This window comes from Variovorax sp. WS11 (assembly GCF_010499245.1).
Lineage (GTDB): Bacteria > Pseudomonadota > Gammaproteobacteria > Burkholderiales > Burkholderiaceae_C > Variovorax.
Genome location: NZ_JAAGOW010000005.1, coordinates 229,222 through 286,892, shown reverse-complemented (window position 1 = coordinate 286,892; position 57,671 = coordinate 229,222). Strand labels below are relative to the sequence as shown.

Genomic DNA, 57,671 nt, shown 5'->3' with positions numbered 1-57,671 from the left:
GCAGACGTTCCCGCAGCCCCTCTGCGTCGCCCAGCGTCTGCAGGCTCAGCACGCCGTCGAGATCGGCCCCCTCCAGTGCGATCCTGCGCGGGCGTGAACCGGTGGCGATCACGAGGTGGTCGTAGGGGATGCTTTCGCCGCTTTGCAGCAGCACCTGCCGCGACCGGCGCTCGATGCGCTCCGCGCGACCCCGCAGCAGCTCGACGCGATGGTCATCGAAGTAGCGCGAAGGGCGGAACAGCAGGTCGGACGCAGTGGCCTTGGCAAGCAGGTAAGCCTTGGAGAGCGGAGGGCGCTGATAGGGCAAGCCTTCCTCTTCGCCGAGGAGCACGATGCGGCCTTCGAAGCCTTCCTGGCGCAGGGATGCCGCGCACTGGAAGCCTGCGTGCCCGGCGCCGATGATGAGGATCTGCTGCATCCCCGGATGGTTGCCGCGAAGGCGTGGACTGTCAGTCCCTGCACGAGGGGACCGGGCGTCGCAAGGCAGCGTCAGCGGATCTATGCGGGCAGGGCGTGCAGGGCGGCGAGCCCGATGGCGATGGCCACGCCAAGGAAGCCGAACGCCGCGGGCGTTCGCGAGGCAGGATGAAAGGCCAGCGCGACGACGCATGCCACGAAGAGGAAGGGGAGCGGGATGAGGACGGGAAGCGCCAGCAGCAGGACGTCTTCGATGGCGTGCCAGCTGGCCATGCCCTCTGCGGTGGTCCAGCGCGTGCCGATCAGCGGCAATGCGGCCACCGCCATGCACAAAAAGAAGCTCGGAAAGAGCCAGTCTCCGGGCGCCGGCTGAGCGCTCTTCCTGGGCTGCCTCACGGGCCAGTCCGGCTCGTCGCGCTGGTCGCGGTGCTGATGGGCCTGGTGAGGGGGGGTGTGCGTTGCCATGTGGGGCAATGTACGAACGGCCGCCTCGAAGTCCATCGCCGGATCGGGGCAGTATCGGGTGGTGCTACCCGTCGTGGCCGTTCATGCATCCGGGGCCGCGGAATGTCACTGTTTCTCGGTGGCAGCGGGCCGGGAAGTCGCACGAAAAATAGACGGCGCCGGCACATGTCGTGATCGGCCCACGGATGTCGAAGTTCCTGGGAAAGCAGGGCGTTTTTTGCGCCTCTGCAGGCCGTGAGGGCGGCAGAATCGTCCGAATGACAGAGCCAGGCGACCTTCCCGACGACCAGCTGAAGGAGCGCGCGCGCCTGTGGCGCCTCATGGCGCTCCGCGGAGAGAGGCACGCCCACCTTCCGGCGCACGAGCACGAGACCGAGCTGCGTCGGCGTCAGCGTGCAGCGAACCCTGCGCCCGCGCAGGCACACGCCGAGCCACCGCCTGGGCGATGGCTCTGGCGGTTCTGGTAGCAACTCGTCGCCCGTGCGCCAGCAGGGCGCGGCAGCTCTGAAACAGAACTGAGACAAAAGACGCGATCGGTTGCACTGTCCGTCGGCGCAGCTGTCTCCGTTCGGCACGCTCGAACGTCTTCAAGAGCAACACCCCAGAGAAATTCCGGGCCCTTTGCCGTCATGTAATAGTAATGATTCTTATTTGCGTAGCAGAAGCCAAAGACATCGGCGTGTCGATCCCATGTCCTCCGAGAACGCCGTGCGCGGGTCCTCTCGTGGCCCGCACATCGACCCGCCATCGACCGCCGCCGGATGGATCCGTCTCGCAAACTGGAAGGCGCAGCACCATGTCATCGAGCCCATCCGAGCCCTCGCTCGAAGACATCTTCATCGTCAATCGCACCCAGCTCTGGCGCATCGCGCGCAAGATCGTCCGCACGGCGGACCTGGCCGACGACGTCACGCAGGACGCCTACCTGAAGATCGTCGACGGCCCGTGCGAGCGTCAGGCCGAGCGGCCTTTTTCCTATTGCTGCCAGGTCGTGCGCAATTTGGCGCTGGACTACTGCCGCCGCCACACCGTCGAGTGCGCGTACCGCAGCTTCGACGTGGATGTCGAAGGGGTGGAGGTCCCCTGCGTCGCGTCGCCCGACCGCACCCTGCGCGAGCATCGCGTGCTGGCGGCGATCGACAAGACGCTCGCCGGGCTGCCCACCCGCACGCGCCAGGCCTTCGAGCTGTACCGCCTCGAAGGCCTCACGCAACGCGACATCGCCAAGCGCCTGGGCTGCTCGCTCGGCCTGGTGAACGGCATGATCGCCGAGGCGGCGAAGGCCATCGGTCAATGCCGGCATCTGCTCGACAGCGATTGATGCCCGCCGGTTGAAAGGTGGTGTAAGGTGAAAGCCTTACGGAGCCTTGCAGGGCTTCGACTTTGTCCATCGCACACCGCCCAAGGCGCAGCGCCTTTCAGTCATGACACAAGAGCAGGAAGACCCCGTCTGGCAAGCCGCCTGGACGTGGGTGCAGCGCGAATACGACCGCGAGCACTTCGATGAGGCGGCACGCGCCGAGATGCTGACCTGGCTGCGCGCGCACCCTTCCCACCGCGAGGCCTACGACAAGGCCGCGCGACTGTGGCTTCTCGCCGGCCTGGTGCCACCGGCCGCCCGCTGAACATCGCGGCAGGGGCTGCCCGCTCGCCCCTTCGGATGCAGGCGCTGAACAGAATCGCGCCTCAACCGTCTTCTTGATCGGAAGCAATGACCACCGGAACTGACCGGTGGCCTTGTCTTGGCTTCCGTTCAACCACCGCAAGAGGACGCATCCGATGTCTACGAGCTGCTTCGATCGCGAAGACGAGAGCTTCATCGTTCTGGTCAATCACGAAGACCAATATTCCATCTGGCCGCACTGGAAGGCGGTCCCGGGCGGCTGGAAGGCCGTCGACGGCATCCAGGGCGACAAGAAGACCGTGCTCGACTATGTCGAGAAGACCTGGACCGACATGCGGCCCAAGTCCCTGCGCGACTGGATGGCGCGGCAGGAGAACGCACAACCCGCCGCGACCGCCGATTGATGCCGATGCGGGCTGCCGTCTCGCTGCTGTGCCTGCCCTGCGCGGGCGCGAGCGCCACGATGTACCTGCGCTGGCGCCGCCTGCTGCCGCGCTGGATCGAGGTCGTGCCGGTCGAGCTGCCCGGACGCGGCGCCCGCCTGGCCGAGCCTTTCGCCTCGGACTTCGATGCCCTGGTCGCACAGCTTTGCGCCGAGCAGTCCGAGGCCATGCGCGGCCCCTTCGCCTTCTTCGGCCACAGCATGGGTGCCTTGCTCGCCTGGGGCCTGGCCGATCGGCTGCGCACCCTGGGCCGCGGGCTGCCCTGCGCGCTGCTCGCCTCTGGCAGCGCCGCGCCCTCGCAGCGCGACCCCGATCGCTTTGCCGGCAAGAACGACGACGCAAGCCTCATCGCCGACCTGCGCAAGCAGGGCGGCACGCCCGAGGAGGTGTTCGCGAGCGAGGAGCTCATGCGCATCACCCTGGACGTGCTGGGCGCGGACTACCGCGTCTGCGGGAGCTTCGGCTATGCGGCCGCGGCGCCCTTGCCCGTTCCCCTGCATGTCTTCGCCGGCCGCGACGACGACATCGAGCCGCAGCGCATCGAGGCCTGGTCGGCCGAGGCGGCCGATACCTTCACCCTGGACTGGTTCGACGGCGGCCACTTCTTCATCCGCCAGCACGAGGCCGCGGTGCTCGCCGTGCTCGTGCAGCGCCTGGCGAAGACGCTGGCGCCAGATGCCCATGCAGCTGCTGCCCTCGCGTGATCCGCTGCCGCCGGGCGTCATGCTCTACAGCCTCGACCTCGACCTCGATCTGGCGACGGAGGCGGTGGAGACCTGGCAGGACCTGACGGCCGAGGAGCGCGCGCGGGCGGCATGCTTCGCGCAGCGCGCGGACCGCGTGCGCTTTGCCGCCACCCGCGCGACCCTACGCCGGCTGCTGGCGAAGCGCCTGGGCTGCGCCCCGGCCGAGGTGCCCCTGCACGCCGGCCGCCACGGCAAGCCGTGCGTCGACGAGCGTCTGCCCAACGCGCCGCTCTTCAGCGTCTCCCATTCCGGCTGCCGTGCACTCATCGCCCTGGCCGATCCGCGCGCGCTGCTGCACGTCGGCGTCGACATCGAACAGTGCCACGACGATCTGGATGCCGACGCGCTGCTCGACCTCGCCTTCACGCAGGCGGAGCGCCACGCCATCCGATCCGCCGGCGACTCCCTGCACGCGCTCCATGCGCGCTGGGTCGGCAAGGAAGCGGCGCTGAAGTCCATCGGCGTCGGCATCGCCGAACACCTGCCGTGCATCGGCATTCATCCGCGGGCCGATGGACGTCTCGACATCGCCTGCGACATCCCCGAATGGGCAGGCCTGCAGGCCATGACGCTGCGCGCGCCCCAAGGCTACGCGGCCGCGCTCGCATGGCACGCCCGGACGAACCTGGAAAGCAATGACCCCCATGCCTCAACCCTCGCGTGAGTACCCCCTCGACTTCGTCGCGCACCTGCGTGCGCTGGCCTCGACGCGGCCCGGCGACCGCGCATTGATCGTGGTCCGCAGCGAGGCGGGCTCGACCATCGACGTCCCCATCGACTACCGCAGCCTCGACCAGCGCGTCCGAGCACTCGCGGCGCGGCTCCAGCAGGACTTCGCGCCCGGCGACCGCGCGCTGATCATGCTCGACAACGACGAGCACTACGTCGTCAGCTTCCTGGCCTGCCTCTATGCGGGCCTGATCGCCGTCCCGGTGTTCCCGCCCGAATCGACGCGCAGGCAGCATCTCGATCGCCTGTCCGGCATCGCCGCCGATGCGCAGGCGCGCTGCATCCTCACCAACGCCGCGATCGAGGCGCTGGTGCAAAGCGCCGGCGATGCCTTCGCCGGCGCCGCCGTGCTGGCGGTCGACACCGTGGGCACCGAGGGCACCGAGCGCTGGACGCCGCACACGCCCGCCGCCGCCGACATCGCGTTCCTGCAATACACCTCCGGCTCGACCTCGGCGCCCAAGGGCGTCATGGTGCTGCACGGCAACCTGATGGCGAACATGCGCGCCATCGAGGAAGGCCTGTCCGTCGGTCCGCAGGATGTCTTCGCGAACTGGCTGCCGCTGAACCACGACATGGGCCTCATCGGCGGACTGCTGCAGCCCATCCACCGCGGCATTCCGGTGGTGCTGATGTCGCCGCGCTTTTTTCTCGAGCGGCCCATCCGCTGGCTGGAGGCCATTGCGCGGCACCGCGCCACGGTCAGCGGCGGCCCGGACTTCGCCTTCCGGCTGTGCCTGGAGCGCGTGAAGCCCGCTCAGGTCGAACAACTCGACCTCTCCTCGTGGACGCTCGCCTTCTCCGGCGCCGAGCCGGTTCGGGCGGACACCCTCGAGGCCTTCAAGGAACATTTCGCCGCGGCCCGCTTCTGCGCGCAGGCGATCTATCCCTGCTATGGCCTGGCCGAGGCGACGCTCTTCGTCACGGGCGGTCGGCGCGGCGCCGGCATGGTCGCCCACCGCTTCTCGGCCGCGCAGATCGCCCAGCGTGCCGCGACGCCCAGCGAGCAGGAAGAGGACGGCGTCATGCTGGTCGGATGCGGCGCCCCCGTGTCCGCGCACACCCTGCAGATCGTCGACCCCGAATCGCTCGCCGTGCTCGAGTCCGGACGCATCGGCGAAATCTGGGCCAGCGGCCCCAGCATCGGCGCCGGCTACTGGAAGAAGCCGCAGGAGAGCGCCAGGACCTTCGTCGAGCGCGATGGCCGCCGATGGCTGCGCACCGGCGACCTCGGCTTCGTCTTCCACGGCCAGCTCCACGTGGCCGGCCGCATCAAGGACATGATCATCGTGCGCGGCCACAACCTCTACCCGCAGGACCTCGAGCGCGCCGTCGAGGCCGAGGTCGATGCGGTGCGCAAGGGCCGCGTCGCCGCCTTCGCGGTCGCAGGGCCGGAGGGCGAGGGCATCGGCCTCGCGGCGGAAGTCTCGCGCAGCATGCAGAAGCTCGTCGATCCCGCCGTGCTGGTCGAAGCCCTCGGCGCGGCCGTGAGCGAGCTGTGCGGCGAGCCCTTGTCGGTGGTGGTGCTGCTGAACCCCGGCGGCCTGCCCAAGACCACCAGCGGCAAGCTGCAGCGCAGCGCCTGCAGGGCCGGCTGGCTGGACGGCAGCATCGATGCCTACGCCATCCATGCGCACGGCCGCTTCACGCGCGGCGGCAGCGCCGCGGCGCCCGCCGCACCGGCGCTGGACGACACCGAGTCGGCCCTCGCCGCGCTCTGGGGCGAGGTGCTGCGCCGCGCGCCCAACGGTCCCCTCGGCCCGCAGGCGCACTTCTTCGCGCTCGGCGGCAACTCGCTGGACGCCGTGCAGGCCGCCGCCCGCATCGCCGCGCGCTGGCACATCGCCTTCGAGCCGCGCCATCTCTTCGAGCAGCCGCGCCTGGGCGCGTGCGCGGCCGAGATCCGCAGGCTCCTCGCTGCCGGCGCCCGGTCTGCGCTCATCCACATTCCCGCGCTGGCGCCCGCGCAGCGCGCGCAACCCCTGCCGCTGTCGCATGCCCAGCAGCGCCAGTGGTTCCTCTGGTGCCTGAATCCGTCGAGCGCCGCGTACCACATCGGCGGCCAGCTGCGGCTCGCGGGCGCGCTCGACGAACCCGCGCTGCGCGCCGCCCTCGACGCGCTGGTGCAGCGCCACGAGATCCTGCGCACTGTCTTCCGCCCGGCCCCCGACGGCACGGCGCGGCAGCACATCCAGGCCGCGCTGCCGCCGCGCTGGTCCTCCGTCGATGTCTCCGCATCGCCCGACGATGCGCGCGAGGCCCTCGCGGCGCAGGCCATCGCGCAGGTGCAGGCCGAGCCTTTCGACCTCGGCCAGGGCCCGCTGGTGCGTGCGGTGCTGGTGCGCCTCGCGCCGCAGCTGCATCGGCTCGCGATCGTGTTCCACCACATCGTGGCCGACGGCGTATCGATGCAGGTCGTCGTGGAGGAGTTGGGCTCGCTCTATCGCGCGTTGGCCCAGGGCGAAACGCCCTCGCTGCCGGCACTGCCCCTGCAGTACGCCGACTACGCCGCCTGGCACGGCGAGTGGCTCGCAAGCGGCGAGCGCCACCGCCAGCTCGCCCACTGGACCCGCCAGCTCGGCACCGAGCACCCGGTGCTCGCGCTGCCCGCCGACCGTCCCCGGGCCTCTATCGCCGAGCATCGCGCGGCCCGCCACCAGGCTGCTCTGCCGCCCACGCTGGTGACCGCGCTCAGGCAGCTCGCCGAAGCGCAGGGCACCACGCTCTTCACCGTGCTGCTCGCCGGCCTGCAGGTGCTGCTGCACCGCTGCACCGGCCAGGAAGACGTGCGCGTGGGCGTGCCCATCGCCAACCGCCAGCGCGGCGACACGGCCGGCCTGGTCGGCTTCTTCGTCAACACGCAGGTGCTGCGCAACACCGTGCACGGCCGCGCGCCGCTGGCCCGGGTGCTCGCGCAGGCGCGCGCGGCGGCGCTCGATGCGCTGTCCCATCCGGACCTGCCCTTCGAGCACCTGGTGGAGGCCCTCGCGCCCGAACGCAGCCTGGCCCACAGCCCGCTGTTCCAGGTGCTGTTCAACCACCTGCGCGAGGACTACCGCGCCGCCTCGGTCTTCAGCGGCCTCGAGGTGGCGGTCGAGCCGCTGGACGGCCCGGCCGCCCAGTTCGAGCTCAGCGTCGAAGTCGGCGAATGCCCCGACGGCCGCGTGGCGCTGCGGCTGGTCTACGCCGCCGAGCTCTTCGATGCACTCACCATGGAGCGCTTCTCACAGCGCTACGAACGCGTGCTCGAAGCCATGGCCGCGCAGCCCGCGCTCGCCGCCGGCGACATCGACCTGCTGCTGCCCGGCGAGCGCGCCGACATCGAGGCCTGGTCGCGCGGCTCACGCGACGCCGCCTCGGCCGAGCCCGTGCATCGCCACTTCGAGGCGCAGGTCCGGCGCACGCCCGAGGCCATCGCGCTGCGCTTCGGCACCGTCGCGCTGAGCTACGACGCACTGAACCGCCGCGCCAATCGCCTCGCGCATCGCCTCATGGCGCAAGGGGTGGGAATCGAGACCCGCGTGGGCATCGCCGCCGAGCGTTCGGTGGAGATGGTGGTGGGCCTGCTCGGCATCCTGAAGGCCGGCGGCGCCTACGTGCCGCTCGACCCGGACCTGCCCGCCGAGCGCCTGGTCCACATGCTCGACGACAGCGGCATCGGCCTGCTGCTCACCCAGGCCCACCTGCGCGAGCGCCTGCCGGCGCGCGAAGCCGTGCGCGTGCTGGCGCTCGACGAGGCACTGCAGGATGAGGGCGCGGAGCACGACCCCGCCGTCGCACTCGACGGCGAGAACCTCGTCTACGTCATCTACACCTCCGGCTCCACCGGCCGCCCCAAGGGCGCGGCCAACCGCCACCGCGCGCTGACCAACCGCCTCGCCTGGGGCCAGCGCCACCAGCCGTTGTCGGCCGAAGACGTGGTGCTGCAGAAGACTCCCTTCAGCTTCGACATCTCGTTCTGGGAATTCTTCTGGCCCCTGAGCGTCGGCGCGACGCTGGCCCTGGCCGCGCCGCACGACCACCGCGATCCGGCGCGCCTGGTGGCCCTCATCGCGCAGTACCGCATCACCACCATCCACTTCGTGCCTTCCATGCTGCAGGCCTTCCTCGCGCACGAAGGCGCGCGCAGCTGCACCGGCCTGCGGCGCATCGTCTGCAGCGGCGAGGCCTTGTCCGCCGAGCTGCAGGCGCGCGTCTTCGAGACGCTGCCGCGGGTCACGCTGCACAACCTCTACGGGCCCACCGAGGCGGCCATCGAGGTCAGCGCCTGGGATTGCCGCGACGAAGGCGCGCTCACCGTGCCCATCGGCCGGCCGATCGCCAACCTCGACCTGCACGTGCTCGACGCCGACCTTCACCGCGTGCCGCGCGGCGTCGCCGGCGAGCTGCACCTGGGCGGCGAGGGCCTGGCGCGCGGCTACTGGGACCGCGCCGCGCTCACGGCCGAGCGCTTCGTCGCCAGCCCCTTCGGCGACGGCGGCCGGCTCTACCGCAGCGGCGACCTGGTGCGCTGGCGCGCCGACGGGCAGATCGAGTACCTCGGCCGCGTCGACCACCAGGTGAAGATCCGCGGTTTCCGCATCGAGCTCGGCGAGGTCGAGGCACGGCTGCTCGACCAGCCCGGCGTGCGCGAGGCCGTGGTGGTCGCGCAGGAGGATGCGCAGGGCGCGCGCCTCGTGGCCTATGTCGCGGGCGAGGCGCTCGCGGCCGATGCGCTGCGCCGGCAGCTCGGCGCGGTGCTGCCCGACTACATGGTGCCTTCGGTCGTCATGTTGCTCGATCGCCTGCCGCTCAACACCAACGGCAAGGTCGACCGCAAGGCCCTGCCCGCGCCCGCAGCTGCGCGGCAGCAGCCCTACGAGGCGCCTCGGGGCCAAGTGGCCGAGACCATCGCGGGCCTCTGGTCCGAGGTGCTGGGCGGCGCGCAGGTCGGCCTGCACGACAACTTCTTCGACATCGGCGGCCACTCGCTGCAGCTGATCCGCGCCCACCGCCTGCTGGAGGAGCGCCTGCAGGCCGGCCTCTCGGTCATCGACCTCTTCAAGCATCCGACCGTCGCCGCGCTGGCCGCGCGCATCGCGCAGGGCGAGGCCGCGCCGGCCCCCGCGCGACAAGATGACGAGGAGCGCGCGCGCCGCCAGCGCGCTGCCCTGATGCAGCGGCGCCCCGCGCCGGCGAAGGTGGGCTGATGAACATGCAAGCCAACCCGCCCGAGACCACAGGCGTCGAGATCGCCATCGTCGGCATGGCCGGCCGCTTCCCCGGTGCGCCCGACGTGGACGCGCTGTGGGCGCAGCTGTGCGCCGGCGCCGAGGCCGTCACGCCTTTCACCGACGAGCAGCTGCGCGCCCGCGGCGTCGCGGCGGAGCTGCTGGCCGATCCCGACTACGTGCGCGCCGGCGTCGTGCTGGAAGGCATCGACCAGTTCGATGCCGCCTTCTTCGGCTACACGCCACGCGAGGCCGAGCGCCTCGATCCGCAGCACCGCCTGTTCCTCGAATGCGCGTGGGAGGCGCTGGAGAACGCCGGCTACGACGCGCAGCGCTATCCCGGCGCGATCGCCGTGTACGGCGGCGCCGGTGCCAACCTGTACATGATGCGCAACCTGCTGCCGGCCGCCGGCCTGGACGCGGGCAGCCGCATCGCCGAGCTGCTCGGCCTGGTGAGCGGCAACGCGGCCGACGCGCTGTGCACACGCGTGGCCTACAAGCTGAACCTGCGCGGCCCGGCCATCACCGTGCAGACCGCGTGCTCCACTTCGCTCACGGCCATCCACCTGGCCTGCCGCTCGCTGCTGGCCTTCGATTGCGACATGGCGCTGGCGGGCGGCGTCTCGCTCAACCTGCTGCAGAACGGCGGCTACCGCTACGAGGCCGGCGCCATCTTCTCGCCCGACGGCCACTGCCGCGCCTTCGACACGCAGGCCGCCGGCACCGTGCTCGGCAGCGGTGCGGGCATCGTCGTGCTCAAGCGGCTGGAGGACGCGCTGCGCGACGGCGACACCATCCGCGCCCTCATCAAGGGCAGCGCGGCCAACAACGACGGCGCCGACAAGGTCGGCTTCACCGCGCCCGGCGTGCAGGGCCAGGCCTCGGTGATCCGCGCCGCGCAGCTCATGGCCGACGTGCCGGCCGACACCATCGGCTACGTCGAGGCGCACGGCACCGGCACCGCCCTGGGCGACCCCATCGAGATCGCCGCGCTCACGCAGGCCTTTCGTGCCGGCACCGCGCGGCGCGGCTTCTGCGCCATCGGCTCGATCAAGACCAACATCGGCCACCTCGACGCGGCAGCCGGCGTCTCGGGGCTCATCAAGGCCGCGAAGTCGCTGCAAGAGCGCACGCTGGTGCCCAGCCTGCACTTCGAGCGCCCGCATCCGCAGCTCGAACTGGAGACCAGCCCCTTCTTCGTCAACACCGAGGCCCGCTCCTGGCCGCAGGGCGCGACGCCGCGCCGGGCCGCCGTCAGCGGCTTCGGCATCGGCGGCACCAATGTGCATGTGGTGCTGGAGGAAGCGCCGGTGACGGCTGCTGCCACCGGCCAGGACGCGGATGACGAATGGCAGGTGCTGCCGCTCTCCGCGCTCGACGCCACCGCGCTGCGCCAGGCTGCGACGCGGCTGGCCGATCACCTCGAAGCGCATCCGGAACTGCCGCTCGCCGATGTCGCGCACACGCTGCAGCTCGGCCGCCGCGCCATGCCGCTGCGGCGCGCCATCGTCGCGCCGCAGGCCGGCCTGGCCATCGAGACGCTGCGCGGCCCCGCGCATGCGCTGTGCCCCGAACTGCGTGCGCCCGCGACGCCGCCCGAGGTGGTCTTCCTCTTCCCCGGCGGCGGCACCCAGCACGCCAACATGGGCCGTGCGCTGTACCGCGCCGCGCCCCTGTTCCGGCAGGAGCTCGACCGCTGCTGCGAGCTGCTGCAGCCGGCGCTGGGCCTGGACCTGCGCACGCTGCTCTTCCCCGCCGAGGGCGGCGAGGCGGCGGCCGATGCGCAGCTGTTCCAGATCGCGCTCGCGCAGCCCGCGCTCTTCGCCGTGCAGTACGCCCTGGCGCGCCTGTGGATGCGCCGCGGCGTGCGGCCGGCCCTGATGATGGGCCACAGCCTCGGCGAGTACGTCGCCGCCTGCCTGGCCGGCGTCTTCGGCCTCGAGGACGCGCTCTTCATCGCCGCCACCCGCGGCCGGCTGCTGCAGTCCATGGCGCCCGGCGCGATGACGGCCATCCCGCTGCCCGAGGCCGAGCTCGGTGCCTTCACCGCCCTCGGCTGCGACATCGGCGCGGTCAACGGCGAATCGCTGTGCGTGCTCTCCGGCCCGATCGAGGCCATCGAGGCGGCCGAGCGCGAGCTCGCCGCGCGCGGCCATCCGCCGCGCCGGCTGCGCGTGTCCATCGCCTCGCACTCGGCGATGACCGAGCCCGTGCTCGCCGAGCTGGAGAAGGTCGTGGCAGCCGTGCCGAGGCACGCGCCGCGCATCCCCTTCATCTCCAACGTCACCGGCCGCCTCGTCACGCCCGAGCAGGCTACCAGCCCCCGCTACTGGGCCGAGCATCTGCGCGGCGCCGTGCGCTTCTGGGACGGCCTGGGCACGCTCCTCGCCGTGCCCGGCCGCGCCGTGCTCGAAGTGGGGCCGGGCGAGACCCTCAGCGGCCTGGCGCGCGCGCATCCGGGCAGCGCCTCGGCGGCTGGCGTGTGGGCCAGCCAGGCCCATCCGCAGCAGCAGGCGCGCAACCCGCAGCAGATGGCCCAGGCCATCGCCGGGCTGTGGAGCGCGGGCGTCGACATCGACTGGGCAGCCTGCCATGCCGGCGCGCCGCGCCGCCGCGTGCCGCTGCCCAGCTACTCCTTCCAGCGGCGCCGCCACTGGGTCGACACCGATGCGGCCACGCCCGCGCGGCCCGCGACGCCGAGCGACTGGGCCTACATCCCCTCGTGGCAGCGCGTCGCGCCGCTGGCGCCGCTGAAGCCGGCCTTGAAGGGCGAGTCCGCCGAAGGCTGCACGCTGGTGCTGGGCGAGCAGGGCGGCTTGGCCGACCGCTTGGCGCAGCACCTGGCCGCACGCGGCGACACCGTGGTGCGCGCCGTGCGCGGCGAGCGCTTCGCCGCGCTGGGGCCGCGCCTGCATGCGCTTCGCCCCGGCGAGCGCGCCGACCTGGAACAGTGGCTCGCCACGCTGGAAACACCGCCCACACGCGTGTGCTGCCTGTGGCCGCTCGACGACGGCACGCAGGCGCCGGTGCCCGCCGAACAACTGGAGCGCGGCTTCCACAGCCTGCTCGCGCTGGTGCAGGCCCTCGGCACGCCGGAACATCCGCTCGCGCTCACCGTGCTTGCGAGCCGCACCGAGGACCTGACGGGCCACGACCCGCTCAGCCCCGAGGCGGCCATGCTCTTCGGCCTGTGCAAGTCCGCGGGCCAGGAGTACCCGCGCATCGCCTGCCGCCTGGTCGATGCCCTCGCACCCGCGCCGGGCAGCCTGGCCGAGGCGCGGCTGGTCGAAGCCATCGCGGCCGAGATGCAGCACGCGGGCGACGACGCCGCACCGGTCGCCTACCGCGGCGCACACCGCTGGATCAAGCGCTACGAGCCGCTGCCGCGCGTGCCGCGCGCGGCCGAGGTGCAGCGCCTGCGCCGAGGCGGCGTCTACCTCATCACCGGCGGCCTCGGGGGAGTGGGGCTCGCACTGGCCGAGCATCTGGCGCGGCACTGGGGCGCGCGGCTGGCCTTGCTGGGCCGCAGCGCCTGCCCGCCGCGCGCCGCCTGGGAAGCGCTCGCGGCATCGCCCGCCGAGCCCGCCGCGCTGCGCGACAAGCTGCAGCGCCTGCTCGCGCTCGAAGCCATGCGCGCCGAGCTGCTCGTGCTGCAGGCCGACGTCGCCGATCCCACGCAGATGCGCAGCGCCATCGCCGCGCTGCGCGAGCGCTTCGGGCCCGTGCACGGCGTGATCCATGCGGCCGGCGATGCAGGCGGCGGCATGATCGCGCACAAGACCCGCGCCGAGGTCGCCGGCGTGTTCGCGCCCAAGGTCGCGGGCACCCAGGCCCTGTTCGATGCACTGGATGGCACGACGGAGGGTGCCCCGCTCGATTTCGTGCTGCTGTGCTCCTCCATCGCCAGCCTCGCGGGCGGCCTGGGCAAGAGCGACTACGCCGCCGCCAACGCCTACCTCGACGCCATCGCCGCCCTGGCCCAGCGCGAGCGGGCCTACCCCGTCTTCTCGGTCAACTGGGACGCCTGGCGCGAGATGGGGATGGCCGCCGGCATGCAGCTGCCCGAGGGCGTGGGCATGAACGCGGAGGAGGGCGCTCGCGCCTTCGAGCGCATCGTCTCGGGTCCGGCGCTCGCGCAGGTCGTGGTCTGCACCACCGACCTGGCCCAGCGCCTCGGCCCGCTGGACAACGGCATGCTGGATCTGCTCGATGCGGTCGCCGACAGCGCGCCACCCGCGGCCTCGCATCCGCGCCCCAGCCTGCAGACCCCCTACGCCGCGCCCGGCAGCGAGCTCGAGCACGCTGTGGCCACCATCTGGCAGGAGCGCCTGGGCATCGCGCCCGTCGGCTTGAACGACAACCTGTTCGAGCTCGGCGGCGACTCGCTGATCGCGATCCAGCTGCTGTCGCGCATCAAGGCCGCCTGCGCGGTGGAACTGCATCCGAGCGAGTTCTTCAAGCAGCCGACCGTCGCCGGCATCGTGGCCCAGGTCGCGAAGGAGGGCGGGGCGGCGCAGGGCGGCGCCGCGCAGGCGCGCATCCCGTCGGTGCCGCGGGCGGCGGAGATGCCGCTTGCGCCCATGCAGCGGCGCCTGTGGCTGGTGGACCGCTTGAGCGACAGCGCCGACCGCCAGGGCCGCGCGGCCTACAACATCGGCGCTGCGCTGGCGCTGGAGGGCGAGGTCGATCTCGCGCTGCTGCGCGAGACGCTGCAGGCCATCGTCGCGCGCCACGAGGTGCTGCGCACCGCCTATGCGGAGAACGACAGCGGCGAGCCGGTCGCGCTGATCGCGCCGCAACTGCGGCTCGACATCCGCCTGATCGAGGCCGTGGAGCTGCCCGGCGAGGACGAGGCGGCGCGCATGGAGGCGGTGTTCGACCGCATCGGCCGCGCGCCCTTCGAGCTCGCCACCGGCCCGCTGATGCGCGCGGCCATCGTGCGGCACGGCGCGCGCCGGCATGCGATGGTCGTCGTCGTCCACCACATCGTGTTCGACGGCTGGTCGATCGCCGTCTTCGCGCGCGAGTTCGGCGCCATCTACCAGGCGCTGCAGGCCGGGCGCGCACCGGCGCTGGCGCCGCTGCCCATCCAGTACGTGGACTACGCCGCCTGGTGCGAGCAGGCCGCGGGTGCCGGCGACCCGGCGCGCGAGCAGGCCTTCTGGCGCGGCTACCTGCAGGATGCGCCCGCCGTCACCGCACTGCCGGCCGACCGGCCGCGCGCCGCCACCGCCTCGCATGCCGGCGACGCCGTTCATGTACGCGTCGATTCCGAGCGCGTTGCCGCGCTGCGTCAGCTCGCGCGCGACAGCGGCGTCTCGCTGTTCCATCTGCTGCTGGCCGGCTTCTTCCTGCTGGTGCACCGCGAGACCGCGGCGCGCGACATCGTGGTCGGAACCGACGTGGCGGGGCGCGCGCGCCCCGAGCTCGAAGGCCTGCTGGGCTTCTTCGTCAACGTGATCCCGCTGCGCTCGCGCGTCCAGGCACCGGGCATGACCTTGCGCGATTGGCTCGCCGCGCTGCGCCAGGGCGTGCTCTCGGCCATGGACCACCAGCACACGCCCTTCGACCAGATCGTGGACCTGCTGGGCACGCCGCGCACGCGCAACCGCAACCCGCTGGTGCAGATGCTGTTCGTGCTGCAGAACACGCCCGAGGTGCGCTTCGAGATCCCGGGCGTGACGGTGGACCTGCTGCCCCAGCCCACGCGCGAGTCGAAGTTCGACATCGCCGTCTTCGCCAAGGAGCGCGCCGACGCGCTCGAGGTGGAGTGGGTCTACGCCACCGCGCTCTACGAACGCGCCGGCGTCGAGCGGCTGGCCGAAGGCTGGCTGGCGCTGCTGCGCGAGATCACCGACACCCCCGATGCGCCCCTCGACCGCTTCATCCCTGCCGCGCCGCCACGGCCCGCGCAGGCACCACCCGTGAAAGAGATGGCCTCCATGAACCTCAAGCTCGACAAGCTGAACAAGCTCGCCGCACGCGAGCGCCCCGCGGCGCCGGCGCCGGTGCGCACGTCCTTCCTGTCGCCGCAGCGCAGCTTCCCCATCGTGCTGGAAGCGGCCGACGCCGGCCTCGACACCGTGGCCTGGGCCCGGTCACAGGCCGGCGCCATCGAGTCGCTGGTGCGCAAGCACGGCGGCATCCTGTTCCGCAACTTCGGCCTCGCCACACCACAGGACTTCGAGGCCTTCGCCGAGGCCATCGAGCCCGAGCTCTACGGCAGCTACGGCGACCTGCCGAAGAAGGAGGGCGGGCGCAACACCTACCGCTCCACGCCCTATCCCGAGAAGGAGATGATCCTCTTCCACAACGAGAGCGCGCACCTGCACCGCTGGCCGCGCAAGCAGTGGTTCTACTGCGAGCTTCCCTCCCGGGTGGGCGGGGCCACGCCCATCGTCGACTGCCGCGAGTTGCTGGCGCAACTGCCGGCGGAGGTGGTCGAGGTCTTCGAGCGCAAGGGCCTGCTCTACGTGCGCACCTTCACACCGGGGCTGGACGTGCGCTGGCAGGACTTCTACAAGACCGACAGCCGCGCCGAGGTGGAGGCCCGCCTCGCGGCGGCCGGCACCGCGTGGCGCTGGCTCGGCGATGACACGCTGCAGACCCGCACCCGCTGCCCGGCGGTGATCCGCCATCCGCTGACCGGCGAGCGCGTGTTCTTCAACCAGGTGCAACTGCACCATGTGAGCTGCCTCGATGCCCAGGTGCGCGAGGACCTGCTGGGCCTGGTCGGCCTGGAGCGCATGCCGCGCCATGTCTGCTACGGCGACGGCTCGCCCATCGCCGACGAGACCATGGCCCTCGTCGGCCGCGCCTACGAGGCCTGCGCCGTGCGCTTCGACTGGCGCCAGGGCGACGTGGTGATGCTCGACAACATGCTCGCCGCCCACGCGCGCGATCCCTATGTGGAGCCGCGCAGGATCGTGGTGGCGATGGGCGCGATGTTCGAGCGCGCAGACCTCGCGCCGCTGCCGGCCGACGATGCGGTGGAGGCCTGACGCGATGCGCCTGCAGAACTTCGAAGCCAGCCTGCCGCTCGCACCCGAGCAGCTTGCCTTGCACGGCACCCACGGCGAGGCGCCCGCGCCCGGGGTCATCGCCATCGACATCGCCGGTCCACTGGACGAGGAGCGCCTGCGTGACGCGGTCGGCCACGTCGCCGCCGCGCACGGCGCGCTGCGTCATGTCATCGGCGAGGCCGAGGGTTACCGAGGCCTGCGCCAGTGGGTCCGCGCCGGCAATGCGGTGCCTGTGCTGCCATGGCGGCGCGTGGATTTGCGCGGCGAACGGGGCGATGCGCCGGCCTTGCGCCGGGCTGCGCTCGACACGCTGTGCGAGCCGGCTTTCGCGCCCGGCGACGACGCGCATCTGCGCGCCGCCCTCATCCTCCTCGACGGCGAGCGGGCGACCTTGGCCCTGGCCGCGAATCCCTGGGTGGCCGATGGCGGCAGCCTCCGCCTGCTGGCGCGGCAGGTCGGCGAGGCCTTGCGCCAGGGCGCGTTTCCGGATGCGGAGGCCTCGTTCCAGTACGCCCAGTTCGTCGAATGGCGGCAGGAGCTTGCCGCCGGCGACGATGCCCGTGCCGGCGAACGCTACTGGGCCGAGTTCCTCGGCGATCTCGCCGCGCTGGAAGCGCCGCGCCTGGCGCTGCGCTCGGACGGTCCGGCCGGTGCGCGCGTGCAGCGCAGCCAGCCGCTCGACAGCGTGCTCGCCGCGCGCATCGCGTCGATGGCCCAGGCGCGAGGCCTGGCCCCCGCGCAGCTGGTCCAGGCCGCATGGTGGCTGCTGCTCTCGCGCCACCATCGCGGCACGCGCTTCATCGGCGGCTGGCAGCATGATTGCCGCGCCGACTACGAGGTGACGGCCGGCACGGCGGGCGTCTTCGACAAGGTGTTGCCGGTGCTCGTCGAAGCCGATGGCTGCGCCGGCTTCGACGAGGCACTGGCACGCATCGCCGCGATGCTCTCGGCCCACAGCGAAGCCCAGGAGTACTGGCAGGCCGCCGCGCCACCGACCGAGGCGCATCTGCGGGTCGGCTTCGAAGCCATCGAGGCCGGCCAGGACGACCCCGCATGGCGCGTGGCCGAGCAACCCGCTCCTGCCGCCTGCTTCGAACTTGCGATGCAGTTCGCCTGGGGCGGCGGGAACGCATCGGTCGCGCTGCATGCCGACGCGGCGCACTACGGCCAGGACGCCGTGGACGCGCTGCTGCGGCAGTTCGGCGTCTTCCTGCAGGGCTTGCTCGACAACCCGGCCGCACCCGTGGCCGACTTGCCGCTGCTCGATGCGGACGCACAGGCGGCGCTGCTTACGGCCCTTGCGCCCCAGGCCGACCTGGGCATCGGCACCGTGCCCGGCCAGGTGGCGGCCCATGCCGCACGCACGCCGCAAGCCCCGGCCGTGGAAGACGGCGAGCATCGCCTGAGCCATGCCGAGTTCGACCGGCGCGTAACGCAACTGGCGCAGGGCCTGCGCGCACGCGGCGCCGCGCCCGGCGCGCTGGTGGCGCTGCAGCTGCCGCGTTCGCTCGACTTGGTGGTGGCCATCTTCGCGGTCTGGCGCACCGGCGCGGGCTGCCTGCCCGTCGACCCCGAATGGCCCGCCGCCCGCCGCGAGGCCGTGCTCGCCGATGCCCGGCCGGCGTGCGTGCTGCATCCCGTGCTGCCGCCCGAACCCGCCGCGCACGACGTTGCGCTCGAGGGCCTGGAGGGCGCCGACGGCGGCGGCGAACCGCTCGCCGGCGCCGCGCCCGAGGGCGTGGCCTACGTGCTCTACACCTCCGGCTCCACCGGCCGGCCCAAGGGCGGGGTGGTCACGCATGCGGCCCTCTTCAACTACGTGGCGGCCGCTTCATGGGCGATGGACCTGGCCAGCGTGCGCCGCTGGGCGCTCACCAGCTCCGTCGCGGCGGACCTGGGCAACACGGCCCTGTTCGGCTCCCTCTTCAACGGCGCCTGCCTGGTGGTCGCGCAGCCGGAGGACATGCAGGACGCCGAGTCCTTCGCACGCTTCATGCGCAGCCGCGAGATCGACGGGCTCAAGATCGTGCCCTCGCACCTGGAGGCGCTGCTGGACAGCGCGTCGCCGGTGCTGCCCGCGCGGCTGGTGCTCGGCGGCGAGGCCGCGCCGCGCGCGCTGCTGGCGCGCATCGCCCGCATCGCGCCGGCCTGCCGCGTCCACAACCACTACGGGCCGACGGAGGCCACCGTGGGCGTGATGGTGCATGCCGTGACGCCCGGCGCGGCGCTGCCCGAGCTGCTGCCGCTCACGCAGGTGCTCGCCAACAACCGCGTGCGCGTGCTCGACGAGGCCCTGCGGCCGGTGGCCGAGGGACAGCTCGGCCAGCTCTACCTGGGCGGCGCGCAGCTGGCGCGCGGCTACCTGCACGGCGTGGGCGCAGAGGCCTTCATCGACGATCCCTTCCAGCCCGGGGAGCGGCTGTACCGCACCGGCGACCTCGGCTGCCTGCTGCCGGGCGGCGGCATCCGGCTTGCGGGCCGGGCCGACCAGCAGGTCAAGATCCGCGGCTTTCGCGTCGAGCCCGCGGAGATCGAGGCGGCACTGATCGCCCAGCCCGGCGTGCGGCAGGCCATCGTGCTGGCCAGCCAGGACGACGCGGGCCGGACGCGCCTGTGCGCCTGCCTGCAGGCCGACGAGGCCGCGCCGGCCGACACCGACACCTTGCGCATGCGGCTCGCGGCGCTGCTGCCGGCCTACATGCAGCCTGCCGCCTACGTGTGGTTGCGCGAGATCCCGCGCCTGCCCAACGGCAAGATCGACCGGCTTGCACTGGCCGCGTCGGTCGATGGCGCGGCGGCGTCGCCGGCGAAGGCCTCGCGCCCACCGCGCGACGCGCTGGAGAGCGCGCTCGCGCAGGCCATGGCGCAGCTGCTGGGCCGCGACGCTGTCGGCATCGACGACGACTTCTTCGAGCTCGGCGGGCATTCGCTCTTGGTGATCAAGCTGGTGGCGCGCATCCGCAAGCAGTTCGAGCTGCAGGTCGCACCGGGCCTGGTCTTCGATCACCCGAGCGTGGCTGCGCTGGCCGTTGCGCTGCGCGCGGCCGCCGGCGACGCCGAGGCGCTCGAGCAGCGCGCACGGGCCGCGCCGCCGCCGCTGTTCGTGGCCTGAGGCCACCCGTCCCTTGTCTTTCGAAACGCTGCAAGCACGCACTGCATGACGCATCCGGCCGCATCCGCCATTCCCACCGCGCACGAGATCCTCGCGCCGCTGTCCTTCCCGCAGGAGCAGCTGTGGCTGCTGCAGAGCGTGCATCCCGAGCTCACGGCCTACAACCTGCCGCGCGTGTTCCGCCTGGGCGGCGCGCTCGACGACGGCGCACTGGAGCGGGCCTTCCAGGCCGTCATCGCGCGCCATGCGGTGCTGCGCACCCGCTTCGCGGACGTGGAAGGCGAGGCGCGGCAGCGCGTGCAGGATGCCGCGCCCTTCGCGCTGGAGCGCACCGACCTGCGCAGCCTGGCGCCCGAGGCCCGACAGGCGGCGCTCGACGCGCTGGTCGAGCGCACCGCGGCGCACGCCTTCGACCTGGGCCGGGCGCCGCTGATGATGGCGCGGCTCGCGCGGCTGGGCGAGGAGGAGCATGTGCTTGCCGTGTGCCTGCACCACATCGTGTCCGACGGCGGGTCCAACCCGATCCTCGCGCGCGAGCTGGCCGAGGCCTACGCGCTCGCGCTGCGCGACGCGGGGCCGGTGCGCCTCGGCGCGCTGGCGCTGCAGTACGCGGACCATGCCGCGTGGCAGCGCGCGCAGGCGGCGCAGGGTGCGTTCGCGCGTGAGCTCGATCACTGGAACCGCCACCTGGGCAAGCATGTGCCGGCGCTGGACCTGCTCACCGACCACCCGCGCCCGGCGCGGCAGCGCTTCGAGGGTGCGGCCCTCTACTTCGACCTGCCGCCCGTGCTCGCGGGCGGGCTGGAACGCATGTGCCGCGCCGAGAAGTGCACGCCCTTCGTGCTGCTGTTCGCGATGTGGCAGGTGCTGCTGTCGCGCTACAGCGGCCAGGACGATTTCGCCGTCGGCGTGCCCAGCGCGGGACGCCAGCGCGAGGAAGTGCAGGCGCTGCTCGGCTTCTTCGTCAACACCCAGGTGTTCCGCGCGCGGCTGGCGCCCGCGCTGTCGCTGCGGCAGGTGCTGCGCCGGGTGCGTGCCGATGCACTGGCCGCGCTGGAACATTCGCAGCTGCCCTTCGAGCTGCTGCTCGCCAGCCGCGCCGAGCGGCGCGACCCGGCGCGCAATCCGCTGTTCCAGACGATGTTCGGGCTGCAAATGGGCGATCCCGCGCAAGCGCTGCGCTTCGGCGAGGTCCAGGTCGAGCCCATGGCCTTTGGCGAGAAGAGCGCCAAGTTCGACCTGTCGCTCGACGTCACGGTCCGGCCTGAGGGGGTGCGTGGAAGGCTGGAGTACAGCACGGCCTTGTTCGAACGCGGCACTGCGCGGCGGCTGGCGGACTTCTATGTCGCGCTGCTGGAGACGCTGGTGGCCGATCCGGAGCGGCTGGTGGGGCAGCTTGTGTTGCCGGGCGATGCCGAGCGCGAAATGCTGCGGGGCTGGGAGTACAACGAGGCCCGCTATGAAGATGCACGGCCGGTGCACGAGCTGATCGAGCGGCGCGTGGTGTTGCAGCCGGACGAGCCGGCGGTGGTCTTCGGTGATGTCATCTTGAGCTACGCCGAGCTCAATGCGCGCGCCAACCGGCTGGCCCATCATCTGATCGCGCACGGCGTGCGGCCCGACCTGCCCGTGGGCGTGCTCATGGAGCGCTCGGTCGAGATGGTCGTGAGCCTGCTGGCCGTGATGAAGGCCGGTGGCGCCTACGTGCCCATCGACCCCGAGTACCCCGCCGAACGCATTGCCTACATGCTCCAGGACAGCGGCGTGTCGCTGGTGCTCGCGCAATCCCATCTGGCCTTGGCTGCATCCGCGCAAGTGCTGGCCGTCGATACGCTCGATCTCTCGGGTGGGCCCGACACCAACCCGGGAGTGGAACTCACGGGAGAACACCTGGCCTACGTCATCTACACCTCCGGCTCCACCGGCCGCCCCAAGGGCGCGGCCAACCGCCATGTCTCGCTCTTCAACCGCCTCGCCTGGATGCAGGAGGCCTACGCCCTGCAGCCCGGCGAAGTGGTGCTGCAGAAGACCCCCTTCTCCTTCGACGTGTCGGTGTGGGAGTTCTTTTGGCCGCTGATGCAGGGAGCCGTGCTCGCCGTGGCAGCACCGGGTGACCATCGAGATCCAGCCCGCCTGATCGCTTTGATCGAGCAGCATGGCGTCAGCACCTTGCACTTCGTGCCCTCGATGCTGCAGGCCTTCCTGGGTCATGGCGAAGTGGAGCGCTGCACCAGCCTGCGCCGCATCGTGTGCAGCGGAGAAGCCTTGCCCGAGCCGGTGCAGGCCGAGGTGTTCAGGCGATTGCCCGAAGCGCGCCTCTTCAACCTCTACGGCCCCACCGAGGCGGCCATCGACGTGACGCACTGGACCTGCAGGGAAGATGGCCACAACCACGTGGCCATCGGCCGCCCCATCGCCGCCACGCATGTGCATGTGCTGGACGCGCACCTGAACCCCGTACCCACCGGCGTGGGCGGAGAGCTGTACCTGGGCGGCGTCGGCCTGGCACGCGGCTACCTGCACAAGGCCGCGCTCAGCAGCGAGCGCTTCGTGGCCGATCCCTTCGACCCCCAGGGAGGCAGGCTCTATCGCACCGGGGATCGGGTGCGCTGGCGCGAGGATGGTCAGCTGGAGTACCTGGGCCGCCTGGACCACCAGGTGAAGATCCGGGGCCTGCGCATCGAGCTCGGGGAGATCGAGGCCCAGCTGCTGGCGCAGGAAGGCGTGCGAGAAGCGGTGGTGGTGGCGCAGCAGGGCCCGGGTGGGGCCAGGCTCGTCGGCTACGTGTCGGGCCAGGCCGAAGCGGCAACGCTGAAGAATGCACTGGCGCAGAAGCTGCCCGAATACATGGTGCCCGCAGTGATCCTGGTGCTCGACACCTTGCCGCTGAACGCCAACGGCAAGATCGACCGCAAGGCGCTGCCCGCGGTGGAGGCGCAAGGCCAGGAGACCTACGAAGCGCCTGAAGGCGAGATCGAACAGGCACTGGCCGAGGTCTGGCAACAGGTGCTGGGTGTCGAGCGCGCAGGCCGCCACGACAACTTCTTCGAACTCGGCGGCGACTCCATCCTGAGCCTGCAGATCGTGGCGCGCTTGCGCCAGCGCGGCTGGAAGATCACGCCGCGGCAGATGTTCGAGCACCACAGCATTGCGCCGCTGGCGCGCGTGGCCGAGGCCCTCGACGGCGGCGCCTCCTCGACGGCTGCCCCGACATCGGGCCCCGTCCCGCTGCTCCCCATCCAGCAGCTGTTCTTCGAGACCCCGCTGCCGCAGCGCCATCACTGGAACCAGGCCGTGCTGCTGCACAGCCGCGAGCCGCTCGACACGCGGGCATTGGAGGATGCGCTGCAGGCCGTGGTTGCGCACCACGACAGCCTTCGCCTGCGCTACACGCAGGACGCAAAAGGCCGCTGGCAGCAGGTCTGCGAACCCGCAGCCGAGGCACACGCCCGCCCGCTGCTCTGGACGCGCCGCGCCGCTTCCGCGCACGACATCGAAACGCTGTGCGACGAAGCCCAGCGCAGCCTCGATCTCGCGCGCGGTCCGCTCCTGCGCGCGCTGGCGATCGAGGTCGCCGACGGCAGCGCACGCCTGCTGCTCGCCATCCATCACCTCGCCATCGACGGCGTGTCGTGGCGCATCCTGCTCGAGGATCTGCGCAACGCCTACGTCCAGCGGCTGGACGGCGCGCCTGTCGCGCTCCCGGCCCGCACCGACAGCCTCCAGGCCTGGGCGCAGGCCCTGGAGGCCAGCGCCGCCCGCCACGCCGACGAGATGCCGCACTGGCAGTCGCTGGCCCGGGTGCCGGCCAGCCTGCCTTGCGCCCGGCCCGAAGGCGCGAACACCGCGGCCGAGCGCGGCCACATCGAGATCCGGCTCGACCGCGCGCGCACCGAGGCCCTCCTCAAGGAGGTGCCGGCCGCCTGGCGCACGCAGGTCAACGACGTGCTCCTCACGGCCCTGGGCCGCGCCTTGTGCGAATGGAGCGGCCACGAGGAGATCCTCGTCATGGGCGAAGGCCATGGGCGCGAGGACCTCTCGGGCCGGCTCGATCTGTCGCGCACCACGGGCTGGTTCACCAGCCTGTATCCGGTGGCGCTGGCACCCACGGGCGCGCCGGCCGATGCGCTGCGGCGCGTGAAGGAAGCGCTGCGGCGCACGCCGCGCCAGGGCATCGGCCACGGTGTGCTGGGCCTCTGGGGCGATGCCGCGCAGCGCGAGGCGCTGCGCGCGCCGCCCCGTCCGCAGATCGTCTTCAACTACCTGGGCCAGTTCGACGGCGGCCTCGATGCGGCCTCGCCCTGGTCGCTGGCCGAGGAGCAAGCCGGCGCCACCCTGCACGAGAGCACGCCGCTGTGGCATGAGCTTTCGGTCAACGGCCGGGTCCATGCCGGCGAGTTGCGCCTGGGCCTGGGCTACAGCCGCGCGAGACAGGACGCGCAGGCCATGGAACGCCTGGCGCGTCGCATCCGCGAGGAGCTCGAAACGCTCATCGCGCAGGCCCAGGCCGCGCCGCGCGGCGGCGCCACGCCGTCGGACTTTCCGCTGGCCGCGCTCACGCAGCCGCAGCTCGACGCGCTGCCGCTGCCGATGGCCGAGCTGGAGGACCTCTATCCGCTGTCGCCCATGCAGGCCGGCCTGCTGTTCCACAGCCAGCTCGATCCGCAGGCCGGGGCCTACCTGAACCAGCTGCGCGTCGACATCCACGGCCTGGACGTGGCGCGCTTCCGTGCCGCCTGGCGCGCAGCCTTCGCGCGCCACGAGGTGCTGCGCACCGGCTTCCTGTCAGGCGACGCGCCGCTGCAATGGGTGTCGCGCCGGGCCGAGCCGTCGCTGGCCCTCCACGAGGCCCCGGACGGCGCCGGCCTCGATGCGCTGGCGCAGGCCGAGCGGGCGCGCGGCTTCGACCTCGCGCGGCCGCCCCTGATGCGGATGGCGCTGGTGCGCACCGGCGCGCAGCGTCACCACTTCATCTGGACCCTGCATCACCTGCTGCTCGACGGCTGGAGCGTGACCGGCCTGATGGGCGAGGTGCTGCGTCACTACACGGGCCTGCCGCCGACCGCGCCGGCAGGCCGCTACCGCGACCACATCGCCTGGCTGGCCACGCGCGAGCGCGCGGCCAGCGAGCGCTTCTGGCGCGACCAGCTCGGCGCCCTCGAAGCGCCCACGCTGCTCGCCGACGCACTGCCGCGGCCTGCCCCCGGGCGCACCGGCCAGGACCTGCACCGCATCGCGCTGCCGGCCGCGCGCGTCCAGCCCTGGCTGGACGCGGCACGGCGCGAACGCGTCACGCTCAACACGCTGGTGCAGGCCGCCTGGGCGCTGGTGCTGGCGCGCTGCGCCGCGCAGCGCAGCGTGGTTTTCGGCGTCACGGTGGCGGGCCGCAGTGCCGAGCTGCGGGGCGCCGAGCGCATGCTGGGCCTGTTCATCAACACGCTGCCCATGGTCGCCACGCCGCAGCCGCGCAGGCCACGGGCGACTGGCTGCGCGCGCTGAGGCACAGAACCCGCGGCGCGCGAACACGAGCACACGCCGCTCTACGAGATGCAGCAATGGGCGGGCAGGGCGGCAGGCTGTTCGACAGCCTCCCGTGTTCGAGAACTATCCCGTCGACGAGGCGCTGCGCGCGGGCGCGCCGGGCGGCCTGCGCTTCGAGAACGTGGCGCAGCAGGACGAGACGCACTACCCGATGACGCTGACGGTGCAGCTCGCCGCCGACCAATCGCTGCGGCTGGCGCTGGGCTATGAGCGCGTGCGCTTCGGTGACGAGATGGTGGACCTGCTTGCCGGCTGCCTGCAGCAGGCCATCGCCGCGCTGGCGGCCGATGGCGCGCGGCCGCTGGGCACGCTGGTCCTGCTCGATGAGGCGCAGGCGCAGCAAATCGCGCACTGGGGCACGCATCCCGACACGCCGGTTTTCGACGAGCCCATTCACCGGCTGATCGAGCGCCAGGCGCGGGATCGGCCCGAGGCGCCTGCGCTGGTCCACGGTGAGCGCTGCCTGAGCCATGCGGCGCTGAACGCGCAGGCCAACCGGCTCGCGCACCGGCTGATCGCCCTCGGCGTGGGGCCCGAGTCGCGCGTCGGCATCGCGCTCGACCGCGGCATCGAGATGGTGGTGGGCCTCCTCGCGGTGCTCAAGGCGGGCGGGGCCTACGTGCCGCTCGATCCCGACTACCCCGCCGAGCGCATCGCGCACATGGTGGAAGACAGCCGCATGTCGCTGGTGCTCACGCAGTCGCGCATGGCCTCGCGTCTTGCGGCGCCGGGCGCGCCGGGCGTGGTGGCGCTCGACGCGCTGGACCTTCATGCCGAGTCCGCCGCCGACCCCGGTGTCGCGCTGCCGCTCAACGCACTGGCCTACGTGATCTACACCTCGGGCTCCACCGGCCACCCCAAGGGCGTGGGCATCGGCCACCTGGCGCTGCGCTGCCACGTGCAGGCAGCGATCGGCTTCTTCGGGCTCACGCCGGCCGACCGCATGCTGCAGTTCTCGACGCTGAACTTCGACGGCTTCGTCGAGCAGCTCTTCCCGCCGCTGGCCGTGGGTGCGGCCGTGGTGCTGCGCGGCCCCGAGCTGTGGGACAGCGAGCGGCTGCATCGCGAGATCGTCGAGCGCGAGGTCAGCGTGGCCGATCTCACGACCGCCTACTGGCTGCTGATGGCGCAGGACGCCGCGCGCCGCCCCGGCCGCGGCTGGGGCGCGCTGCGGCAGGTCCATGCCGGCGGCGAGGCCATGCCGCCCGAGGGCCTGAAGGCCTGGCGCGACGCGGGCCTGGCGCACGTGAAGCTGCTCAACACCTACGGGCCCACCGAGGCCACCGTCACCGCCACGGTGCTCGATTGCACGGCCTACGTGCGCGGGGAGGAAGCGCTGCCCGCGCAGATGCCGATCGGCCGCGCGCTGCCCGGCCGCGTGCTGCGCGTGCTGGATGCGGCGCTGAATCCGGTGGCGCCCGGCGTGGCCGGCGAGCTGTGCATCGGCGGCGCGCTGCTGGCGCGCGGCTATCTGGGCCGCGCCGCGCTCACGTCCGAGCGCTTCGTGGCCGACCCCTTCGATGCGCAAGGTGGCCGGCTCTACCGCACCGGCGACCTGGTGCGCTGGCGCCATGACGGGCAGCTGGAGTACCTGGGGCGCATCGACCACCAGGTGAAGATCCGGGGCTTCCGCGTCGAGCTGGGCGAGATCGAGGCGCAGCTGCTCGCGCAGCCCGGTGTGCGCGAGGCGGTGGTGGTGGCGCAGGAGGCACCGGGCGGCGGTGTGCGGCTGGTCGGCCATGCCGCCGGCGAGGCGCTGGAGGCGGCCGCGCTGCGCGGCGCGCTGGCAGCGGCCCTGCCCGACTACATGGTGCCCGCGGTGCTGCTGACGCTCGCGGCCCTGCCGCTCAGCGCCAACGGCAAGATCGATCGCAAGGCGCTGCCCGCGCCCGTTGCTGGCGCCGCCGAGGCCGGCCACGAGCCGCCGCAGGGCGACACCGAAGAGGCGCTCGCCGCCATCTGGTGCGAGGTGCTGGGCCTGCCGCGCGTGGGCCGCCGCGACCACTTCTTCGAGCTCGGCGGTCATTCGCTCTCGGCCATGCAGATGGTGGCGCGCGTGCAGAACCTGCTGCAGGTGGCGCTGCCGGTGGCCGAGGTGTTCCAGGCGCCGGTCCTGGCCGCGCTCGCCGCGCGCCTCACCGAGCGCAGCCGGGCCGCGCCTGCGGGCCAAGCCTTGTCCGACATCGATTCCTTCATCGACAGCCTGGAGACGATGTGAACGTCGACCCCAAGACCTTGCAGACCTTGCAGACCCTACGCATCGCCGAGCGCTTCGCCCAGCTGACGCCGGCGCAGCGGCGCGCGGTCTACGAGAAGATCCGTTCCGAGGGCCTCGCGCCGGGGCATTTTCCGATCGTGCCGCGCGAATCCGAGCTGGCCGCGCGCTGCCCGCTTTCGTACGCGCAGGCGCGCCAGTGGTTCCTGTGGCAGCTGGCGCCCGAGAGCACGGCCTATCACATCCTCGGCGCATCGCGCCTGCGCGGGCCGCTGGACCTGCAGGCCCTGCGCCAGAGCTTCGACGCGCTGGCCGCGCGCCACGAGTCGCTGCGCACCGTGTTCCGCGCCGATGCCGAAGGCCGGGCCGAGCAGTGCATCCTGCCGGCCGGCGAGCCCGGCGAGCCCGGCGTGTCCGTGGTCGACCTTCGCGAGCTCGCCGGCGACCAGCGCGAGGCCCGCGCATACGAGGAGGCCCGCCGCGCGAGCGACACGCCTTTCGACCTCGGGGCCGCGCCGCCCTGGCGCGTCGCGGTGATCCGCCTCGAGGAGGAGCTGCACCTGCTGGTGGTCGTGATGCATCACATCGTGTCCGACGGCTGGTCGATGCAGCTGTGCGTGGAATCGTTCTGGGCGGAGTACCGGGCGCGGGTCGAGCACGCGCCCCGCACGCTCGCCGCGCCGGCGGTGCAGTACGCCGACTATGCGCAGTGGCAGCGGCACTGGATGGAAGCCGGTGAGGCGCAACGCCAGCTCGACTACTGGACGCGGCAGCTCGGCGACACGCATCCGGTGCTGCAGCTGCCGGCCGACCGGCCGCGCCGCGCCGATGGCATCTACCGTGCGGCGCGCCACGCCTTCGAGCTGCCTGCCGCGCTGCTGCACGCGCTGCGCGAGCGCGCACGCGAGGCGGGGGCCACCTCCTTCATGGCGCTGCTCGCGGGCTTCCAGGTGCTGCTGCACCGCTGCACCGGGCTGGAGGATGTCCGCGTGGGCGTGCCCATCGCCAACCGCCAGCGCCTGGAGAGCGAGGGCATCGTCGGCTTCTTCGTCAACACGCAGGTGCTGTGCAGCCGGCTGGAGGGACGGATGGCGTTGGACGCGGCGCTGGCTTCGGCACGCGATGCGGCCCTGGGCGCACAGGCGCACCAGGATCTGCCCTTCGAGCAGCTGGTGGAGGCTTTGCAGCCCGAGCGCACGCTGGGGCAGAGCCCGCTGTTCCAGGTGCTGTTCAACCACCAGCGCGAGGAGCGGCCGGCACCGCGGCAAGTGGCGGGGCTGGCGCTGGACGACTGCGCACTGGGCCAGGGCGAGGCGCAGTTCGAGCTGACGCTCAGTGTGACGGAACGCGCCGATGGCCGGGCGAGCCTGGTGTTCGGCTACGCGGAGGAACTGTTCGAAGCCGGCACGGTGGCGCGCTGGGCCGGGTACTACCTGGCGATCCTGGCCGCGATGGTGGAGTGGCCGCGGCAGGCGCTCGGGGAGGTGGTGCTGGGCGATGCAGCGGAGCGGGAGACGCTGCGGGGCTGGGAATACAACGAAGCCGGCTATGAAGATGCACGGCCGGTGCACGAGCTGATCGAGCGGCGCGTGGTGTTGCAGCCGGACGAGCCGGCGGTGGTCTTCGGTGATGTCATCTTGAGCTACGCCGAGCTCAATGCGCGCGCCAACCGGCTGGCCCATCATCTGATCGCGCACGGCGTGCGGCCCGACCTGCCCGTGGGCGTGCTCATGGAGCGCTCGGTCGAGATGGTCGTGAGCCTGCTGGCCGTGATGAAGGCCGGTGGCGCCTACGTGCCCATCGACCCCGAGTACCCCGCCGAACGCATTGCCTACATGCTCCAGGACAGCGGCGTGTCGCTGGTGCTCGCGCAATCCCATCTGGCCTTGGCTGCATCCGCGCAAGTGCTGGCCGTCGATACGCTCGATCTCTCGGGTGGGCCCGACACCAACCCGGGAGTGGAACTCACGGGAGAACACCTGGCCTACGTCATCTACACCTCCGGCTCCACCGGCCGCCCCAAGGGCGCGGCCAACCGCCATGTCTCGCTCTTCAACCGCCTCGCCTGGATGCAGGAGGCCTACGCCCTGCAGCCCGGCGAAGTGGTGCTGCAGAAGACCCCCTTCTCCTTCGACGTGTCGGTGTGGGAGTTCTTTTGGCCGCTGATGCAGGGAGCCGTGCTCGCCGTGGCAGCACCGGGTGACCATCGAGATCCAGCCCGCCTGATCGCTTTGATCGAGCAGCATGGCGTCAGCACCTTGCACTTCGTGCCCTCGATGCTGCAGGCCTTCCTGGGTCATGGCGAAGTGGAGCGCTGCACCAGCCTGCGCCGCATCGTGTGCAGCGGAGAAGCCTTGCCCGAGCCGGTGCAGGCCGAGGTGTTCAGGCGATTGCCCGAAGCGCGCCTCTTCAACCTCTACGGCCCCACCGAGGCGGCCATCGACGTGACGCACTGGACCTGCAGGGAAGATGGCCACAACCACGTGGCCATCGGCCGCCCCATCGCCGCCACGCATGTGCATGTGCTGGACGCGCACCTGAACCCCGTACCCACCGGCGTGGGCGGAGAGCTGTACCTGGGCGGCGTCGGCCTGGCACGCGGCTACCTGCACAAGGCCGCGCTCAGCAGCGAGCGCTTCGTGGCCGATCCCTTCGACCCCCAGGGAGGCAGGCTCTATCGCACCGGGGATCGGGTGCGCTGGCGCGAGGATGGTCAGCTGGAGTACCTGGGCCGCCTGGACCACCAGGTGAAGATCCGGGGCCTGCGCATCGAGCTCGGGGAGATCGAGGCCCAGCTGCTGGCGCAGGAAGGCGTGCGAGAAGCGGTGGTGGTGGCGCAGCAGGGCCCGGGTGGGGCCAGGCTCGTCGGCTACGTGTCGGGCCAGGCCGAAGCGGCAACGCTGAAGAATGCACTGGCGCAGAAGCTGCCCGAATACATGGTGCCCGCAGTGATCCTGGTGCTCGACACCTTGCCGCTGAACGCCAACGGCAAGATCGACCGCAAGGCGCTGCCCGCGGTGGAGGCGCAGGAGCAGGGCGCCTACGAAGCCCCTGCAGGCGACGTGGAGCAGGCCGTCGCCACGTTGTGGTCCGAGCTCGTGGGTGCGACTCGCGTCGGCCGCCACGACAACTTCTTCGAGCTCGGCGGCCATTCGCTGCTCGCCATCCAGCTGATGGAACGCCTGCGTCGCCAAGGCCGCGAAGCCCCGGTGCGCCTGCTCTTCCAGCATCCGAGGCTGACCGACTTCGCGACCGCGCTGCAAGGCGCCGCAGACCCGGAAGTGGACGTGCCGCCCAACGGCATCCCCGCAGGCTGCACCGCAATCACGCCCGCGATGCTGCCGCTGGTGACGCTCGACGACACACAGATCCGCCGCATCGAGTCGGCCGTGCCCGGCGGCGGAGCGAACATCCAGGACATCTACCCGCTCGCGCCTTTGCAGGAAGGCATCCTGTTCCATCACCTGATGGGCGGCGAGGAGGATGCCTATGTCAGCGCGCTGCTGCTGGCCTTCGACAGCCGCGAGCGCCTGCGGCACTTCATCGACTGCCTGAACCGCGTGATCGCGCGCCACGACATGCTGCGCACCGCCGTCCTGTGGGAGGCGCTGCCCGAGCCGGTGCAGGTGGTGCTGCGCCAGGCGGCCGTGCCGATCGAATGGTGCGAGACGCCGGAGCAGGCGCAGCAGCGCGCGCGGCAGCGCCTGGACGTGGGCAGCGCGCCGATGGTGCGCGCCTTCGCCGCGCCCGATGCCGGCGCGCTGCGCTGGCTGCTGCAGCTGCCCACCCATCACCTGGTGCTGGACCACAGCTCGAAGGCCCTGCTGATCGAGGAGATCGGCCTGCTGCTCGAAGGCCGCGCGGACGCGCTGGCCGAGCCCGTGCCCTTCCGCCGCTTCGTCGCGCAGGCGCGGCGCGGCCTCGCGCAGTCGGTGCACGAGGCCTACTTCCGCCGCGCGCTCGCAGGGGTGGACGAGCCCACCATCCCCTTCGGCCTGGCCGACGTGCAGGGCGACGGCGGCCGCATCGTCGAAGCCGTCCTCCCCCTCGACGACGCGCTCGCGCAGGCCCTGCGCCTGCAGGCCCGGCGCGAGGGCGTGAGCGCGGCCGCGCTGTTCCACCTGGCCTGGGCGCTGGTGCTGGGCCGCATCACCGGCCGCGACGACGTGGTCTTCGGCACCGTGCTCTTCGGCCGCATGCAGGGCGGCCGCGAGGTGAACCGCGCGGTGGGCATGTTCATCAACACGCTGCCGCTGCGCGTGCGCCTGGAGATGCGCGATGCCTCGGAGTGCCTGCAGCACACGCAGCAGGCGCTGGCCGAGCTGCTGCGGCACGAGCATGCGAGCCTCGCGCTGGCCCAGCGCTGCAGCGCGCTGCCCAGCGGCGCGCCGCTGTTCTCGGCGATCCTCAACTACCGGCACGGCGAAGCGGCGGCGGCCGCGCGCGGGCTGCCCGGCATCGAGACCCTGGCCTCGCGCGAGAGCTCCAACTTCCCCTTCGGCGTATCGGTCAACGATCGCGGCACCGGCTTCGAGCTGGTCGCGCAGGTGGACGCCGCCATCGACCCGGCGCGCGTGTGCGAGCTGCTGCACGCGGCCCTGCAGGCCCTGGCCGACGCGCTGGCCGCGGGCTCGCGCCGGCCGCTGCGCACGCTGGAGATCCTGCCGGCCGCCGAGCTCGCGCGGCTGCGCGCCTGGGGCGACAACGGGCGCCGCTACGCCGAGGTGCCGCCCGTGCCCCGGCTGGTCGAGCGGCAGGCGATCGCGCGGCCCGACGCGGTCGCGCTCCTCATGGGCGATGCGACGCTCAGCTACGCCCAGCTCAACGCCCGCTCCAACCGCCTCGCGCACCGGCTCATCGCGCTCGGCGTCGGGCCCGAGGTCCGCGTGGGCATCGCGGTCGAGCGCTCCATCGCGATGGTCGTGAGCCTGCTCGCGGTGCTGAAGGCCGGCGGCGCCTACGTGCCGCTCGATCCCGCCTACCCGCAGGAGCGGCTGGACTACATGGTGGACGACAGCGGCATCGCCCTGCTGCTGACCCAGCCGCACTCGATGCCGCGCTTCGCGCCGCGCGAGGGCCTGTGTGTGCTCGACCTTGCGGCGCAGGAGGCGCTGGACGGGCTGCCGGATCACGATCCCGCAGTGCCGCTGCATGCCGGGCAGCTGGCCTACCTGATCTACACCTCCGGCTCCACCGGCCGCCCCAAGGGCGTGGCGGTGGCGCACGGGCCGCTGGCGATGCATGTGCAGTCCATCGGCGAGGCCTACGGCATGACGCCGCAGGACCGCGAGCTGCAGTTCGCCTCCATCGCCTTCGACGGCGCGCACGAGCGCACCTGGGTGCCGCTGGCCTTCGGCGCGGCGCTGATGCCGCGCGACGACGCGCTCTGGCCGGTGGAGCGCACGGCGGCGGAGATCGAGCGCCACGGGATCACCATCGCCTGCTTCACGCCGACCTATCTCACGCAGATGGCGCACCTGCTCGGCGAGGCGGCGAGCCGCCTGCCCATCCGCTCCTACACCGTGGGCGGCGAGGCGATGCCGCGCGCCGCGCTGGCGCTGGTGCAGCAGGTGCTGCGGCCGGCGCGCATCGTCAATGGCTACGGTCCCACCGAAACGGTGATCACGCCGACCCTCGCCAAGGCCGGACCGGACACGCGCTGCGAAGCCGCCTACATGCCGATCGGCCGCCTGGTGGGCGATCGCACGGCCTATGTGCTCGACACGGTGCTCAACCGCGTGCCGCCGGGCGTGCCGGGCGAGCTGTACCTCGGCGGCACGGGCCTGGCGCGCGGCTACCTGAATCGTGCCGGCCTCAGCGCGGAGCGCTTCGTGGCCGACCCCTTCGATTGCGCGGGCGGCCGGCTCTACCGCACCGGCGACCTGGTGCGCTGGAACGAGGACGGCGAGCTCGACTACCTCGGCCGGCTGGATCACCAGGTCAAGGTGCGGGGCTTCCGCATCGAGCTGGGCGAGGTCGAGTCCCAACTGCTGGCGCAGCCCGAGGTGCGCGAGGCGGTGGTGGTGGCGCGCGAGGGCGCGGCCGGGGCCTGGCTGGCGGCCTACGTCGCGCTGCACGCGGGCCGCTTCGCCGATGCCGCGCAGCTGCGCGACCGGCTGCGCGGCGTGCTGCCGGAGCATGCCGTGCCGGGCGCGATCGTGCTGCTCGATCGCCTGCCGCTCAATGCCAACGGCAAGGTCGACCGCCATGCGCTGCCCGATCCGCAGCAGGCCCTCGCGCGGCCGCACGAGGCGCCGCAGGGCGAAGCCGAATCGCACATGGCGCGCTTCTGGCGCGAGGTGCTGGGCCTCGACCAGGTCGGCCGCCACGACAACTTCTTCGAGCTGGGCGGCCATTCGCTGGCGCTGCTGCAGGTGCAGCGGCGCGTGCAAGCCGAGCTCGGCGCGCAGCTGCCGCTGCGCGCCTTCTTCGAGAACCCGACCCTCCTGGAAATCGGCGCGGCCCTGTCCGCCGCGCGCCAGAACACCGGCCCGCAGGCAACGGCCGAGCTGGACCGCATGGCCGCCCTGCTGGACGCCTGGGAAGACTGACACACCGACATGAACAACGACCTTCAACGGCAGATCGCCGAACGATTCGCCCGCCTGCCGGCCGAGCGCAAGCAGGGCTTCCTGAAGAGCCTGCGCGAGCAGGGCATCGACTTTTCCGTACTGCCCATCGTGCCGGCGCCCGGGGGCGAGAGTCAGCCGGCCTCCTATGCGCAGGCGCGGCAGTGGTTCCTCTGGAAGTTCGATGCCGCGAGCACGGCGTATCACATCTCGGGTGCGCTGCGGCTGGAAGGCGAGCTCGATGCCGATGCGGTGGATGCCGCCTTCGGGGCGCTGGTCGCGCGGCATGCGGCACTGCGCACCCGCTTCGAGGCCCAGCCCGACGGCATGGCGCGGCAGGTGGCGCAGCCGGCCCTCGCGCTGCACATCCCGCGCACCGACCTGCGGGGGCTGGACGCGCCCGCGCGCGACGCGGCGGCGAAGGCCGAGGCGCTGCGCATCACGCAGACGCCCTTCGATCTCACGGCCGGGCCGCTGCTGCGCGTCGGGCTGATTCGCATCAGCGAGCTGGAACACCTGCTGGTGATCGCGATGCACCACATCGTCTCCGACGGCTGGTCGATGCAGCTGCTGGTGGAGGAGTTCGCGGCGCTGTATGGCGCGCATCGCGAAGGCAGGCCGCCGGCGCTGCCCGCGCCGCCCATCCAGTACGCCGACTACGCTGCCTGGCAGCGCCACTGGCTCGAGGCCGGCGAGAAGGAGCGGCAACTCGCCTACTGGACGCGCCAGCTCGGCCACGACCATCCGGTGCTGCAGCTGCCCGCCGGCCATCCGCGCCGCGCCGACGGCCGCTACCGCGCCGCCACCGGCAAGTTCGAGCTGCCGGCCGAACTGGCGCAGGCCGTGCGCCGGCGCGCGCAGGCGCAGGGAGCGACGCTCTTCATGGCCTTGCTCGCGGGCTTCCACGCGCTGCTGCACCGCTACACGGACCAGGCCGACATCCGCACCGGCATGCCCATCGCCAACCGCCACCGTCCCGAGACGGAGCGCGTGGTGGGCTTCTTCGTCAACACGCAGGTGCTGCGCACCGAGGTCGGGCGCATGCTGCCGCTGGCCGCGCTGCTGGACCGCGTGAAGGAAGCCGTGCAGGGTGCGCAGGCGCACCAGGACCTGCCCTTCGAGCAACTGGTGGAGGCGCTGCAGCCCGATCGCAGCCTGGGCCACAGCCCGCTGTTCCAGGTGGTGCACAACCACCAGCAGGTGGGTGCCGCGTCGGCAGTGCAGCTGCCCGGCCTGGCGCTCCACGGCCATGCGCTGAACGAACAGGCGGCGCAGTTCGAGCTGACGCTGGACACCACCGAGGATGCGCAGGGCCGCGTCGGGCTGGTGATGACCTATGCCGAGGAACTGTTCGCGCCCGCGACCATCGAGCGCCTGGCCTCGCACTACCTGGCCATGCTGGAAGCGCTGGCGCAACGGCCGGAGCAGACCGTGGGGGAGGTGGTGCTGCAAGGCGCCGAAGAGCTGGCCCGCACCCGGCAGTGGGGCGACGCGGCCCTGCGCGGCGTGCAGCCGGCCGAGCCCATCCACCACCGCATCGAAGCCCAGGCACGGGCCCGGCCGGAGGCGGTGGCCGTGGTCTGCGAAGGCGAGGCCTTGAGCTACGCCGAGCTGAACGCGCGCGCCAACCGGCTCGCGCACCGCCTCGTCGCGATGGGCGTGCGGCCGGAGTCGCGCGTGGGCATCGCCATGCCGCGCTCCGCGCAGATGATCGTGGGCCTGCTCGCGATCCTGAAGGCCGGCGGGGCCTACGTGCCGCTGGACCCCGACTATCCGGCCGAGCGCCTCGCGTACATGGCCGCGGACAGCGGCATCACGCTGCTGCTCACCGACAGCGCGGTGCTGCCGCGCCTCGCGGTGGATGCGGCGCTGCCGGTGCTGGAGATCGACCGCGCCGACGCTTTCGGCGATGACGCGAGCGAGCCCGCCGTGGCGGTGCATCCCGACCACCTGGCCTACGTGATCTACACCTCCGGCTCCACCGGCCGGCCCAAGGGCGCGCAGCTGTGCCACCGGCAGGTGAGCCGGCTGCTCGATGCGACGGCGCCGTGGTTCCGTTTCGGGCCCGAGGACGTGTGGACGATGTTCCATTCCTACGCCTTCGACTTCTCGGTGTGGGAGATCTTCGGCGCGCTGTGTACCGGCGGCCGGCTGGTGGTGGTGCCCTACTGGGTGAGCCGCTCGCCGGAGGACTTCCTGGCCTTGCTGCGCGAGCAGCAGGTGACGGTGCTCAACCAGACGCCCTCGGCCTTCCGGCAGCTGATGCATGCCGCGGGCGCGCGCGACGCCACGACCGGCCTCGCGCTGCGCTGCGTGGTCTTCGGCGGCGAGGCGCTGGAGCCGGAGAGCCTTCGGCCCTGGATCGAGCGCCACGGCGACGCCATGCCGGCGCTCATCAACATGTACGGCATCACCGAGACGACGGTGCACGTCACCTGGCGGCCGATCACGCGCGCCGACCTGGCGGACGGGCAGCGCAGCCCGGTGGGCGTGGCGATCCCCGACCTCGGCCTGCGCGTGCTCGACGCCGACCTGCGCGAGCAGCCGGTGGGGGTGCCTGGCGAGCTGCACGTCTCGGGCGCGGGCCTGGCGCGCGGCTACCTGAACCGCGCCGCGCTCAGCAGCGAGCGCTTCGTGGCCGACCCCTTCGACACGCAGGGCGGCCGGCTCTACCGCACCGGCGACCTGGTGCGCTGGCGTGGCGACGGGCAGCTGGAGTACCTAGGGCGCATCGACCACCAGGTGAAGATCCGGGGCTTTCGCATCGAGCTGGGCGAGATCGAGGCGCAGCTGCAATCGCAGCCGGGCGTGCGCGAGGTCGCAGTGCTGGCGCAGGAAGGGCCGGGCGGCGCGCGCCTGGTCGGCTACGTGGCGGGCGAGGCAGAGCCGACGGCGCTCAAGCGCGCGCTGTCGGCGGTGCTGCCCGAGTACATGGTGCCCTCGGTCATCATGGTGCTGGACGCACTGCCGCTCAACGCCAACGGCAAGATCGATCGCAAGGCGCTGCCGCAGCCGGAGGCCGGCACCAGCGCCGGGTACGAGGCGCCTGTGGGCGAGGCCGAGCAGGCCGTCGCGGCGCTGTGGGCCGAGCTGCTGGGCGTGCCGCGCGTGGGCCGCCACGACAGTTTCTTCGAGCTGGGCGGCCATTCGCTGCTGGCCATCCAGCTGCTGGAGCGCCTGCGCCAGCAGGGCCGCGAGGCCCCGGTGCGCCTGCTCTTCCAGCAGCCCAGGCTGGCCGAGTTCGCCGCGGCGCTCGAGGGCGGCGACGGCGCGTCGCGCCGGGCGGTGGTCGTGCCGCCCAATGGCATTCCCGGAGGCTGCACCGCGATCACGCCCGCGATGCTGCCGCTGGTGGCGCTCGACGATGCGCAGATCCGCCGCATCGAAGCCGCCGTGCCCGGCGGCGCGGCCAACATCCAGGACATCTATCCGCTGGCACCGCTGCAGGAAGGCATCCTGTTCCATCACCTCATGCAGGCCGAGGGCGACGCCTACGTGACGACCCTGCTGCTGGGCTTCGACAGCGAGCCGCGGCTGCGGCGCTTTCTCGACAGCCTGGCGCGGGTGATCACGCGCCACGACATCCTGCGCACCGCGGTGCTGTGGGAAGACCTGCCCTCGCCGGTGCAGGTGGTGTGGCGCGAGGCGCCGCTGCCGCTGTCGTGGTTCGCGCCCGAGGCCGGCGGCGGCGCGGTCGCGGACCAGCTGAATGCCCACGTGCATGCCAGCCGCTACCGCATCGACGTGCGGCAGGCGCCGTTGATCCGCGGCATTGCCGCGCGCGACGAAGAGAACGGGCGCTGGCTGCTGCAACTGCCCACCCACCACCTGGCGCTGGACCACACCTCCGAAGAACTGCTGGTCGAGGAGATCGCGCTGCTGCTGCAGGGCCGCGAGGCCGAGCTGCCCGAGCCGGTGCCCTTCCGCAACTACGTGGCGCAGGCCCGCCTGGGCGCGAGCGCCGCCGAGCACGAGGCCTTCTTCCGCGGGATGCTGGCGGACGTGGACGAGCCCACGGCGCCCTTCGGACTGGCCGACGTGCGCATCGAGGGCGCGCAGGTGATCGAGGAGCGGTGCCTGCTGGACGGCCCGGCGGCGCGCGCCCTGCGCGAGCAGGCGCAGCGCCACGGCGTGAGCGCGGCGACCGTCTTCCACCTGGCCTGGGCGCTGGTGCTGGGCCGCACCACGGGGCGCGACGACGTGGTGTTCGGCACCGTGCTCTTCGGCCGCATGCAGGGCGGGGAGGGCGCGCACCGCGCGCTGGGCATGTTCATCAACACGCTGCCGCTGCGCCTGCGGCTCGGCGAGGGAACGGTGGCGCAGTGCCTGCAGCAGGCCAACGCGGCACTGGCGGACCTGCTGCACCACGAGCACGCGCCGCTGTCGCTGGCGCAGCGCTGCAGCGGGCTGCCGGGGGCGGCGCCGCTGTTCTCGACGATCTTCAACTACCGACATGCGCAGGTCGCGGACCCGGAGGGGCAGAACGCGATCTGGGCGGGCATGGAGATGCTGGGGGCGGAGGAACGCACCAACTACCCCTTCACCGTGTCGATCAACGACCGGGGCGAGGCCTTCGAGCTGGTGCTGCAGGTGCATCGTCCCGGTCAGCGCGCGGCATGGGGGATGCTGCAGCAGGCGCTGGGCTGAGATCGTGGAGGCGCTGGCCGGGGGCGCGGGGCGGCAGGTGCGGATCTGGGCTTGCTGAGCGATAGCGAGCGCGGGGTGCAGCGGGCTAAATGGACAACGAGGCCGCTATGAGGATGTGCGGCCGGTGCACAGCTGGATCGGGCGGCGCGGTAGTTGTAGCCGGACAGCGGGCGAGTGGTCTTCGGTGATGTCATCTTGAGCTACGGAGCTCAACGCGCGCGCCAACCGGCTGGCCATCATCTGATCGCGCTCGGTGTGCAGCCCGACATGCCCGTGGGCGTGCTCATGGAGCGCTCGGTCGAGATGGTCGTGACCTTGCTGTTGCCGTGATGAAGTGTCGGCGGCGCCTACGCCATCGACCCGGTACTCGCCGAACGCATTGCCTACATGCTCAGGACGGCGAAGCGTCGCTGGTGCTCGCGCACCCATCATGGCCTTGCTGCATCCGCGCAAGTGCTGGCCGTCGATATGCCTGATCTCTCGGGTGGGTGACCAACCCGGGAGTGGAACTCACGGGAGAACACCTCGCCTACGTCATCCCGCACTCCGGCCCCACCGGCGCCCCAAGGGCGCAGCCAACCGCCATGTCGCTCTTCAACCGCCTCGCCTGGATGCGGGAGGCCTGCGCCCCGCAGCCCGGCGCGAAGTGTGCTGCAGACCCCCTTCCTCGCTTCGACGTGTCGGTGTGGGAGTTCTTTTGGCCGCTGATGCAGGGGCTGTGCTCGCCGTGGCAGTACCGGGTGACCATCGAGATCCAGCCCGCCTGATCGCTTTGATCGAGCAGCAGCGTCAGCACCGGCACCTCGTGCCCTCGATGCTGGCAGGCCTTCCCTGGGTCATAGGAGGTGAGCGCTGCATCAGCCTGCGCCGCATCGTGTAGCGGAGAAGCCTTGCCCGGAGCTGGTGCAGGCCGAGGTCTTCAGGCGATTGCCCGGGCGCGCCTCTTCAACCTCTGCGGCCCCACCGAGGCGGCTGCCATCGACGTGACGCTGGACCTGCAGGGAAGATGCCACAACCGCGGCCATCTGCCGCCCAGCCAGGCCACCCATGCATGTAGCTGGACGCGCACCTGGAACCCCCGTACCCACGGCGTGGGCGGAGAGCTGTACCTGTGGGGCGGCGTCGGCCTCACGCGGCTTCTGCACAGTCCCGCGCTCAGCACCGAGCGCGCTTCGTGGCCGATCCTTCGACCCCCAGGGAGAGCAGGCTCTATCGCACTGGGATCGGGTGCTGGCGCGAGGATGGTCAGCTGAGTACCTGGGCCGCCTGGACCATCAGCGAAGATCCGTGGCCTGCGCATCGAACTCAGGGAGACGGAGGCCCAGTTGCTGGCGCAGGAGGGCGTGCGGCGGTGGTGGTGGCACAGCAGGGCCGGTGGGGCTCGGCCTCGTCAGTTACGTGTCGGGCCAGACCGAAGCGGCAACGCTGAAGAAATGCGGCGCAGAAGCTGCCTGAGTATTACGGTCCCCGCGGTGATCGCTGGGCTCTGCTGCCGCTGAACGCCAACGGCAAGATCGACCGCAAGGCGCTGCCCGCGGTGGAGGCGCAGGAGCAGGGCGCCTACGAAGCGCCTGAAGGCGAGATCGAACAGGCACTGGCCGAGGTCTGGCAACAGGTGCTGGGTGTCGAGCGCGCAGGCCGCCACGACAACTTCTTCGAACTCGGCGGCGACTCCATCCTGAGCCTGCAGATCGTGGCGCGCTTGCGCCAGCGCGGCTGGAAGATCACGCCGCGGCAGATGTTCGAGCACCACAGCATTGCGCCGCTGGCGCGCGTGGCCGAGGCCCTCGACGGCAGCGCCCCCGTGGCACCCGCACCAAGCAGGCGCGGCACGCTGCACGACTTCCTCGACGCCGATGCGGTGGCCGCACTGGTCCTCGATCCAAGCCGCATCGAGGACGTCTATCCCCTCGCGCCCACGCAGGAGGGCATGTTCTTCCACTCCATGGAAGCCCCCGGCTCGGGCCTCTACGTGAACCAGCTCGACATCGAGGTGCGCCATCTCGATGCGACGCGCCTCGCCAGCGCCTGGCAGGCGATGGTGGCGCGGCACGCGATGCTCCGCACCGGCTTCCTGTGGCAGGCCGGCATGCAGCGGCCGCTGCAGATCGTGTTCCGCGAAGCCGATGCACCGGCCGTGCTGCTCGATTGGCGCGGCCAGGACGATCAGCAGGAACGCCTGGCTGCACAGGCCCACGCGCTGCTGACCCGCAGCGTGGACTGGCTGCGCCCGCCGCTGTCGCAGGTGACGCTGATCCGGCTGGACGACGATCGCCACCGGCTGATCTGGACGCACCACCACATCCTCTCCGACGGCTGGACCGATTCGCGGCTGATGGGCGAGTGGCTGCGCAGCTATGCAGGCGAGGACCTGCCGGCCGCGCCGCCGGTCTACGGCGACTACCTGCGCTGGCTGCAGGCGCAGGACGCGGGCGAGGCCGAGCGCTTCTGGAAGGCCGAGCTCGCGCGCACCGACGAGCCCACGCTGCTGGCCGAGGCGGGCCCCGGCAACGCGCAGCGCGAGGGCTTCGGCAAGATCTACACCCGCCTGGACCGCGACCAGACCGCCGTGCTGCAGGCCTTCGCGCAGCGCGAGCGCGTCACGCTCAACACGCTGGTGCAGGCGGCCTGGGCGCTGCTGCTGCACCGGCACACGGGGCGCGACGAGGTCGTGTTCGGTGCCACGGTGGCGGGGCGTCCGCCCTCATTGCCCGGCGCCCAGGAGATGATGGGCCTGTTCATCAACACCATCCCGGTGCCGCTGCGGCCGGACGCGAGCCTGGCGGTGGGGAACTACCTGCGCACGGTGCAGGCCACCAACCTGCGGCTGCGCGAGCAGGAGCACGCAGCGCTCGCGGACGTCCAGCGCTGGGCCGGCTCGGCCGGCCGGCCGCTGTTCGACAGCATCATCGTGTTCGAGAACGTGCCCATCGACCAGACCCTGCGCAGCCTGGAGCGCTACGGCCTGCAGTTCGGCGAGGCGAGCGGCGGCGGCCTCACCGGCTACGCCATGGACCTGCAGGTGATCGCCGGCGAGACGCTGGAGATCGAGTACTGCTATGGCCGCCAGGCCTTCGACGAGGCCTTCGTGGAGGCCCTGCGCGCCCAGATGGAGCAACTGCTGCGCCAGATGGCCGCCGATGCGCAGCGTGCCCTGGGCGAGCTGGCCTGGCTGGACGCCGAGACGCAAGCCCGCACCCTGGCGCGGGGCCGCAACGAGCCCGCTGGCGCGCCGGTGCCCCACGGCCCCGTGCACCGGCTCATCGAGGCGCAGGCCGCGCAGCGCGGCGATGCGATCGCGCTGCTGCTGGGCGAGGACGAGCTCAGCTATGCGCAGCTCAACGCGCGCGCCAACCGTCTCGCGCATCACCTGATCGGCCGCGGCGTCGGGCCGGACGTGCTGGTCGGCGTGGCGTTGGAGCGCTCGCTGGACAGCATCGTGTCGCTCTTGGCGGTGCTCAAGGCCGGCGGCGCCTACGTGCCGCTCGACCCGGCCTACCCGGCCGAGCGGCTGGCCTACATGATCGAGGACAGTGGCATCGCGCTGCTGCTCACGCAGGAGGCGGTGCGCCCGCGCCTGCCGGCAATGGACGGTGCCGCGCTCGTCGTGCTGGAGGCGATCGACCTGGCCGGGCAGCCGGCGCACGATCCGCGCACCGGCGTGCAGCCCGATCACCTGGCCTATGTGATCTACACCTCCGGCTCCACCGGCCGCCCCAAGGGCGTGGCCGTGGCGCACGGGCCGCTCGCGATGCACTGCCTGGCGACGGCCGCCATCTACGGCATGGGGCCGCAGTCGTGCGAGCTGCACTTCATGTCCTTCTCCTTCGACGGCGCGCACGAGCGCTGGCTCACGCCGCTGTGCGTGGGCGCGGGCCTCGCGCTGCGCGACAACGAGCTCTGGACCGCCGAGCAGACCTACCAGGCGCTGCACCGCTACGGCGTGACGAATGCGGCCTTTCCGCCGGCCTACCTGGGCCAGATCGCCGACTGGGCCAGCCTGCGCGACGATGCGCCGCCGGTGGAGCTGTACGTGTTCGGCGGCGAGGCCATGCCCCGCGCGGCCTACGACAAGGTCTGCCGCAGCCTGCGGCCGCGCCTGCTCATCAACGGCTACGGTCCGACGGAGACGGTGGTGACGCCGCTGATCTGGAAGACCACGGCCGACCGCGGCTTCGACTGCGCCTACGCGCCCATCGGCCGCCCGGTGGGCGAGCGCAGCGCCTACGTGCTGGACCCGAACATGCAGCCGGTCGCGCACGCCGCGATCGGCGAGCTCTACATCGGCGGCTATGGCCTCGCGCGCGGCTACCTGGGGCGCAGTGCGCTCACCGCCGAGCGCTTCGTCGCCGACCCGTTCGCGGCCGATGGCGGGCGCCTCTATCGCACGGGCGACCTGGTGCGCTGGATGGACGACGGCAACATCGAGTACGTCGGCCGCGCCGACCACCAGGTGAAGATCCGCGGCTTCCGCATCGAGCTGGGCGAGATCGAGGCGCGCGTGCGCGAAGTGCCCGGCGTGCTCGACGCGGCCGTGGTGGTGCGCGAGGGCGCCTCGGGACGGCAGCTCGTGGCCTATGCGGTGCCGCTGGCCGGGGCGCCGTCCGGTGCGCTGCCGGCGCGCATCCGACAGCAGCTGGCGCAGCGGTTGCCCGAGTACATGGTGCCGGCGCGCGTGATGTGCCTGCCAGCGCTGCCGCGGTTGATCAGCGGCAAGCTGGACCGCGCGGCCTTGCCCGAGCCCGCCGCCCCGGCCGCACCAGTGTCCCGCGCACCGCGCAACGCCGTCGAGCAGCGCCTGGCCGAGATCTGGCAGCAGGTGCTGGGCGTGGAGCGGGTGGGCATCGACGACAACTTCTTCGCGCTGGGCGGCGATTCGATCCTGAGCCTGCAGGTGATCTCGCGCGTGCGCAATGCCGCTCTGGGTTTCGAGCTGCGGCTGCGCGACCTGCTGCGCCACCAGAGCATCGAGGCGCTGATGGCGAGCCGCGAGGAGGCCGCCGAGGCGCCGCAGCCGGCCCCCGCGACGCAAGTGGCACAAGTGGCCGCCGAGGGCGAGCTGCCTCTGACGCCGATCCAGTCGTGGTTTTTCGGCGAAGCGATTCCCGCGCCCCACCACTTCAACCAGTCGGTGCTGCTGCATGCACGCACGGCATTGGACGAGGCCGCGTTGGCACGGGCCATCGCGCAGCTGGCGGTCCAGCACGATGCGCTGCGCATGCGCTTCCGGCCGCAGGCCGATGGCGGCTGGACCCAGGCCTATGCGGCGCAGGCCGATGCCGACTTGCTGTGGCATCGCGACGTGGCAGGACCGGAGGACATCGAGCGCGAATGCGACAGTGCGCAGCGCAGCCTCGCGCTCGATGGCGGCCCGGTATGGCGCGTGCTGCACCTGCGCCATGCGGACGGCAGCGCACGGCTGCTGATCGTGGTGCACCACCTCGTGATCGACGGCGTGTCGTGGCGCGTGCTGCTGGAGGACCTGCAGGCGCTGTACGCGCAAGGCGGCGAGGCCGTGTTGCCGGCGCGCACCGCGCCGTACAAGGCCTGGGCGCAGCACCTGCACGCGCGCGCGGCCGGCCCCGCCGCGCTGGCCGAACTGCCGTACTGGCGCGACCAGCTCGCGGTGCCGGGCGATCTGCCGCGCGACGATTCGAATGCGCGGCCGCGCATCGCCGACAAGGCGGTGGTGCCGATGCGGCTCGATGCCGCGCTGACGCAGCAACTGCTGCGCGTCGCGCCCGCGGCCTACGGCACGCGCATCGACGACCTGCTGCTGGCTGCGCTGGGCCGCGCCGTGTCTGCATGGACGCAGCGGCCCGACACGCTGATCACGCTCGAGGGCCATGGCCGCGAGGGCGATGCTGCAGGGCTGGACCTGAGTCGGACGGTGGGCTGGTTCACCAGCGCCTATCCGGTGCGCCTGCCGGCGGGCGGGCGCAGCGTGGAGGCGTCGATCCGCGCGGTCTCCGCGGCCTTGCGCGCGGTGCCGGACAAGGGCATCGGCTTCGGCCTGCTGCGCCAGCTGCATCCCGACGCGCAGGTGCGCGAATCGCTGTCGATGGTCGAGCCGCGGATCACCTTCAACTACCTGGGGCAGTTCGACCAGACCTTCGGCGCCGATGCAGCCTTCGCGCCGGCGCAGGAGTCGGCAGGTGCGGAACGCGATGCGGACGGGCCGCTGGCGAACTGGCTGGAGGTGATCGGGCAGGTCTACGACGGGAAGCTGTCGCTGGGCTGGGTGTACAGCGCGCGGATGTTCGAGGCATCGACCATCGAGCGGCTGGCCGAGGCGTGCCGGGTCGAGCTGGGCGCCATCGTTGCGCATTGCGTAGCGAAGGTGGAGGAGGGCAGTGGGCAAAACCCGGGTCCAATAGCAGACCTTGGTCCCTTGCAAGCCGCCAAATATACTGAGCCGAGCCCCGCCGCATCGGCTTTGGGCAAGGCTTGAAGATCGTTCAATACGGAAGGCCATTCTGGTGAACAAGAAGCTACTACATTGCGCCGCGGCGGCACTGCTGTGCGTCACTTCCTGGGCCGGCGCCCAAACACAGGCGCAGACGCTGCCGCTGAGCCCCGAGCAGCAGCGTTTCCACGACATCTACAAGGAACTCGTCGAGATCAACACGACCCATCTGACGGGCAACAACACCGAAGCGGCGCAGGCCATGCGCAAGCACATGTTGGATGCGGGGTTCAAGGCCGACGAGATTCAACTCTTCGAGCCTTACCCGAACAAAGGCAACCTGGTCGTTCGCTACAAGGGCACGGGCGGGAAGAAGCCGCTTCTGCTGCTGGCCCACCTCGACGTGGTCGAGGCTCGCCGTCAGGACTGGAAGACGGATCCATTCAAGCTCAAGGAAGACGACGGCTACTTCACCGCGCGCGGCGCGTCGGATGACAAGGCCATGGCAGCTTCGTTCGTCTCTGTCCTGGGCCAACTCAAGCGAGAGGGGTTCAAGCCCACTCGCGACATCGTGCTGGCGTTGACGGCTGACGAGGAACTCGGGGACGTGCCCACCAACGGCGCCTTCTGGCTCTTGAACAACCAGCGCGCGCTGCTCGACGCGGAGTTCGGTATCAACGAGGGCGGCGGCGGCCAGCTCAACAACGGCAAGCCGGTACTACACCGCATGCAGGTTGCAGAGAAGATGTACACGACCTACAAGCTCGAAGTGCGCGATGTCGGCGGCCACAGCTCCCTGCCGACGCCTGCCAACCCGATCTACGAGCTCAGCGCGGCACTGGATCGACTCGGTGCGTTCCGCTTCCCCGTGAAACTGGCCGACGTCACGCGCAGCTACTTCGAAAAAAGCGCCCAGTTCGAAACCGGTCAGATGGCCGAGGACATGCGCGCGGTCGCGTCTGGAAAACCGGACGAGGCTGCGATCGATCGCCTGTCGCGCTCGGCGCTCTACAACGCCACCCTGCGCACCACCTGCGTGGCGACGCAACTCCTGGCCGGCCATGCGGAGAACGCGCTGCCGCAGTCGGCGAAAGCGACGGTGAACTGCCGCATCCTGCCGCACGACGATCCCGCTGAGGTCGATGCCACTCTGCGCAAGGTCCTGGCCAGCAGTCGCATCAAGATCGAAACAAGCAATCCGCCGCTCAAGAGTCCGGCGTCGCCGCTGCGCGCCGACGTGCTGGAAGTCGTCGATTCCATCACCCAGCAGATGTGGCCCGGCATCCCGGTGGTCCCGACGATGAGCACGGGCGCAACCGACAGCCGGTTCATGCGCAACGTCGGCATCCCGATGTACGGCGTTTCCGGCATCTTCTCGGAGCCCAGCGACGCTCGCGCCCACGGCCTGGACGAGCGCGTTGCCATTCCGCGGCTCTACGATGGCCGCGAGTTCATGTACCGCATGGTCAAGCAGCTTTCTCAGTAGGCGTGATGCTGGGCGCGGCTCGCGCCACACCCCTCTGCGGACGAAGAGGATCGATCGCTGATGCAGAGAATTCGCTATCTGGACAAGCTGATCAATGAGCTCGCGAAGGGAAGGAAGATGGAGAAGGTTCTGCGGCAATAGCACCAAGGCCCATGCCGCGGTGCAGCGAACCGCGCTGGCTCTCTGCGGCACACTCCATGCGATGCCCGCTGCCAAATCCGCCATCCAACCCGACTCCTCCCCGACCTTGTTCAAGAGCGCCAAGGCTTTCGAGGCCTGGCTGAAGAAGAATCACGCCACCTCCGACGGCCTCTGGCTCAAGATCGCCAAGCGGGGCGCCAATGAACCCAGCGTCACCTACCCCGAGGCGGTGGAGATCGCGCTCTGTTGGGGCTGGATCGACGGCCAGAAGAAAGGCGTCGACGACCAGCACTTTCTCCAGCGCTTCACGCCGCGGCGCGCGCGCAGCATTTGGTCGAAGATCAACGTCGACAAGGTCGCGGCGCTCATCGAGGCGGGCCGCATGCAGGCGCCGGGCTACGCGCAGATCGAAGCCGCCAAGGCCGACGGACGCTGGGCGCAGGCCTACGACGGAGCGCGCACGTCCGCGGTGCCGGAGGACCTGTTGGCGGCGCTTGAAGCCGAGCCGAGGGCAAAGGCCTTCTTTGCAACGATCAACGCGGCCAATCGCTACGCGGTGCTGTGGCGCATACAGACGGCCGTGAAGGCCGAGACGCGCGCCAGGCGCATCGCCCAGCTGGTGGAGAAGCTCGCGCGCGGCGAGACCGTCCACATCTTCAAGCCCAGTGCCAAGGCATGACCGCGAGGCTCACGCGTGGTCTCCTGGGCCACACCTCTTGAAGCGCGGCCACGAGGCTTCACCGGATGCCACCGACGGCCTCGGCACTTCCTTCGGAACCAATTTTCAGGTCGAGACAAATGTCGAACATTGGGCTCGAGAGCCTGGCTGTACGCCAGCGGCCATGAGATGCTATGTAGGACTACCCGAGTCACCCCCGTTTAGTTACAACGGGATTTCCAACCTCTAGACAAGGAGACGGAAATGACGACCCAGACAGTCCTACCAGACAAGGATACGGCGATAGCCGGTGAGCTGTACATCAGCTTCGAGTTGGGCGACAAGAAGTGGAAGGTGACGGCGAGCGACGGCTGCCGTGGCCCGAGCCGCTACAACGTGGACGCGGGCGACACGACAGCGGTCGTCGATTGCATCCGCAAGGTTGCGGAGCGCTGCAAGCTTGGGCCGCAGTGCAAGGCTCATTCCTGCTACGAGGCAGGTCGCGACGGCTGGTGGTTGCACCGCTGGCTGGTTCAGCAAGGCGTCGACAACATCGTGGTCGACGCCGCGAGCATCGAGGTGAACCGACGCGCCAGGCGGGCCAAGACCGACCGCCTCGATGGTGACAAGCTGCTGGCGATGCTGCTGCGCCACCACGGTGGCGAACGCGTTTGGTCGGTGTTGCGCGAACCGACGCCCGAGGACGAAGACGCGCGCCGCACGCATCGCGAGCTCGCCCGGCTGACGACGGAGCGCACCGCACACATGAACCGCATCGGCTCGCTGCTCGTGCTACACAACCTGCGCCCGAACGTCGTTATCGGCGGGCGTGATTGGGCAAGCTGGTGGGAGCGTCATCGCGAGGAAGTGCCGCCTGTGTTGCGTGCCGAAATCGAACGTGAGAGCGCACGGCTGTCGCTGGTCAAACAGCAGGTGAAGGCGTTGGAAGCTGAACGGCGACTGGAAGTCGAAACTGGCAAGCAGCCGGTGGTGGCGCACCTGACTCAGTTGCGGGCCATCGGTCTCAAGACGGCCTGGGTGCTGGACAAGGAGCTCTTCGGCTGGCGGCGCTTCGCCAACCGGCGCGAGCTTGCCGGCTGCCTGGGCCTGGTGCCCACGCCCTATGACAGCGGGGGCAGCAAGATTGAGCAAGGCATCAGCAAGGCCGGCAACAGGCGAGTGCGAGGCTTGCTGGTGGAGTTGGCTTGGAGCTGGCTCCGCCTACAGCCCGGCAGCGCACTCACGCAGTGGTTCAACCGGCGCTTCGCCGGCGCGGGCAAGCGCATGCGCCGTGTGGGGATCGTGATGGTGGCTTCATAAAGCACTCCTCACAGCTGAGAGTTGGGATGATAGACGTCGGGTAGCGTCTCGCGATGGTTCTTCAAGTGACCTGAGGTGCGTATGCGATCACGGAGTTGCTGCTCCTGTTGGTCGGTGATCGTGATCCACCAGGGGCCCTGTGCGCCGAGATGGCGTGCATCAATAACTCCGCGCTTTATCCAGTAGCGAACAAAATAGACACTCACGGATAGGCGATCAGCAAGTTGCCCGGCTGTGAGCTCTTCTGGACGCATCAGACAGACGGAAGGCACGGCGTAGCGAATGCGGATCCATTTGATCATTGCCCGCGTAATTGGCAGTCCACGCGGACTGCGAAGGCCCTCTTCATTCAAGGCCTGGACGATCTGTTGATTGGAGAGCCGGCTGGACAGTTCTCGTATGCGTTCGATGATCTGGCGCGGGTAAAGCATTTGGTCTGCGATCGGGCTTGGGAGAGGAATCGTGGTGTCGGTGCAGGCACCCCCTTGCCAGCGAACGTGCAGAACGACCTGTCTCGCATCAGTGAGTTTCTCGACCGTGATGTCGCGGATGAGCAGTCGCAGCATCCGCTTGCGATCCTTCGACTGGGTCGTCGCAGCGCGCCAGACGCGCGGCAGATCACGAGCCAGAGCCAGAACCTTCGTCTTCTGCTCGGGCGTCACGACGTGGGCCTTCTGGGTCTGGAAATTTGCGGCTTCGGACTTGACTTCGTCAATGTGCAACATGGCTTCGTTCCAGCGGCGCTCAAGGCTTGCGGCGACCAGGCGATTGGACGGGTCGACTTCTTCATAGCGGCGTTTGGCCAATGCGCAGTCATACTCGGCGCGCTCGATTCGCATGTGCCACTGACGCATGACGGCTTGGTTGCGCTGCTCAAGGTCGTTCAAGGCTGCCAAGGCCAACTCGAGTTCGGCTGGCTTCAGGGCCTTGAATACCTCTGCGCAGATGGCGTCGTCGAGCAGCTCGGTGCGCACACTGAAGCAGTTCTTCGTGGCCAGCCCTTCGCGGCGCCTCCAAGTGCATTGGTAGGTGGGATAGATGCCGCCGTTGCCTTGATAGCGCACTAGGACCGCCCGCCCGCAGGTGCCGCACAACAGCATTCCCTGGAGCAACGCAAGGCCTTCGCGTGCCGGACCGCTGAGCACGGTCCCTTCCGCGTTATTGCGGTTATTCGCCAGGCGCCGCTGGTTCTGATCGAACTCCTCCACGGTGAGGTAGCCCTCGTGGTGTTCACGCAAGTGGACACGCCACTCCGGCATGGGGACCGCCCGCACATTCTTGCGCACCTCGCCCTCGGGGGTGATGCTTCTGGCGTACTGGCGGCGGCCGAAAACGTAGCTGCCGGCATACATCGGGTTCCTCAGCAGGGTCAGAATACGACTCTGGCTGAGTCGACCCCAAACGAGCTTGGTAGCCCACACACCTCCATTGGCGCGCTTTGGGAAGCGCAGGCCGTCCCTTGCAAAGCGTTGGACAACGGCGTAGGCACTGCCCGTTTCCCGGAACACTCGAAACGCCAGTTGCACGGCCCCCCGCACTTCGTCGTCGGGATCCATGACGATGCGGTCGTGGTCGTCAAAGCAAAAGCCTACCGGCAAGGGGAAGCGCAACTCACCCTTCTGCGCCTTGTTCAGCTTGCCGCCCAGGAGGCGCCCGCGCAAGAAATGCAGTTCGGCCTGGGCCATCGTGCCCTTGATTCCGAGCACCAGTCCGTCGTTGAAGTCCGCGGGGTCGTAGCAGCCATCGGTATCGATCACCAGGGTGTGCGTCAGGGCACACAGTTCCAGGAGCCGATGCCAGTCGAGGCTCGAGCGCGCCAGGCGCGACACCTCCAGGGCAAACACCGCTCCGACCTGGCTCATCGAGACATCCGCCACCAACGTCTTGAAGTCCTCGCGACCGGCGATCTGTGCCCCCGAGCGGCCCAGGTCCCGATCCAGCACGCGGATCGACCCCTGCGGCCACCCCATGGCCCGTGCCTTGTCCTGCAGCGCATATTGGCGCTCGGTGCTCTCCTGGTTGTGACGCACCTGACCCGGTGTCGACTGCCGCACGTAGATGTACGCCGGTTTGCTCAGGTGCGCTTGAGTGATGGTCGTGTTCATCGCAGGCCTCCACACTGGACATGAGCGTCGGGTCGGCCTCGATCATGGCGATCAGCATGTTGGCCAACAGAGTCGCGCCAACTGAGAGATCGATGGGGACGGTGGGCGACAGGGGTGATACCTGGCTCACCGTTGCACCTCAGAGTGGCTCTCGCCGACGCAGCAGTTCGTGGTTGATCTCGGAGATCTCCTCCAAGATCTCGCGCACTTGGGCGTAGTTGGCCAGGTGCTCGCATACCTGCGCGTGCTCGGCCTGGGGGACGTAGTCCATTTGAGGCGACCTGCCCGAGTAGCTCACCGAGAGGTAGTACTTGGGTCCGTGTCCGGGACCCTCTGCGCACTTGCAGTTTGGATTGCCGCAGCGCTTGTAGCGTTCGATCAAGGAGCCCCGAAGCACAGCGTCCAGCGGCGGCATCTTGCGCAGCAGTTGCCTGCGGCGTCGCTTGAGGGCTGAAGAGGTCGGCTCTGTCATTCTTGACGGACCACAGATATAACTGGTCCGACAATAGTTCATGAACGCTCATTTGACAAGCCCTCCGCACGAGCGAGCTGCCAGGATCTCAAGCAGCGCGACCAGATCGCACAGCGAGCCCAGGTCAAGCCGAGCCGTCGAGCCGTCAACTCGCTGGGATGGATTGGGCGCGGCGAGGTCGGTCCATTCGCGAGCGATGGCGAAGCTGAGGCGCTCGCCATCATCCCGAAGGATCAGCGTGTCCACACCCGCAACGTATCGCGCCTTCAGTACAGCAAAGCGCTGCCCCCTACGTGGATGAAACGGATGCCGAATCTCGGCCCAACCCAACGACTGGTTGGACGAGAGTGCAGTTGACGTTAACCGTGGTGGCGCTGGCTCGACGCCTGGCCATCGCGTTGTGGCGCTACCTTGAGCATGGGGAAATACCGTCCGGCGCAGTGCTCAAGCCGGCCGGCGCCTGAAGCGACGCGAGCAACTCCACCCCACACGGCTAAGCAAGGAGCACATTGATGGTCAAAGGTCGACGCGCCCGGAACTTCCGCGGGTCACTGCAAAGTGACCGTCCAATAAGATGGGGCGCGTCGGTAACAGGGGTTTGCCATTGCGCTTCGCGCGCATGCTGCATGAGGTGCACGGCATCCACACCGTGCACGGATAGAAGCTCGTCCGAGCAGTGGCTCGAACGCTCGTCACGCCCCGACCTTGGACCCGATGAATCTCCCGAGCCAAGTCCCGCCCGTAGACATGAGACATTCAATGCAGAGGTCATCATGAAATACCATCCACCGATATGTTGACCGACGCCGCTTGACAAACAAGTCCTCATAGAAGCGGAAGTTCGCCCCAACCTTTCGCTTTTCGGGGTTCGCCCCCTAGGCCAGCGGTGCGAGCTAGAGGTGACTGGCCACAGTCGGCAGGAATCGGGCATTCCGACCGGCACGCAGGAGAAATGACGATGCCGAAGCATCGAATTTTCGCGATACCGTTCGCGAAGGTGTATCCGTTGTACGTTCAGAAAGCGGAGCGCAAGAATCGTACGAAGGAAGAAGTCGATCAAGTCATTCGCTGGCTGACGGGCTATGACCAGGCGGGACTTCAGATGCAGATCGAACAAGAGAACGATTTCGAAACGTTCTTCCTTCATGCCCCGGCTATGCATCCAAACAGTTCGCTGATCAAGGGAGTCGTCTGCGGTGTTCGCGTCGAAGAGATCGATGATCCGCTGATGCAAAAGATCCGCTACCTGGACAAGCTGGTCGACGAGCTTGCGAAAGGAAAGTCGATCGAGAAGATCTTGCGGAACTAGCTCTCACCTCTTTGAATGTCCGATCAGGCACCTGCCGGCCAGGTGGTGTGGGGCAGAATCCGGGCCAACAGCGGTCGCTCTGTCGCCTTGCTCGAAGCGGTCGTTCGAGTCCAGTTAGCCAGCGGTGCAGGTGCATCTGACGACCGGCGGGTATGCTTCGCGAGGCGCGACAGGACGTAGTGCCGCGCGGGTGAGGGCGCCCATGAGGGGATCGCATGACCAAACGTCGTCGGGAATTGCTCCTTGCGCTCGGAGCCGGCGCGCTCGCTTGGGCGGGCACGGCACGCGCGCAGGCGCCGCCAACAGTCCGCCGGATAGGACTGCTCTCGGGATTCTCGCCTTCCGATGACGCGCCCTCGTACCAGGCATTCCGGCTCGGTCTGCGCGACCTCGGATGGATCGAGGGAAAGAGCATCAGCATCGAGTACCACTATGCGGAGGGCAGACACGATCGCCTCCCTGAACTCGCGGCCGATCTCGTCCGTCTCAAGGTCGACGTCATCGTCACTACCGCCACTTCCGATACTCTGGCTGCCCAAAAAGCTACCAGGGCTATCCCTATCGTTATGGTGGCTGGGGGTGACCCTGTTGCGAACGGACTGGTTGAGAGCCTGGCGAAGCCCGGCGGCAACGTCACGGGATTATCCCAAATGCTCCAGCAGTTGGCCGGGAAACGGCTGGAGCTGCTCAAGGAAATGGTTCCCAAGCTCTCCGACGTGGCTGTGCTGTGGAATCCACAGAGCGCAAGCGCGACACTCAATTGGAAAGAAAACCAACAACCGGCACGGCAGCTGGGAATCCAGCTTCACTCGCTGGAGGTAAGGAGCCCCAGCGAGTTGGACAAGGCGTTCGAAGCTGCAACCAGGGCGCGCGCTGGCGCTCTTGCCATCCTGCCAGACCCGGTGATCACTACGAATCTAAAGCGAATCGTGGACTTTGCGGCAAAGAGCCGCCTGCCGTCGATATATCAGTCGTCGGGATTCGCGGACGCTGGCGGTCTTGCGAGCTATGGGCCAGACCGTGTCGACTTGTTCCGGCGCGCCGCCACGTACGTGGACAAGATCCTCAAGGGCACGAAGCCCGGCGATCTTCCAGTCGACCAGCCGACCAAGTTAGAGCTCGTGGTAAACCTGAAGACTGCGAAAGCGCTCGGGATCACGATCCCGCAGTCGGTCCTGTTTCGCGCCGATAGGGTAATCGAGTAGTGGCCACGAATGGCCGCTTTCCAGAATTGGTTGTGACCGCTTGGGGCCCGCCCCCCGCGGCAGAATAGTTGTCGCCTCCTTAGAACCAAGAACCCGGGGGCGGCGATGAAGGATGAGAGTGGCTCGATACGGACAAGCATTCAAGGACCGAGCGGAGCAGGACTGCTTCCGCCGGAGAGCTCGGCGCTGGAGGTGGTGGCGCGCGAGGTCGGCATAGGAGTGGGAACACTGGAGCGTTGGCGCGAGGATGCGCAGTCCAGGCCCGCCCGAGCGGCTGGGCGCCTGGGTTGCAAAGCCCCAGGGCCCCTGAATCTTTCTTGTCATCAAAACCTCTTAATCTCATCATCAATCTTGTCATAAACTTGTCTGAATGATAAGATTAGGGCGTATTCTTGTCGCTATGACGAGATTCGAGCCCCAATCTCTTCAGCTGACAACATTCCTACTCCGTGGCCACCCCCACCCTGTCGTCCCGTCACGATGCGTTGCTGCGCTTGGTCCTTGCCGCCGGGGAACCCGTACAACCTGGTGCACTGGAGCAAGCCCTCCAGGCTTCCCGGCCCACCATCAACCGGGCCTTGCGAGACCTCCTGGCCTCTGGCTTTCTGGAGAAGCTGGGGGACGGCCGGTCCACCCGCTACGTGGCCACAGATGCTGCCAAGGCTGCACTTGGGGCCTTGCCTTCAGCCGCACCCACGCCAGCGGGGTTGCTGCAGTGGTCGCCGGCTGCCCTACGCTTGGTCGAAACGCTTCGCGCGCCTCTGGGAACTCGCACCCCGGTAGGCTATGAGCGTAGTTTTGTGGACAACTACATACCGAACCGGTCCAGCTTGCTGCCGCCGCAACTTGCCACGGACTTGTTCAACGCCGGCCGTAGCCGAGACCAGCAACCCGCGGGAACCTATGCCCGCGAGGTTCTGGAGCAGCTGCTCATCGACCTGTCCTGGTCGTCATCGCGTCTGGAGGGCAACAACAAGAGCCTGCTCGACACCAAGGAACTCTTCGAACTCGGGGAGCAAGCAGTCCCCCTCGACGAAGACACCCTAATGCTGTTCAACCACAAGAACGCCATCGAGTTCATGGTCGACGCTGTGCCGACAGAGGGCATCACGGTGCCCGCAATCGTTGACCTGCAAGCTAAGTTGATGAAGGACCTCTTGAAGGACTCGCGAGACATTGGCAGCATTCGCCGGCGCGTGGTGAACATCGACGGCTCTGTCTACTCCCCGACCAACATCCCCACGCTCCTGGAAGAAATGCTGAAGTCCATCATCGACAAGGTCCGCCACATCCGGAACCCAGTGGAGGCCGCATTCTTCCTTTGGGTCAACATGGCCTACCTGCAGCCCTTTGCGGATGGCAACAAGCGCACGAGTCGTCTGAGCGCCAACATGCCGCTCATGCTGTACAACTGCGCACCCCTGTCGTTCCTGGACGTTGAGCGCACGGACTATGCGACAGCCATGCTCGGCGTCTACGAACAGCGCAACGTCGCCGCGGCAGTGGAGCTGTTTGAATTTATCTACCGTCGCTCGATTCAGAAGTACAGCGTGCTGCGAGCCTCCCTGGCCGTACCCGACCCGCTTCGAGCCCGGTACCGACGGGCCCTGAATGAGCTCATGCAGTTCGTCGTCTTCTACGGCCGAAAGCTGGAAGACGCATTCTCGGAGGTGCCCGTCGACACCGCTGACTTGGCGGCGCTGCGCGTCATCGCAAACACCGAACTGGACCACCTGGAGCAATACAACTGCGCCCGCTACAACCTCGCGCGAGGCATGACGCAGAGATGGATTGACGCCGGGCGGCCCAGGTAACCTGCCAGGGAACTCGCATCCCCACGAGCGGACCTTCGACCACCATCTCTGCCACGGAAATGAACCTCCTCCGGACGCGCTCCAATGAAAGCCATCGCCGTTGAAATCACGCAGCTGGTTGACGACAGCACATATCCGTCTCTCGTGGAATGCCTCTTGGTCGACGCGCGGGGTCAGGTGCACCGGTTCGTGGAGAAGGAGGCCATCGTGAGCTCGGCTTCGGTCGCCGCCAGCGCGTTTCCCGCGCGCGGCGTCATCGCTTGTGAGGTCGAGTCGGAGTGGGTTGATGCGGAAGGCCGCTCGTTGGTCCGCGCTGCGACGACGAGGCCGTGGGGAATCGAATCCACCGCAGGTGGCAGCAGCTTTGTCGTGCTGGCCGAGCAACTTCGAGAGGTTTGAGCGTCGGGCAGAATCCGGCTGCGGATTCAACCGGTCGATGCAACACGTTCGCTGAACATCTCAGCGGGTGTATGGAAGCCGAGCGTCTTTGTCTCGCGATCGCGTTGAGTTGAAGCTGTGAGAATCCTGAGATGTCCATGCCCTTCGGCATGTACTGCCTGAGCAATCCGTTCGTGTTCTCGTTGCTTCCGCGCTGCCATGGGTTCTGCGGATCGCAGAAGTACACCTGAATGTCGGTGGCCAAAGTGAACTTCTTGTGAGCGTGCATCTCCGTGCCTCTGTCCCAGGTCAGTGACTTGTAGAGCTCCTGTGGCAGCTTGCGGGCGTTCTTGATGAGTGCGTTGACGACGGTCTGAGAGTCCTTGCCATCCAGCTTGACCAACATCACGTATCGCGTTTGGCGCTCAACCAGCGTGGCGATCTGGCTGTTGGCGCTTCCAAAGAGCAAGTCGCCTTCCCAGTGGCCAGGAACTGCTCGATCTTCAACCGTGGCTGGCCGCTCGCTGATGGAGACGGCGTCGACGATTCTTCCGTGGGCGTCTGTCTTCTGCGTGTGATGGCGCGAGCGGCGCATGCCCCGCGTGCGTCTCAGGTGGTGCAGCAGCTCCTTCTTCAAGGCCCCGCGGGCTTGAATGAACAGGCTGCGGTAGATGGTCTCGTGGGACACGTGGGAGGTCTCGTCGCACGGGTAAGTATGCTTGAGCCAACCGGCAATCTGCTCCGGAGACCATTGCAGTCGAAGTTTCTCCGTGACGATGCGCGCCAGGTCCCGGTTCTCAGCCAGCCTGCAGCGCTTGGGTCGACGAGCCCGATCCCAGGCTGCCTGGTCGGCCTGGGTCGCTCGATAGCATCCCGGACCACCATTGCGCTTGATCTCGCGGCTGATGGTGGATGGAGCTCGCCCGAGGATCGCCGCGATCGCGCGAATCGAGAAGCCAGCCACCATGGCACGCGAGATCTCCTCGCGCTCGGCCAGTGTCAGCGACATCGATGAACGGCTTCGCTCCGGTGGCCGAATGCCGCCGGTACGCGACAGAATTCCCTGTACCGACGTGTGGGGCCGATTGAACAGCTGAGCGATCTGATGGAGGGTCCATCCCTGCCTCCATCGCTCCCACATGAGCGCCTTCTGGCTGTCCGTGTAGTAGGTCCGCGTCCGGTAAGCCATCTGCAACACTCCTTCTGCCTACGGCATTCATCAGTGTGTTGCATCGACCGGTTGAATCCGCAGCCCCAAGCAGCTGTTGCCTCCTCGCCGATTGGCTGAACGCGTTCCGCAAGTGCTCTACGTCATTAAAAGATTAAAAGTCCGAACGACCGTCCAAGCCCTGCCGGGTGGACAGCGGTAAGCCCGGCGCGCTGAAGGTCGAGGCAGCGGCGCTTCCCATCCGCCTGCATCAGCCCTTGGGGGCCGGGTACTTGCCGCTCAGCGCCGTCGTGATGCGCCGTGCCGCCAGGCTCACGAACTCGGCGTGCTGGCGATCGAGCCGCTCGGCGGGCATCGTCAGCGTCAATGCGCCGGCCAGCGCGCCGGCCGCGTCGAACACGGGTGCGCCGATGCCCGCGAGCTCGGGAACGCGGTCGCCCACCAGGACCACGATCTGTTCGCGGCGAAT

The 57,671-nt window shown here is 70.0% G+C and carries 28 protein-coding genes and 2 pseudogenes (2 of these 30 only partly in view); 23 read left to right on the top strand and 7 right to left on the bottom strand.

What is annotated here, in order from left to right:
• On the bottom strand, window positions 1-418 hold the beginning of the coding sequence (locus tag GXN78_RS35865) for an FAD-dependent oxidoreductase (RefSeq protein WP_106560552.1). Its footprint begins 794 nt before the window's first position; 418 of the gene's 1,212 nt are visible here — the first part of the coding sequence; it begins with the start codon at window positions 416-418; the stop codon falls past the left edge of the window.
• Between the two features lie 80 nt (window positions 419-498).
• Window positions 499-882 (bottom strand): hypothetical protein, encoded by a 384-nt coding sequence (locus GXN78_RS35860; RefSeq protein WP_146163188.1) that lies wholly within the window; start codon window positions 880-882, stop codon window positions 499-501.
• Window positions 883-1,678: 796 nt separating this feature from the next.
• Between GXN78_RS35860 and GXN78_RS35855 the strand changes: the two genes are divergently transcribed.
• From GXN78_RS35855 to GXN78_RS35770, 19 genes and pseudogenes are all read left to right on the top strand, one after another.
• Entirely contained in the window at window positions 1,679-2,203 is a 525-nt protein-coding gene (locus GXN78_RS35855; RefSeq protein ID WP_106560550.1) for a sigma-70 family RNA polymerase sigma factor, read from the top strand.
• A 103-nt stretch (window positions 2,204-2,306) separates the two neighbouring features.
• Window positions 2,307-2,507 carry a DUF4880 domain-containing protein gene (locus GXN78_RS35850; protein WP_106560566.1) on the top strand — a complete coding sequence of 67 codons (201 nt, stop codon included), beginning with the start codon at window positions 2,307-2,309 and terminating at the stop codon, window positions 2,505-2,507.
• Window positions 2,508-2,661: 154 nt separating this feature from the next.
• Window positions 2,662-2,910, top strand: a complete 249-nt coding sequence (locus GXN78_RS35845) for an MbtH family NRPS accessory protein (RefSeq protein ID WP_106560565.1) — start codon at window positions 2,662-2,664, stop codon at window positions 2,908-2,910.
• 5 nt (window positions 2,911-2,915) lie between these two features.
• A complete protein-coding gene (locus GXN78_RS35840) occupies window positions 2,916-3,653 on the top strand; it encodes an alpha/beta fold hydrolase (RefSeq protein WP_106560563.1) in 738 nt (245 codons plus the stop codon).
• The gene (locus GXN78_RS35835) at window positions 3,631-4,359 is read left to right on the top strand and encodes a 4'-phosphopantetheinyl transferase superfamily protein (protein WP_106560564.1); all 729 of its coding nucleotides are present in this window, start codon (window positions 3,631-3,633) and stop codon (window positions 4,357-4,359) included. The genes GXN78_RS35840 and GXN78_RS35835 overlap by 23 nt, the downstream gene beginning before the upstream one ends.
• Complete coding sequence (locus tag GXN78_RS35830) at window positions 4,331-9,613, top strand: non-ribosomal peptide synthetase (protein WP_106560549.1); 5,283 nt, start codon at window positions 4,331-4,333, stop codon at window positions 9,611-9,613. The genes GXN78_RS35835 and GXN78_RS35830 overlap by 29 nt, the downstream gene beginning before the upstream one ends.
• Window positions 9,613-16,635 carry a type I polyketide synthase gene (locus GXN78_RS42315; protein WP_106560548.1) on the top strand — a complete coding sequence of 2,341 codons (7,023 nt, stop codon included), beginning with the start codon at window positions 9,613-9,615 and terminating at the stop codon, window positions 16,633-16,635. The genes GXN78_RS35830 and GXN78_RS42315 overlap by 1 nt, the downstream gene beginning before the upstream one ends.
• A 4-nt stretch (window positions 16,636-16,639) precedes the next feature.
• A complete protein-coding gene (locus GXN78_RS35820; protein ID WP_106560547.1) occupies window positions 16,640-19,768 on the top strand; it encodes a non-ribosomal peptide synthetase in 3,129 nt (1,042 codons plus the stop codon).
• Window positions 19,769-19,813: 45 nt separating this feature from the next.
• A complete protein-coding gene (locus GXN78_RS35815; protein WP_164256249.1) occupies window positions 19,814-25,267 on the top strand; it encodes a non-ribosomal peptide synthetase in 5,454 nt (1,817 codons plus the stop codon).
• Between the two features lie 94 nt (window positions 25,268-25,361).
• On the top strand, window positions 25,362-27,527 hold the full coding sequence (locus tag GXN78_RS35810; protein WP_239143118.1) for an amino acid adenylation domain-containing protein: 2,166 nt from the start codon (window positions 25,362-25,364) through the stop codon (window positions 27,525-27,527).
• Window positions 27,524-34,075 (top strand): non-ribosomal peptide synthetase, encoded by a 6,552-nt coding sequence (locus GXN78_RS35805; protein ID WP_164256247.1) that lies wholly within the window; start codon window positions 27,524-27,526, stop codon window positions 34,073-34,075. Before GXN78_RS35810 ends, GXN78_RS35805 begins: the two co-directional genes overlap by 4 nt.
• A 9-nt stretch (window positions 34,076-34,084) precedes the next feature.
• A complete protein-coding gene (locus GXN78_RS35800) occupies window positions 34,085-38,740 on the top strand; it encodes a non-ribosomal peptide synthetase (RefSeq protein ID WP_164256244.1) in 4,656 nt (1,551 codons plus the stop codon).
• A gap of 195 nt (window positions 38,741-38,935) precedes the next feature.
• The gene (locus GXN78_RS42095; protein WP_275407627.1) at window positions 38,936-39,070 is read left to right on the top strand and encodes a hypothetical protein; all 135 of its coding nucleotides are present in this window, start codon (window positions 38,936-38,938) and stop codon (window positions 39,068-39,070) included.
• A 254-nt stretch (window positions 39,071-39,324) separates the two neighbouring features.
• On the top strand, window positions 39,325-39,507 hold the full coding sequence (locus tag GXN78_RS35795) for a hypothetical protein (protein WP_164256242.1): 183 nt from the start codon (window positions 39,325-39,327) through the stop codon (window positions 39,505-39,507).
• A 770-nt stretch (window positions 39,508-40,277) separates the two neighbouring features.
• On the top strand, window positions 40,278-45,191 hold the full coding sequence (locus tag GXN78_RS35790) for a non-ribosomal peptide synthetase (protein WP_164256238.1): 4,914 nt from the start codon (window positions 40,278-40,280) through the stop codon (window positions 45,189-45,191).
• A 64-nt stretch (window positions 45,192-45,255) separates the two neighbouring features.
• Window positions 45,256-46,632 carry a M20/M25/M40 family metallo-hydrolase gene (locus GXN78_RS35785; protein ID WP_239143143.1) on the top strand — a complete coding sequence of 459 codons (1,377 nt, stop codon included), beginning with the start codon at window positions 45,256-45,258 and terminating at the stop codon, window positions 46,630-46,632.
• A gap of 39 nt (window positions 46,633-46,671) precedes the next feature.
• Window positions 46,672-46,773: pseudogene (locus tag GXN78_RS35780) on the top strand (DUF2200 family protein); the annotation flags it as partial.
• Between the two features lie 61 nt (window positions 46,774-46,834).
• A complete protein-coding gene (locus tag GXN78_RS35775; protein ID WP_106561371.1) occupies window positions 46,835-47,452 on the top strand; it encodes a YdeI/OmpD-associated family protein in 618 nt (205 codons plus the stop codon).
• 243 nt (window positions 47,453-47,695) lie between these two features.
• Window positions 47,696-48,751, top strand: coding sequence for an IS110 family transposase (locus GXN78_RS35770; RefSeq protein ID WP_239143117.1), 1,056 nt, complete (start codon window positions 47,696-47,698; stop codon window positions 48,749-48,751).
• Between the two features lie 8 nt (window positions 48,752-48,759).
• On the opposite strand, the gene GXN78_RS35765 is transcribed toward GXN78_RS35770, so the two are convergent.
• The 3 genes from GXN78_RS35765 to GXN78_RS35755 form a co-directional block, all read right to left on the bottom strand.
• Window positions 48,760-50,856, bottom strand: coding sequence for a recombinase family protein (locus GXN78_RS35765; RefSeq protein WP_106561480.1), 2,097 nt, complete (start codon window positions 50,854-50,856; stop codon window positions 48,760-48,762).
• 139 nt (window positions 50,857-50,995) lie between these two features.
• A complete protein-coding gene (locus GXN78_RS35760) occupies window positions 50,996-51,328 on the bottom strand; it encodes a DUF6788 family protein (protein WP_106561479.1) in 333 nt (110 codons plus the stop codon).
• 48 nt (window positions 51,329-51,376) lie between these two features.
• Window positions 51,377-51,658 (bottom strand): DUF5372 family protein, encoded by a 282-nt coding sequence (locus GXN78_RS35755; RefSeq protein ID WP_106561481.1) that lies wholly within the window; start codon window positions 51,656-51,658, stop codon window positions 51,377-51,379.
• Between the two features lie 628 nt (window positions 51,659-52,286).
• On the opposite strand from GXN78_RS35755, the gene GXN78_RS35750 reads away from it, so the two are divergent.
• The 4 genes from GXN78_RS35750 to GXN78_RS35735 all read left to right on the top strand — a co-directional run bounded on the left by GXN78_RS35750 (window position 52,287) and on the right by GXN78_RS35735 (window position 56,055).
• Window positions 52,287-52,637 (top strand): DUF2200 domain-containing protein, encoded by a 351-nt coding sequence (locus GXN78_RS35750; protein WP_106561215.1) that lies wholly within the window; start codon window positions 52,287-52,289, stop codon window positions 52,635-52,637.
• A gap of 215 nt (window positions 52,638-52,852) precedes the next feature.
• Window positions 52,853-53,842, top strand: a complete 990-nt coding sequence (locus GXN78_RS35745; protein ID WP_106561206.1) for an ABC transporter substrate-binding protein — start codon at window positions 52,853-52,855, stop codon at window positions 53,840-53,842.
• A 449-nt stretch (window positions 53,843-54,291) separates the two neighbouring features.
• Entirely contained in the window at window positions 54,292-55,656 is a 1,365-nt protein-coding gene (locus GXN78_RS35740) for a Fic family protein (protein ID WP_106561207.1), read from the top strand.
• An 84-nt stretch (window positions 55,657-55,740) separates the two neighbouring features.
• Window positions 55,741-56,055 carry a hypothetical protein gene (locus GXN78_RS35735; protein WP_106561208.1) on the top strand — a complete coding sequence of 105 codons (315 nt, stop codon included), beginning with the start codon at window positions 55,741-55,743 and terminating at the stop codon, window positions 56,053-56,055.
• A 26-nt stretch (window positions 56,056-56,081) separates the two neighbouring features.
• On the opposite strand, the pseudogene GXN78_RS35730 reads toward GXN78_RS35735, so the two are convergent.
• Together GXN78_RS35730 and GXN78_RS35725 are read right to left on the bottom strand one after the other, a co-directional pair.
• Window positions 56,082-57,223, bottom strand: a pseudogene (locus GXN78_RS35730) (IS30 family transposase).
• A 229-nt stretch (window positions 57,224-57,452) separates the two neighbouring features.
• Window positions 57,453-57,671: the 3' end of a helix-turn-helix domain-containing protein gene (locus GXN78_RS35725; protein ID WP_106561209.1), read on the bottom strand. The gene runs 513 nt beyond the window's last position; 219 of the gene's 732 nt are visible here — the last part of the coding sequence; the start codon falls outside the window, past its right edge — the gene reads right to left on this strand; its stop codon occupies window positions 57,453-57,455.

Excerpts from the sequence above, each read along its gene's own strand:
- GXN78_RS35860 (WP_146163188.1), bottom strand. The coding sequence starts at position 882 with ATGGCAACGCACACCCCCCCTCACCAGGCCCATCAGCACCGCGACCAG.
- GXN78_RS35855 (WP_106560550.1), top strand. The coding sequence starts at position 1,679 with ATGTCATCGAGCCCATCCGAGCCCTCGCTCGAAGACATCTTCATCGTC.
- GXN78_RS35850 (WP_106560566.1), top strand. The coding sequence starts at position 2,307 with ATGACACAAGAGCAGGAAGACCCCGTCTGGCAAGCCGCCTGGACGTGG.
- GXN78_RS35845 (WP_106560565.1), top strand. The coding sequence starts at position 2,662 with ATGTCTACGAGCTGCTTCGATCGCGAAGACGAGAGCTTCATCGTTCTG.
- GXN78_RS35840 (WP_106560563.1), top strand. The coding sequence starts at position 2,916 with ATGCGGGCTGCCGTCTCGCTGCTGTGCCTGCCCTGCGCGGGCGCGAGC.
- GXN78_RS35835 (WP_106560564.1), top strand. The coding sequence starts at position 3,631 with ATGCAGCTGCTGCCCTCGCGTGATCCGCTGCCGCCGGGCGTCATGCTC.
- GXN78_RS35830 (WP_106560549.1), top strand. The coding sequence starts at position 4,331 with ATGACCCCCATGCCTCAACCCTCGCGTGAGTACCCCCTCGACTTCGTC.
- GXN78_RS42315 (WP_106560548.1), top strand. The coding sequence starts at position 9,613 with ATGAACATGCAAGCCAACCCGCCCGAGACCACAGGCGTCGAGATCGCC.
- GXN78_RS35820 (WP_106560547.1), top strand. The coding sequence starts at position 16,640 with ATGCGCCTGCAGAACTTCGAAGCCAGCCTGCCGCTCGCACCCGAGCAG.
- GXN78_RS35815 (WP_164256249.1), top strand. The coding sequence starts at position 19,814 with ATGACGCATCCGGCCGCATCCGCCATTCCCACCGCGCACGAGATCCTC.
- GXN78_RS35800 (WP_164256244.1), top strand. The coding sequence starts at position 34,085 with ATGAACAACGACCTTCAACGGCAGATCGCCGAACGATTCGCCCGCCTG.
- GXN78_RS35795 (WP_164256242.1), top strand. The coding sequence starts at position 39,325 with ATGTCGCTCTTCAACCGCCTCGCCTGGATGCGGGAGGCCTGCGCCCCG.
- GXN78_RS35775 (WP_106561371.1), top strand. The coding sequence starts at position 46,835 with ATGCCCGCTGCCAAATCCGCCATCCAACCCGACTCCTCCCCGACCTTG.
- GXN78_RS35770 (WP_239143117.1), top strand. The coding sequence starts at position 47,696 with ATGACGACCCAGACAGTCCTACCAGACAAGGATACGGCGATAGCCGGT.
- GXN78_RS35765 (WP_106561480.1), bottom strand. The coding sequence starts at position 50,856 with ATGAACACGACCATCACTCAAGCGCACCTGAGCAAACCGGCGTACATC.
- GXN78_RS35760 (WP_106561479.1), bottom strand. The coding sequence starts at position 51,328 with ATGACAGAGCCGACCTCTTCAGCCCTCAAGCGACGCCGCAGGCAACTG.
- GXN78_RS35750 (WP_106561215.1), top strand. The coding sequence starts at position 52,287 with ATGCCGAAGCATCGAATTTTCGCGATACCGTTCGCGAAGGTGTATCCG.
- GXN78_RS35745 (WP_106561206.1), top strand. The coding sequence starts at position 52,853 with ATGACCAAACGTCGTCGGGAATTGCTCCTTGCGCTCGGAGCCGGCGCG.
- GXN78_RS35735 (WP_106561208.1), top strand. The coding sequence starts at position 55,741 with ATGAAAGCCATCGCCGTTGAAATCACGCAGCTGGTTGACGACAGCACA.